The organism is Enterococcus sp. DIV1208, assembly GCF_050530455.1.
Lineage (GTDB): Bacteria > Bacillota > Bacilli > Lactobacillales > Enterococcaceae > Enterococcus_B > Enterococcus_B hirae.
In genome coordinates this window covers 2075932-2133602 of sequence record NZ_CP172887.1, presented here as the reverse complement: position 1 = coordinate 2133602, position 57671 = coordinate 2075932, and the positions used below count along the sequence as shown (strand labels likewise).

General features: G+C 36.4%; 45 protein-coding genes and 1 other annotated feature (1 of these 46 running past the window's edge). Of the genes, 35 read left to right on the top strand and 10 right to left on the bottom strand.

The features are described 5' to 3' along the window. Positions 1-73 precede the first annotated feature (73 nt). The 13 genes from IGK91_RS09815 to IGK91_RS09755 all read left to right on the top strand — a co-directional run bounded on the left by IGK91_RS09815 (position 74) and on the right by IGK91_RS09755 (position 17989). Complete coding sequence (locus IGK91_RS09815) at positions 74-907, top strand: DUF72 domain-containing protein (protein WP_081123247.1); 834 nt, start codon at positions 74-76, stop codon at positions 905-907. A gap of 14 nt (positions 908-921) precedes the next feature. Further along, positions 922-1761, top strand: coding sequence for a Cof-type HAD-IIB family hydrolase (locus tag IGK91_RS09810; RefSeq protein ID WP_010738072.1), 840 nt, complete (start codon positions 922-924; stop codon positions 1759-1761). A 64-nt stretch (positions 1762-1825) separates the two neighbouring features. Continuing rightward, on the top strand, positions 1826-2356 hold the full coding sequence (locus tag IGK91_RS09805; protein ID WP_010738071.1) for a haloacid dehalogenase: 531 nt from the start codon (positions 1826-1828) through the stop codon (positions 2354-2356). A gap of 222 nt (positions 2357-2578) precedes the next feature. Then, entirely contained in the window at positions 2579-4300 is a 1722-nt protein-coding gene (locus IGK91_RS09800; protein ID WP_010718733.1) for a septation ring formation regulator EzrA, read from the top strand. A 155-nt stretch (positions 4301-4455) separates the two neighbouring features. Beyond that, on the top strand, positions 4456-5598 hold the full coding sequence (locus tag IGK91_RS09795; protein ID WP_181934387.1) for a cysteine desulfurase family protein: 1143 nt from the start codon (positions 4456-4458) through the stop codon (positions 5596-5598). Positions 5599-5616: 18 nt separating this feature from the next. Beyond that, positions 5617-6828, top strand: a complete 1212-nt coding sequence (gene thiI, locus IGK91_RS09790) for a tRNA uracil 4-sulfurtransferase ThiI (protein ID WP_010718731.1) — start codon at positions 5617-5619, stop codon at positions 6826-6828. Positions 6829-7180: 352 nt separating this feature from the next. Continuing rightward, on the top strand, positions 7181-7828 hold the full coding sequence (locus IGK91_RS09785; protein ID WP_010718730.1) for a redox-sensing transcriptional repressor Rex: 648 nt from the start codon (positions 7181-7183) through the stop codon (positions 7826-7828). A gap of 423 nt (positions 7829-8251) precedes the next feature. Next, the gene (locus tag IGK91_RS09780; RefSeq protein WP_081123245.1) at positions 8252-11605 is read left to right on the top strand and encodes a hypothetical protein; all 3354 of its coding nucleotides are present in this window, start codon (positions 8252-8254) and stop codon (positions 11603-11605) included. A 161-nt stretch (positions 11606-11766) separates the two neighbouring features. Beyond that, positions 11767-12007: a binding site (T-box leader), on the top strand. Between the two features lie 47 nt (positions 12008-12054). Then, complete coding sequence (locus IGK91_RS09775) at positions 12055-14700, top strand: valine--tRNA ligase (RefSeq protein WP_010738067.1); 2646 nt, start codon at positions 12055-12057, stop codon at positions 14698-14700. Positions 14701-14915: 215 nt separating this feature from the next. Then, entirely contained in the window at positions 14916-16229 is a 1314-nt protein-coding gene (locus IGK91_RS09770; RefSeq protein ID WP_010738066.1) for a bifunctional folylpolyglutamate synthase/dihydrofolate synthase, read from the top strand. Continuing rightward, the gene (locus IGK91_RS09765) at positions 16219-16875 is read left to right on the top strand and encodes an HAD family hydrolase (protein ID WP_010718726.1); all 657 of its coding nucleotides are present in this window, start codon (positions 16219-16221) and stop codon (positions 16873-16875) included. Before IGK91_RS09770 ends, IGK91_RS09765 begins: the two co-directional genes overlap by 11 nt. Before the next feature lie 57 nt (positions 16876-16932). Next, on the top strand, positions 16933-17625 hold the full coding sequence (gene radC / locus IGK91_RS09760) for a RadC family protein (RefSeq protein ID WP_128479331.1): 693 nt from the start codon (positions 16933-16935) through the stop codon (positions 17623-17625). 163 nt (positions 17626-17788) lie between these two features. Further along, entirely contained in the window at positions 17789-17989 is a 201-nt protein-coding gene (locus IGK91_RS09755; protein ID WP_010718724.1) for a cold-shock protein, read from the top strand. A 165-nt stretch (positions 17990-18154) separates the two neighbouring features. Here IGK91_RS09755 and rnjA read toward each other — a convergent pair whose 3' ends face one another. Continuing rightward, complete coding sequence (rnjA, locus tag IGK91_RS09750; protein WP_010718723.1) at positions 18155-19837, bottom strand: ribonuclease J1; 1683 nt, start codon at positions 19835-19837, stop codon at positions 18155-18157. A 1-nt stretch (position 19838) separates the two neighbouring features. Continuing rightward, positions 19839-20051 carry a DNA-directed RNA polymerase subunit epsilon gene (locus tag IGK91_RS09745; protein WP_010738064.1) on the bottom strand — a complete coding sequence of 71 codons (213 nt, stop codon included), beginning with the start codon at positions 20049-20051 and terminating at the stop codon, positions 19839-19841. 389 nt (positions 20052-20440) lie between these two features. Between IGK91_RS09745 and efrA the strand changes: the two genes are divergently transcribed. The 4 genes from efrA (at position 20441) to IGK91_RS09725 (ending at position 27202) form a co-directional block, all read left to right on the top strand. After that, positions 20441-22171 (top strand): multidrug efflux ABC transporter subunit EfrA, encoded by a 1731-nt coding sequence (gene efrA / locus IGK91_RS09740; protein ID WP_010738063.1) that lies wholly within the window; start codon positions 20441-20443, stop codon positions 22169-22171. Next, complete coding sequence (efrB, locus tag IGK91_RS09735; RefSeq protein ID WP_081125659.1) at positions 22168-23934, top strand: multidrug efflux ABC transporter subunit EfrB; 1767 nt, start codon at positions 22168-22170, stop codon at positions 23932-23934. Before efrA ends, efrB begins: the two co-directional genes overlap by 4 nt. A gap of 643 nt (positions 23935-24577) precedes the next feature. After that, on the top strand, positions 24578-26050 hold the full coding sequence (locus tag IGK91_RS09730) for a lectin-like domain-containing protein (protein ID WP_081129583.1): 1473 nt from the start codon (positions 24578-24580) through the stop codon (positions 26048-26050). Positions 26051-26713: 663 nt separating this feature from the next. After that, positions 26714-27202 carry a gamma carbonic anhydrase family protein gene (locus IGK91_RS09725; RefSeq protein WP_010718718.1) on the top strand — a complete coding sequence of 163 codons (489 nt, stop codon included), beginning with the start codon at positions 26714-26716 and terminating at the stop codon, positions 27200-27202. 86 nt (positions 27203-27288) lie between these two features. On the opposite strand, the gene clpP is transcribed toward IGK91_RS09725, so the two are convergent. Beyond that, a complete protein-coding gene (clpP, locus tag IGK91_RS09720; protein ID WP_010718717.1) occupies positions 27289-27882 on the bottom strand; it encodes an ATP-dependent Clp endopeptidase proteolytic subunit ClpP in 594 nt (197 codons plus the stop codon). 178 nt (positions 27883-28060) lie between these two features. Here clpP and IGK91_RS09715 point away from each other — a divergent pair, with 178 nt between their 5' ends. From IGK91_RS09715 to IGK91_RS09660, 12 genes are all read left to right on the top strand, one after another. Next, the gene (locus IGK91_RS09715) at positions 28061-28588 is read left to right on the top strand and encodes a hypothetical protein (protein WP_010718716.1); all 528 of its coding nucleotides are present in this window, start codon (positions 28061-28063) and stop codon (positions 28586-28588) included. Between the two features lie 359 nt (positions 28589-28947). Next, a complete protein-coding gene (locus tag IGK91_RS09710; protein WP_010738061.1) occupies positions 28948-29682 on the top strand; it encodes a glycerophosphodiester phosphodiesterase in 735 nt (244 codons plus the stop codon). 7 nt (positions 29683-29689) lie between these two features. Beyond that, entirely contained in the window at positions 29690-30616 is a 927-nt protein-coding gene (gene miaA, locus IGK91_RS09705; protein ID WP_034867320.1) for a tRNA (adenosine(37)-N6)-dimethylallyltransferase MiaA, read from the top strand. Then, positions 30606-31838, top strand: a complete 1233-nt coding sequence (gene hflX / locus IGK91_RS09700) for a GTPase HflX (protein WP_034867322.1) — start codon at positions 30606-30608, stop codon at positions 31836-31838. The genes miaA and hflX overlap by 11 nt, the downstream gene beginning before the upstream one ends. 199 nt (positions 31839-32037) lie before the next feature. Then, on the top strand, positions 32038-32430 hold the full coding sequence (locus IGK91_RS09695; protein ID WP_010738058.1) for a MerR family transcriptional regulator: 393 nt from the start codon (positions 32038-32040) through the stop codon (positions 32428-32430). A 30-nt stretch (positions 32431-32460) separates the two neighbouring features. After that, positions 32461-33801 (top strand): type I glutamate--ammonia ligase, encoded by a 1341-nt coding sequence (glnA, locus tag IGK91_RS09690; RefSeq protein ID WP_010718711.1) that lies wholly within the window; start codon positions 32461-32463, stop codon positions 33799-33801. An 810-nt stretch (positions 33802-34611) separates the two neighbouring features. Further along, the gene (locus IGK91_RS09685) at positions 34612-36129 is read left to right on the top strand and encodes a hypothetical protein (RefSeq protein ID WP_228022588.1); all 1518 of its coding nucleotides are present in this window, start codon (positions 34612-34614) and stop codon (positions 36127-36129) included. 328 nt (positions 36130-36457) lie between these two features. After that, positions 36458-38068, top strand: coding sequence for a CTP synthase (locus tag IGK91_RS09680; RefSeq protein WP_010718709.1), 1611 nt, complete (start codon positions 36458-36460; stop codon positions 38066-38068). 269 nt (positions 38069-38337) lie between these two features. Further along, positions 38338-39207 (top strand): class II fructose-bisphosphate aldolase, encoded by an 870-nt coding sequence (locus IGK91_RS09675; RefSeq protein WP_010738054.1) that lies wholly within the window; start codon positions 38338-38340, stop codon positions 39205-39207. 222 nt (positions 39208-39429) lie between these two features. Beyond that, the gene (locus IGK91_RS09670; protein WP_010738053.1) at positions 39430-40701 is read left to right on the top strand and encodes a UDP-N-acetylglucosamine 1-carboxyvinyltransferase; all 1272 of its coding nucleotides are present in this window, start codon (positions 39430-39432) and stop codon (positions 40699-40701) included. Continuing rightward, positions 40698-41993: a transcription termination factor Rho gene (gene rho / locus IGK91_RS09665; protein ID WP_010718706.1), complete on the top strand. Its 1296-nt coding sequence runs from the start codon at positions 40698-40700 to the stop codon at positions 41991-41993. The genes IGK91_RS09670 and rho overlap by 4 nt, the downstream gene beginning before the upstream one ends. A gap of 97 nt (positions 41994-42090) precedes the next feature. After that, positions 42091-42354 carry a type B 50S ribosomal protein L31 gene (locus tag IGK91_RS09660; protein ID WP_010736059.1) on the top strand — a complete coding sequence of 88 codons (264 nt, stop codon included), beginning with the start codon at positions 42091-42093 and terminating at the stop codon, positions 42352-42354. Positions 42355-42541: 187 nt separating this feature from the next. Here the strand turns inward: IGK91_RS09660 and IGK91_RS09655 are convergent, their stop codons facing one another. The 7 genes from IGK91_RS09655 to IGK91_RS09625 form a co-directional block, all read right to left on the bottom strand. Then, a complete protein-coding gene (locus IGK91_RS09655) occupies positions 42542-43837 on the bottom strand; it encodes an ISL3-like element ISEfa11 family transposase (protein WP_153884166.1) in 1296 nt (431 codons plus the stop codon). Between the two features lie 138 nt (positions 43838-43975). Beyond that, on the bottom strand, positions 43976-45148 hold the full coding sequence (locus IGK91_RS09650; protein WP_003127380.1) for a site-specific integrase: 1173 nt from the start codon (positions 45146-45148) through the stop codon (positions 43976-43978). 92 nt (positions 45149-45240) lie between these two features. Next, the gene (locus tag IGK91_RS09645) at positions 45241-45516 is read right to left on the bottom strand and encodes a helix-turn-helix domain-containing protein (RefSeq protein WP_003127381.1); all 276 of its coding nucleotides are present in this window, start codon (positions 45514-45516) and stop codon (positions 45241-45243) included. 79 nt (positions 45517-45595) lie between these two features. After that, positions 45596-46948: a Rep family protein gene (locus IGK91_RS09640; RefSeq protein WP_034704841.1), complete on the bottom strand. Its 1353-nt coding sequence runs from the start codon at positions 46946-46948 to the stop codon at positions 45596-45598. A gap of 228 nt (positions 46949-47176) precedes the next feature. Then, the gene (locus tag IGK91_RS09635) at positions 47177-47509 is read right to left on the bottom strand and encodes a hypothetical protein (protein WP_034704969.1); all 333 of its coding nucleotides are present in this window, start codon (positions 47507-47509) and stop codon (positions 47177-47179) included. Positions 47510-47575: 66 nt separating this feature from the next. Beyond that, on the bottom strand, positions 47576-48985 hold the full coding sequence (locus tag IGK91_RS09630) for a hypothetical protein (RefSeq protein WP_050762664.1): 1410 nt from the start codon (positions 48983-48985) through the stop codon (positions 47576-47578). A 153-nt stretch (positions 48986-49138) separates the two neighbouring features. Then, on the bottom strand, positions 49139-49606 hold the full coding sequence (locus IGK91_RS09625; RefSeq protein WP_003127386.1) for a hypothetical protein: 468 nt from the start codon (positions 49604-49606) through the stop codon (positions 49139-49141). A 198-nt stretch (positions 49607-49804) separates the two neighbouring features. On the opposite strand from IGK91_RS09625, the gene IGK91_RS09620 reads away from it, so the two are divergent. The 6 genes from IGK91_RS09620 to IGK91_RS09595 all read left to right on the top strand — a co-directional run. After that, entirely contained in the window at positions 49805-51010 is a 1206-nt protein-coding gene (locus IGK91_RS09620; protein WP_003127388.1) for a DNA cytosine methyltransferase, read from the top strand. A 69-nt stretch (positions 51011-51079) separates the two neighbouring features. Continuing rightward, a complete protein-coding gene (locus IGK91_RS09615) occupies positions 51080-52462 on the top strand; it encodes a hypothetical protein (protein WP_430605293.1) in 1383 nt (460 codons plus the stop codon). A gap of 70 nt (positions 52463-52532) precedes the next feature. Next, entirely contained in the window at positions 52533-54275 is a 1743-nt protein-coding gene (locus IGK91_RS09610) for a DUF6119 family protein (RefSeq protein ID WP_003127390.1), read from the top strand. Between the two features lie 416 nt (positions 54276-54691). Next, positions 54692-56218, top strand: a complete 1527-nt coding sequence (locus IGK91_RS09605; RefSeq protein WP_258924974.1) for a M60 family metallopeptidase — start codon at positions 54692-54694, stop codon at positions 56216-56218. 250 nt (positions 56219-56468) lie between these two features. Continuing rightward, on the top strand, positions 56469-56933 hold the full coding sequence (locus IGK91_RS09600) for a PTS sugar transporter subunit IIA (protein ID WP_010738050.1): 465 nt from the start codon (positions 56469-56471) through the stop codon (positions 56931-56933). 71 nt (positions 56934-57004) lie between these two features. Continuing rightward, a protein-coding gene (locus tag IGK91_RS09595; protein ID WP_128479073.1) for a PTS fructose transporter subunit IIC crosses the window boundary here: on the top strand, positions 57005-57671 show its start. 761 nt of this gene lie beyond the right edge of the window; the window shows 667 of its 1428 coding nt (coding positions 1-667); the start codon lies at positions 57005-57007; its stop codon lies beyond the right edge, outside the window.

The following is a 57671-nucleotide window of genomic DNA, read 5'->3' as shown; positions in this document are numbered from 1 at the left end:
GGCATTGAGCAATGAGTAGTAAATCTCACTATACATAGTTGATTTTTGGATGGAAAAGCAAAGGTGGCTTGAAATGATACGAATCGGATTAACCTCATTTAAAGAACATGATAAATTGACTGGAAAAAAGAATAACACACTTTATGAGTATGCTAGATATTTGCCATTAGTGGAGCTTGATACAGCTTACTATGGAATCCCAAGACGAACTTCGGTAGAAAAATGGGTGCAAGAGGTTCCAAATGATTTTCGTTTTGTTGTTAAGGCTTATCAAGGGATTAGTGGTCAAAGAGACTGGGAAAAATATTATCAAACAGAAGAAGAAATGATTGCTAAATTTCTGGAAGTAATGAAACCAATGAGTGATGCGAACAAGCTTTTTTGTTTTTTAGTCCAATTTCCAGCTTCCTTTAAATGCACCAAGGAAAGTGTACAATACCTACGTAAGCTTCGAAAATGGTTTGCTGGCTATCCGGTAGCAATCGAACTTCGGGACTTTTCGTGGTACAGCGAGGAATTCGTTGAGCGCACGAGAAGCTTCATGACTCGAGCAGAATTTTCTTTGGCAGTAATTGATGAACCACAGTTGTTAAACACAACAGTTCCTTTTGACCCATTCATCACGAATCCAGACTTTGCTCTTTTCAGGTTTCACGGAAGAAATGCTCAAGGTTGGCAGGCCAATGATAAAGATTGGCGTAAAAAAAGAACTCTTTATCGCTATTCTGAGCAGGAACTGAGAGAACTAGCAACTGCTATTGAATCTGTTAGCTCAAAAACGAAAGAAATCGGAATTATCTTTAACAACAATTCTGGTGGAGATGCTGCAGAAAATGCGTTAGCTTTACAAAAAATATTAAAAATAAAACCGGAAGGCTTAAACCCACAACAAATGGATTTATTTTAGAGAGGGAGCGTTGAATGATCAAAGCAATTTTTTTTGATATTGATGGCACATTAGTCAACGACCGTTCAAAAGCACTTGCTTCGACTAAACGTGCGATTAGCTATGCTAGAAAAAATGGGATATTGTGTGGTGTAGCAACTGGGCGGAGTCCAGTTAAAATCAAAGAAGTGATTGATGAATTGGAATTAGATATGTATGTTGTCTATAATGGACAATTGGTATTTACTGCCGAACGAACGATTGTAGATCAACCATTTGATCAAGTCGTTTTAAGTAAGATCGTGGAATATGCTGATAAGAACCATCGCCAGATCATTTTTGGTGGAAGAGATCAACTAGCTGGTTCGACCACGATGCTATTAGGACAGTCGATTTTAATCAAACGTTTAGTTAGTTTATTACCAAAAAAATTTCCCGTTCGATTGATGAAAAAAGGACTGCAAATGTTTAGCCCACATCGACAGAAAAAGCGATATGAGGCACTGGAGATTCTTGATGAGCCAATTTACCAATGTATTTTATTGAGTCAGGAATCAGAACAAGAAAAATTAGAAGAGCGGTTTCCGGAGTGCAGCTTTCAACGGTCCAATGCGTATACCGTTGATATCATTCCAAAAGGTGGCTCAAAGCTTTCAGGAATTGCAGCCTTTGCCAAAGACATGGGGATCGAAATGACCGAGATCATGGCATTTGGTGATCATTATAACGACATTGAGATGCTGGAAGGTGTCGGAATCGGGGTTGCTATGGGGAATGCTCAAAAAGAAGTTAAGCAAGCTGCTGATTATGTGACGGATACCAATGAAAAAGACGGAATTTATCAAGGACTGAAGCATTATGGTTTGATTTACTAAAACAGTTGATAGACTAGACTTCAGTAAAAATGTTAAGAGAAGTAAGAAAAGAAGGTAGAAAAAGATGTCTGAGAAAACACCCTTTCAACAAGTAGAAGAGTTTCATAAAATTTTTGATCCTCGTTCACCTGATGTACCGACTGCATTTTCGAAACAAGCAGCCATTTATCGTGCAGAATTTAAAATCGAAGAATTAGTCGAATTGATTGCGGCCAATTGTCAGGGAGATCAGGAACAATTACACGAAGGAGTAACAGCTCTTCACGAAGCATTAGAGAAAGCAGAACAAAAAATGTTGACTAAAAAAGAATGGGGACAAGCACCTTTGATCGAGCAAGTCGATGCTTTAACCGATCTTTTATATTTTACTTATGGTTCTTTTTCATTATTGGGTGTTGATCCTACGAAGATATTTGAGATCGTTCACCAAGCAAACATGGGGAAATTATTCCCAGATGGTAAACCACATTATCATCCGGTCACGAGTAAGGTATTAAAACCTGATAACTGGGAAGAGCAGTGTGCCCCTGAACCTAAGATCGCCAAAGAAATTCAACGGCAAATCGCTCAAGCGACTCGAAAGAAACAGTCTTGAATAGACGAAACAAACCAAAATAAACCGGCGTTTCATACTGGTTATGCTATTTTCTAGGTAGGAATAAAAGATTTTCGATGAAGTTAGTGAATGCTTAAAAATTGTGTGTTATAATTTACAATAGATGTCTTTTGCACGGAAGACGTATTTATTGTTTTATGCACACAAATTATTTAACTAAGCATAAAAAATAGATGCATATTGAAAACGGAGGTACCTTAAATGGGAAATAATGTTATCATCGGAATCGTCATAGCAATCATTATAGTCGCCCTAGTCGTCTTTTTGGTTAGTTACTATATGAAGAAAAAAAACCAAGATCGATTGGACGCCTTGGAAAAGCGCAAGGAAGAATTATTCGACTTGCCTGTGATTGAAGAAGTCGATGATGTTAAAAAAATGCATCTGGTGGGGCAAAGCCAAAATACCTTTCGTGAATGGAGTCAAAAATGGAATGACATATCCACTTCCTCGTTTGCTGAGTTAGAAAGTCAAATTTTTGAAGTAGAAAATCTTAATGAGAGTTTCCGATTTTTAAAAGGTAAAAAAGCTGTGATCGAAGCAGAAAAAACCATGGACCAAATGGAAAAGAAAGTTTCTGAGATTCGTGATGGACTAAAAGAGTTACGTGAAACAGAAGAACGTAATTCACTAGCGGTTCAGCAAGCTTTGGATGTCTATGAAGAACTGAAAGAAACAATCAGAGAAGATGAGCAAGAATACGGTCCTGCGTTTCCTGAATTACAAAAGCAAGTCAAGATGATCGAAAATGAATTCACGCAATTTGTTGCATTGAATACTTCAGGTGATCCTGTTGAAGCTCGAGAAGTTTTGGATAAAGCAGAAAAACATACGTATGAAGTTGAAGCTTTGATGAAAAAAGTTCCGCCGCTATTTGAAGATTTGAACACTACTTTCCCAGAACAACTGGAAGAAATCCAGCAAACTTATGAAAAATTGATGCAGGAACAATATGTTTTCCCAGAAGAAGATCTTGTTGGTGAGATTGAAAAAGTAAGCCATCGTATTGAAAGTTCATTAGCAAATCTTGAAAAAACAGAAGTTGAAACGGTTGAATTCGAGAATCGTGAAACTGCTAGTATGATTGATTCGCTCTACGACATTCTAGAGCGGGAAATGGAAGCCCAAAATTATGTCACAACCAATCAAGCAACCATTGAACAATACATCAAACATGCCACAAAAAACAATCGTCAATTATTGATTGAGTTAGATCATACTGCTCAAAGTTATGCGTTGAATCATAATGAAATTGGTCGAGTACGCGGATTCCAAACAGAAGTGGAAGAAATCGAACGTCAAAACGAACAGATGAAACCACAAATCCAGCAACACTTGCTACCATATTCTGAAGTACGGACTTTCTATAAAAAAGTATTCAAAGTTTTAGAAGATATCGAAAACCAACAAGTTGAAATCGATGACTCACTACACGAGTTAAGAAAAGGTGAAAAAGAAGCGCAAGAAAAAATCGATACTTTCGAATTTAAATTGCGTAATTTAAAACGTTTTGTGGAACAACAACGTTTGCCTGGTCTACCAAATGATTATTTAGAATTTTTCTTTGTGGCAACTGATCGGATTGAAGAGCTAAGTATCGTGCTAAATAAAATCAGAGTCAATATGGAAGAAGTCAATCGCTTAGTTACGTTATGTGAAGAAGATTTAGACTTACTTGATAAGAAAACGCATGATTTAGTGGATGCTGCAGCACTGACAGAACAAATGCTACAGTATGCAAATCGTTATCGCCACACACATGAAGAAATCAGAGAAGCAATTGATAAAAGTTATTACTTATTCAATAAGGAACATCATTATCAAGAAGCTTTGGACGAGATCGGTACAGCACTCGAACGTGTTGAACCTGGTGCTTTCAAGAGAATTGAAGATTTTTATTTTAAGAATCCTGATTTAGTTTAATAAAACTAACTAAAAAGGCAACACTGGTTAATCCACCAAGTGTTGTCTTTTTTCGTGTTCAATTACACGAAACTTTCTGAAAAAACAACCTCCTCTTGAAAGCAATTGGGACAACCGTTATAATAGTAAAGAATTTCAAAAAAGAGGGGTTTCTTATGATATATTTTGATAATAGTGCGACAACCCCAATCTTTCCGCAAAGTTTAGATGCCTATATAAAGACAAGTCAGCGGATTATTGGGAATCCGTCAAGTTTGCATGATTTAGGCAATCAAGCAAACCGTTTGTTACAACAAGCTAGAAAACAAATTGCTGAGCTGATCACTGTTACTCCAGATGAAATTTATTTTACTTCTGGTGGGACAGAAGGCGATAATTGGGTACTTAAAGGGACGATGATTGAAAAACGTGAATATGGAAACCACATGATCATCTCTGGGATAGAACATCCTGCTGTAAGTGAAACAGCTGAACAACTTAAATCTCTAGGGGTAGAAGTTAGTATAGCGCCAGTAAATAATCAAGGATTTGTCATTGTTGATGAATTGAAGAAACTAATTCGTAAAGACACGGTGTTGGTTTCAATCATGGCAGTCAATAACGAAATTGGATCAATCCAACCAATTTTAGAAATCAGTGAGTTGCTAAAAGAATACCCTAAAATCCATTTTCATGTGGATGCTGTGCAAGCAATCGGAAAAGTTTCTTTATCTGAATGGCTGACCGAAAGAGTTGATTTTGCGACGTTTTCAGCTCATAAATTTCATGGACCACGGGGTATAGGTTTTATTTATTGGAAGAAGGGACGACGTTTAGCACCGCTTCTTAATGGCGGTGGCCAAGAAAAAAATCAGCGAAGTGGAACAGAAAATGTTCCTGCGATTGTCGCAATGGCGAAAGCCTTACGAATTGCACTGGATCGAAAACTTCAAAAGCCAGATCACACCAAACATTTAAAAGAGGCAATGATCAACGCTTTGAAAGCCTATGAAAAAGTGACTATTTTTTCAGAGGGAGAAGATTATGCACCACATATCTTATGTTTTTCACTCAAAGGGATTCGAGGAGAAGTCCTTGTTCATGCGTTAGAAGAAAAACAAATATTTATTTCTACAACTAGTGCTTGTTCTTCTCGTAAACACCTTGCAAGTAGCACGTTGCATGCCATGCATGTGCCTGATGATTTAGCTACGTCAGCTGTTCGCATTAGTTTAGATGAAAGTAATTCTATGGCAGAAGTAGAACAATTTATGATCATTTTTAAACAATTATATAAGAAATTTTCAACCATCAATTAATCAATAAGGAGTGTTTTTGTGAAATATAGTGAAATCATGGTCCGCTATGGTGAACTGTCAACAAAAGGAAAAAACCGTAAAAGTTTTATTATGCAACTTGCTCAAAATGTTCGTCAAGCATTGAGTGATTTTCCCGAAATCAAGATCCATGCTGATCGTGACCGGATGCACCTACTGTTAAATGGTGCTGATAGTGCGTTAGTTATACCTAAATTGGCTAAAATTTTCGGTATCCAAAATTTCTCACCAAGTATTCGAATCGAAAAAGATGTTCAAAAGTTAAAAGATGCAGTTCAAGCTATCATGAAAGAAGTCTATACAGGAAAAGAAACCTTTAAAATTATTGCGAAACGTAGTGACCACGACTTTGAATTAACAAGTAATGAATTAAATCAAACGTTAGGAAATGCGGTGGTAGATATCTTCCCTGATATAGAAGCACAAATGCGTAAACCAGATATTCCACTACGGGTAGAAATCCGTCGAGATGCTGCTTACCTATCCTATGAAACGATTAAAGGAGCAGGCGGGTTACCAGTGGGAACAAGCGGTAAAGGCATGTTGATGTTGTCTGGTGGAATCGATTCACCTGTGGCTGGTTATTTTGCCATGAAGCGTGGTGTCGAAATTGAAGCGGTCCACTTTGCTAGTCCACCTTACACGAGTGAGCAAGCATTACAAAAAGCAAAAGATTTAACAGCAAAATTGACTCCTTATGTCGGTAAAATCGAGTTTATCGAGGTACCGTTTACTGAGATCCAAGAAGAAATCAAGAAAAACATTCCACAAGGGTACTGGATGACGATTACTCGACGGATGATGCTGCGATTAACGGATGAGATCCGCCGATTACGCCATGGTTTGATTATCCTTAATGGGGAGTCTTTAGGACAAGTAGCTTCGCAGACCTTACAAAGCATGGTTGCTATCAATGAAGTAACGAATACGCCTATCATTCGTCCAGTTGCTACGATGGATAAATTAGAAATCATTGAAGTAGCTGAACAAATCGATACCTTTGAGCTTTCAGTCCAACCATTTGAAGATTGCTGTACGATTTTTGCCCCACCTCAACCAAAGACTCGACCACGCCTTGATAAAGTTCATCAATACGAAGAACGTTTACCAATCGAAGAAATGATCGAACGAGCTCTTTCTGGTTTAAAAATGGAAACGATCCATACAGCTACCGAAGCTGAACAAGTAGAAGAATTTGCTGATTTGTTATAAGAGTCTTGAAATTATCGTGGAGCTTTGACAAGAATAAGAAAGTAGATTGAACCGTTTTTTTATGTTTAATAAAACATACTTTAAAAACATTACTTTTTATTTGTTCTTACACTTATTTGAGGTTGAGACAAAAGTGTTCAGCATCAAGAAATAAGAAGGAATTTCCGAAAATTGATTCTCAAATTTTTGGTCAATTTCGGCTTATTTCCGAAGATGCTACTTTTGTCTCACCGTTTATTCGTTTTTAGAGATACTAGTAGAGACTGAGACAATTTTTGTCCCAGTCTTGTTGCTCTAAGAGAGGATAAATGATAAACTGACTATGTGAAGAAATTAACAAAGGAGTTTGAAGATGGGAGAAAAAATAGCGGTTTTACCAAAAGCAACAGCTAAAAGACTACCTTTATATTTACGTTATTTAAAAATGCTCAATGATTCAGGTGTGAAGCGGATTAAATCAAATGAATTTAGTCAAATCACCCAAGTACCTTCTGCGTCGATCCGTAGAGATTTTTCATATTTAGGTGAATTGGGGCGCAGTGGCTATGGTTATGAAGTGCCTTATCTGATCGAAGTATTTGATCGGATCTTAAAGACGGAAGAGGAAAAACGAATTGCCTTAGTTGGGTATGGGAATCTAGGGAAAGCTTTAAAGCACAATAATTTTAGAAGAAATGAAAATTTGAATATCGTCTGTGTATTTGACAATGACCCTAAAATCGTCAACCAAGAAATCGATGGTCAATTTATTTATCCAATCGAACAGTTTGGCGAAATCGTCAAAAAAGAAAAAGTAACAGTTGCGATTTCAACGGTTCCAAGTAAACACTCCCAGTCAGCAATCGATGAAATTGTGAAAGGTGGCGTATCAGCGATCTTAAACTTTGCTCCTGACCGAGTGATCGTACCCAAGCATGTGAATATTCAATACATTGATTTGACGACAGAATTGCAAACGCTTATATTTTTTAACGAGAAATATTCAGAAGTTTTTTTATGACAATCCATAGTTTTAGCGCTTAGAGCCAATGTTTCTAAGCGTTTTTTTATAACGCATGTTTATATCTATTTTTGTTTGTTTACAATCATAATACTGATATAATAGCTTTCAGTTCATTGTATCATCGTGTGCAGGGATTATAAAATAACTGGTTTTTTTGAAAGGAGAAACCTTTTTTTAGGAGTGAATGACAGTAATAAAGATGAATGCAATGGATAGAATCACTGTTGTAAGAAAAAAGTTAATCTGAAGGAGGCGGTTATGAAACAAGTTGGAGTAAAAAATACTAATGAAGTTTAAGATTTGATTGAATGTACATAAAAGGAACAATCCTTAATTCTTATGATTCAGGCTAGATATGAATGTCTAGCAAAACAGACAAGCCACGGATGCTATAACAAAAAAATGTAAAGGATGGTAAAAATGAATCAAGAGAAGGTAAAAAATACAATTCTTATGGAAATGGAACGGTTTTCGGACAAAACAAGTGAAGGATACCACCAAATGAAAGCAGTGTTGAATAAATTCCCTTACAAAATAACTGCAGACTATCAGCAATTACTGGATACATTAAGAGGGGGGACGGCAATTAACAGATTTGAAACTCTTGATGAGCTGATAATGATGCTGAAACAAGAGAGAGTAATAACGAGAGAGATCGTGGAATCTTGTCTCTATTTTCAACAAAATTCTGATAATGTAATAAATCAGATTCATCTTTTTGATCTTCTAATGGTTCCAACTAGAAATCTGACAGAACAGCTCAACTTATTAACATCTTTAACTAATAGTTTATCTGTGGATGGTGATAAATTTTTTCATGAGAATGTTTTGTTTAGTATTAATAAAATAAAATTATCGACAGATGAAATCGAGAAAAAAATTAAAGAGATATGTATAGAATTACAATATGGCATGGACTCAGCTAAAGTCAAAGAGGATATTTTAGCTCGTACATTTGAACTATTAAACGAGGGCAGTGTAAAATACCAACAATTAGTCAATATGGAGCTAGATTATGAAGAAGGATGTAGAGAAATCGTAATTGATGGATTTTTTGGAATGATGCCTGACCCTGATGATAAGTATAAATGGTTTTTTGACTTTTTGAGAGATGATAAAATAATTTCTAAACTTCTCCAAAGAAAGAATTTATCAGAAGCTGAAAAAAAAACATATATTTCTATAGCTACAAATCATAGTGATTCGCCGTTTATTGGTAATAGCATTCCATATTTTAAAAAAATAAATATAAAAGAAAGTACCATAATCACAAAAAAAAGAATCCTTGATCAAGAGCTCGTTTATTTGATTGCTAAAGAAGTAACCCCAGAGTTGGCTGTAAAGTATGATGAAATATTAAGAGGAGAAGAACAAGGAACAGTTGAGGTGATGACACAAATTTATGTTGAGTCTCAGTCCACATTAGTAAAAGAGTCTGTTAGGCAACATGTCAATACTTCCTTCAAAGAAACGGACCGTTTAGAATTTTATAAAAAAAGTATCATCGAAAAACTAAAAAAAGAAAATCGATTAGATTTAGGGGATCAATTAGAAGATTTATTGAATAGTGGGGCAAAAATAGACCGATTTGATAGATTCTATAGATTATTGAATTCCCCAGAGTCAAAAAAACAGTTATCCTATTTAGGGAGACTTGTTTTTGGTGAAAATCAATGGCACAAATTTGAAACAGTTCAGGCATTTAAAGAAGAATTAAAGGAGACAGAAGCAAAAAAAAATAGTTCCTTATCGGAAATGATGAAAAAAGATCTGAGTGAAATCGAAAATCAGCGATACATGAATGGACTTCTATCAATTGATAATAAACTGGCGAACAATGACTATCTCAAGCAATTAAAACCCGAGCAGATCGCAACGATTATGCTTCAGTTAAAAGTTAATTACCCAAACTGGACGGAAAAAAACTTTGAACAAGTCAATAATCAATTAAGCACTTATTTAAATGAAGAGGATAAGATTCAAACAAACAAAATTTTGAATGAAAAAGAAGTGATCTTAAGAATATCCGCAATAAGCATGGAAATGGGAGAAAAAGCACAAACTATAATACTTGCCCCTACTGATAAAATAAAAGCTCTTGATATAGTGGGGGAAGTAAGAAAAGATTTAAAAAAACAAAAAGTAGATTACCTTTTTCCTATAATACTGGAAACGATTAATCATACACTAAGTGAAGAAGGAATTGATTGTTCGAATCGCTCGGATAGGGAAAAAGTATTAAATCTATTACAAGATTATCAGACAAAAAAAGAAATACTTCCAAAAATCGAAGAAGCACTCCAGCAAAAAAAGGAGGGAGAGACTTTATCAACAGTCATTTATTCTGTAATGAGTAGAGAATGGGGAAATTCAAGTGATGTAACTGATTTAAAAAAAAGGTTTGGGGATGACGGAGAAGGACTATTAAAGGAAACCAAGGACCTTTCACAAGCTGAGTCTCTTCTTCAATCAATTAAAGAAGCACTTCGTTCACAAAATATTAATTTTACTGAATCGGATGTCATCAATTGGACGGAAAAATGTTTATCAATGGATGAAAAAAAGCGGCAAAGTGAATCCCAAGTTGTAATAAATAAGATTAAAAATAGTTTATTGAAGATAAAAAATAAAAAAAATACAAAACAAGTCAGAGTCAATAAAGTAATTGAGACGTTTCAAAAAGATTTAAATAATAAAAAAGAAGAAATTAAAAAACAAATGAAATATAGTGTGATTGAGGTGTACGAATTTAGAGATGATCGACTTAGTATAGAGGAGCAATTTTCAAATATCCTTAATCAAAAAGAAAAGATACAACATTTTATACATACATATCCCAAATTAAAAAGTGTCATTGACGAGTGTAGCAAACAAATTCCTTTAGTTTCTGTTGATCTTAAGAAGGTAACGATTAATGAAGTTGAGGGTAACAATAATAAATATTTTAAGAATCTTAATCAGGTACTGACTCCATTCGAAAGGGAGTGGTGGCAACAGGAAAGCGATAAGATTAAGCAGTTTATAAATACTTACGTAAGTCCGAATAACCTATTAGTGTCTGATGTGAATCGACAGATTGAAGAATTACTAATCAAGGATGAGCATTGTTGTTCCCAGGTTGTTTTGTCTTTCTTGGTATATTCATCTGGTGTATTTAAAAATATAAATCCTAAATACACGGCAGGGTATCTTAATAAAGACTCAGAACACCAACAGAATCGAGGGAAAATTAAAAGACTAGTTGAGAGTTTCGAGAAATTACACTCACATAGACAGGAAATGAAGCAACTTAAAGAACTGAATATAGATGTTGAACCAACTCCAATGCCTCAGGGAACAAGTAATCAGTCTCTAATAAGTAATTCAGTAAAGGAACCAGAGAGAAAAAAGGAGCAACCTAAAGAAAAGTCTGCAGGTATTGAACCAACATTAACACCTCTCGGAATCAGTAATCACTCTCTAACAGATAAACAAACCAAAACGCCCCTTGTAATAAAAAATCAAACATTCGAGGAGCAAATGAATCAGTCTACAAATGTGGCTGATAGTCTAAATCAGGAGAAGTCCGCTGGTATTCAATCAATACCAATTCCCAAGGAAATCAGGGATCAATCTCTAACAAATAAATCACCTCAAACGCCCAATAGTCACCCTGTAATAAAAATTCAAACACTAGAGGAGCGAATGAATCAGTCTACAAATAAGGCTAATAATCTAAATGAGATGAAGGAAGCAGGAAAAAATCAGTCTTCTGTAAGAGAGTTAAAAAATTAATTTGAACAGTCACGTTCTGAATAAGCAAACATTGTCACTACTGCTTATTGTTTAGTCAATTATTTATAATAGGCGAATCATAAGCCTGAAGAGGTACTATTTAGGGAAATACGATTCTTACCGTCTTTTATTGACTTTAAAATTGAACCATTGTAAAATGAGGCATGACGTTGATCAAGAGGAGTAACTAGTTACAGCCTTTTAGAGAGAGAACGAGATGGTGAGACGTTCTTAGGAGAGACTAGTGAAGGTAGCTTGGGAGTTTTTATCTTGAACCCTTTATCGTGTACAGCAAACCGATAAAACCTAGAGATAAACGAGTCGTGATCGTTAACTCACATGAGAGGTAGTAGGAAACTGCTACAAATTAGGTGGTACCGCGTAAATCAATACGTCCTAAAATACGAAAGTATTTTAGGACTTTTTTTATTTTTAAGGAGGACATCAGTATGACGGAAGAAAAAAATCTATCAACAAAATACAATCCGCAAGAAGTTGAAGCTGGCCGTTATGAAAAATGGTTGGAACAAGATTTGTTCAAACCAAGTGGCGATCAGAAAGCAAAACCCTATTCAATCGTAATCCCCCCACCAAATGTTACAGGAAAACTTCACTTAGGACATGCCTGGGATACGACTTTACAAGACATGCTGATTCGTCAAAAACGGATGCAAGGCTTTGATACCTTGTGGTTACCTGGGATGGACCATGCAGGGATCGCTACACAGGCAAAAGTAGAAGAAAAGCTTCGTCAACAAGGGATTTCGCGTTATGACTTAGGACGTGAAAAATTTGTGGATCAAGTATGGGAATGGAAAGAAGAGTATGCAAGCCATATCCGTGAACAATGGGCAAAAATGGGCTTATCTCTCGATTATAGTCGTGAACGTTTTACACTAGATGATGGCTTGTCAGAAGCTGTTCGTAAAGTATTCGTGACACTTTATGAAAAAGGCTTGATTTACCGTGGTGAATACATTATTAACTGGGACCCACAAGCACGCACTGCTTTATCGGATATCGAAGTGATCCACAAAGAGATTGAAGGTGCTTTCTACCACATGAGCTATGAACTGGCTGATGGTTCGGGTGTAGTGGAAATTGCAACGACTCGTCCAGAAACTATGCTAGGTGACACAGCGATTGCTGTACACCCAGAAGACGAGCGTTATCAAGCGTTGATCGGCAAAAAAGTAATTTTACCATTAGTAAATAAAGAAATTCCGATTATTGCAGATACGTATGTTGATATGGAATTTGGAACAGGCGTAGTGAAAATTACACCTGCGCATGATCCAAATGACTTTGAGGTAGGTAACCGTCATGATCTGCCACGTGTAAATGTGATGAACGAAAATGGAACGATGAATGACTTAGCTGGAAAATATGCAGGTATGGATCGTTTCGAAGCACGTAAAGCGATTGTCTCTGATTTGAAGGAAATCGGACGATTGATCAAAATTGAAAAAATGATCCATAATGTTGGGCATTCAGAACGTACGGGAGTAGTCATTGAACCACGCTTGTCCACACAATGGTTTGTTAAAATGGCTCCATTAGCTGAGAAAGCAATGAAAAATCAAGAGACTGATGATGCAGTTGAATTTTTCCCACCACGTTTTAATCAAACATTTTTACGTTGGATGGAAAATGTTCACGATTGGGTTATCTCTCGTCAATTGTGGTGGGGACACCAAATCCCGGCTTGGTACCATAAAGAAACGGGTGAAATGTATGTAGGGATGGAAGCTCCAGAAAATAGTGAAGAGTGGGTACAAGATCCAGATGTATTAGATACTTGGTTTAGTTCAGCATTATGGCCTTTTTCAACGATGGGATGGCCAGATGAAAATAGTGCTGATTATCAACGCTATTTCCCAACAAGCACATTAGTAACTGGCTACGACATTATCTTCTTCTGGGTTAGTCGAATGATTTTCCAAAGCTTAGAATTTACAGATCGTCGTCCGTTTGAAAATGTTTTGATTCATGGGTTGATTCGGGACGAACAAGGACGTAAGATGAGTAAATCTCTTGGAAACGGCATTGATCCAATGGAAGTGATTGAAAAATATGGCGCTGATGCCTTACGTTGGTTCTTATCAAACGGTTCAGCACCTGGTCAAGATGTCCGTTTCAGCTATGAAAAAATGGATGCAGCTTGGAATTTCATTAATAAAATTTGGAATGCTTCACGTTTTGTTATTATGAACAGTGAAGGCATGACAGTTGAAGATATTACGCTAACTGGCGAGAAAACTGTGGCAGACCGCTGGATCTTGACACGTCTAAATGAAACGATCGCTAAGGTTACTGAACTCTTTGATCATTTTGAATTTGGGGAAGCTGGGCGTCAGTTGTATAACTTTATTTGGGATGATTTTTGTGACTGGTATATCGAGATGAGTAAAGAAGTCTTGTATGGTGATGATGCTGTCTCAAAACAAACAACACAAAGTATTTTGGTGCATACGTTAGATCAAATTTTACGTCTATTGCATCCAATTATGCCATTTGTTACTGAAGAAATTTGGCAACACATCCCACATCAAGGTACTTCTTTAGTAGTTGCTGATTATCCGGTGGTTCATCCGGAATTTAATGATGAAACAGCTTCAAAAGGGATGGAAGTACTCAAAGAACTAATTCGTTCCGTACGTAATATTCGTTCTGAAGTGAATACACCATTATCCAAACCAATTACATTAATGATTAAGATCAATGATCCGAAAATCGGTCAATTCTTAACAGAAAATACCAGCTACATCGAGCGTTTCTGTAATCCAGAAGAGCTAACGATCTCAAGTGAAATCGTTGCGCCTGATCTAGCAATGTCAGCTGTATTGACAGGGGCAGAAATTTTCTTACCATTAGCAGGTTTGATCAATATCGAAGAAGAAATCAAACGGTTAGAAAAAGAACTAGCGAAATGGACAGATGAAGTGAAACGAGTACAAGGAAAATTAGGCAATGAACGCTTTGTTGCCAACGCGCCAGAAGAAGTGGTTGAAGCAGAGCGGGCAAAAGAAAAAGATTATTTGGACAAACAAGCAGCAGTTACAGAAAGAATCCGCAGCTTAAGAACCATCCAGTAATCTGACATTCGAACAATCGTACAAATGCAAAAGAGAGCGGAAAGTAGTTGAAAAACATTTCCGCTCTCTTTTTAAGTAAAAAGCAAGACGTCAGCAAAAATAAGTAGAATCAGAATTGGCTATTCAGTATTTCTTCTTCTTTTACATACACTACGTCTTTTCCTGTGTTTCCGGTTGCTTTTTGCTATAATAAATATGGAATGGGGGAAACGTTGATGAAAATAGAAGAAGCAATCGCCTGGATCCATAGCCGCTTGCCATTTGGCTCTCGTCCGGGACTAGATCGAGTGGAGGCATTATTAGAGATAGTCGGGCATCCTGAAAAACAGGTGAAAACGATCCATATCGCAGGAACCAACGGAAAAGGTTCGACGGTTACGTATCTGAGATGTCTACTAGAAGAAGCAGGTCTGACAGTGGGGACATTTACTTCGCCGTATATTGAATCTTTTAATGAACGAATCTCGATCAATGGACAAGAAATTCCAGATCAAGACTTAATCAAGCTTGTACAAAAATACCGACCACTTGTTGAACATTTGGATCGATTTGAAGCAGTTGCCGGAATCACTGAGTTTGAAACGCTGACAGCAATGGCATTTGATTATTTTTTGTGTCAAAAAGTCGACGTTGCTATTATTGAAGTTGGGTTAGGCGGTTTACTAGACTCAACGAATGTTGCCGTACCATTACTTACAGGAATCACCACGATTGGCTTGGATCATACGGATATTTTAGGAGAAACAATTGAAGAAATTGCTGCCCAAAAAGCAGGAATAATCAAGCAAGGGGTGCCTGTCGTTACGGGAAATATCGAAGAAAGAGCTTTAGAAGTAATCAAAAAACAGGCTAGACTAAGAAATGCCCCTCTTCATATTTTTGGCGAAAACTATCAAGTTACTTATCAACATCCAGCTGAGCAATGGGGAGAAGTATTTTCATTTCATAATGAGCATGGAAAAATGACCTCGCTTACGATTGGCATGATTGGACAACATCAGACAGAAAATGCTGGTATGGCAATTGAACTATACCAAGTTTACTGCAAGATGACAGGAATACCATTTAGTGAAAAAGAAATTCGCAAAGGGCTGAAAAAAGCGCACTGGCCTGGACGAATGGAAAAATTAAGTGAAGAACCTTTTGTTATTTTAGATGGCGCTCATAATACACATGCAGTCAGCCGTTTGGTTCAAAATTTGAAGAAAGAGTTCAAAGATTATCGGATCAATATTTTATTTTCTGCACTAAGTACAAAAGATGTAGAAGCAATGCTAACCCAATTAAAAGCAGTTCCTAATGCGCATTTGTATTTGACGACGTTTGAACACCCGAAAGCATTGGATTTAAGTACCGTGACTGATCTTGTAGATGAAACAGTTTCAATTGTTTCATTATGGCAATTTGGTTTAGCTGAAATATTAGAAAAAATGACCAATGAAGATGTCTTAGTGGTTACAGGTTCCCTTTACTTTATTTCTGAAGTACGAACACTATTGTTACAGTTAGGAGGAAAAAATGAATTATAAAGCTGTCATTTTTGACATGGATGGGTTACTCTTTGACACAGAAATCGTCTACTATGAAGCCTCGCAAATGGTTGCTGATCAAATGGGCTTTCCTTACGACAAAGAATTGTATTTAAAATATCTAGGTGTATCAGATGAAGAGGTTTGGGCAAATTATCATCAGATCTTTGCAAGTTTTGGGAAAAACAATGTTCAAAAATTCATTAATGATGCTTATGAAGAAACGATCAGACGGTTTTCCTTAGGTGCAGTGCAATTAAAACCAGGAGTAATCGAATTACTGGACTTTTTAGAAGAACACCGAATACCTAAAGTTGTCGCTTCTAGTAACCAACGTCATATTATTGAGCTATTATTGGAAAAGAACCAACTGACAAACTATTTTGAAACGATTGTTTCAGCAGAAAATGTCAAACGTGCTAAACCTGATCCAGAAATCTTTTTGCTTGCCCATGAATATCTAGGAACGAAAAAACAAGAAACATTGGTTCTGGAAGATTCTAAAAACGGGATACTTGCAGCAGCAAGTGCGGAGATCCCAGTGATCATGATCCCAGATTTGTTGGCTCCTTCAGAAGACTTGCAACAAAAAACGTTAGCAGTTTTATCTTCTCTACACGAAGTACCAGGATATCTAAAAAAATAAAAATAGCTCCCCCCTTTTTTCGTATCTTATTAGTGAGAAGAAGAAAGGGGGGATTTTATGGAAAAAAATTTGCTGGATGCTGTGCCAGCAACCTCACTTCCAAGGGAGCGAATGTTGCTTTACGGAGAGAAAGCACTCTCTGATCAAGAATTACTTGCTATTTTATTACGCACGGGACAGCATCCCTATAATGTCTTGGAACTAGCAGGTAATTTGTTGAAAACATTTGGTGGACTTGCACTGTTAAGACAGGCAACGCTGTCTGAGCTGGAAAAAATACGAGGAATTGGTCAGGTTAAGGCTCTTGAAATCAAAGCACTGATCGAGCTAGGAAAAAGAATCCAAACACAGCATGTAGCGGTACAACCCACGATCCATGCCAGCTATGAATTAGCGCATCAATTAATCATAGAATTAAAGGATCACAAACAAGAACATTTGATTTGTATTTATTTGGATACTAAGAATCAAGTATTGTTGAAAAAAACGCTATTTATTGGTTCCCTGGATCAAACGATCGCACATCCAAGAGAAGTGTTCCATTATGCTGTTCGATATTCTGCAGCGAGAATTATTTTAGTTCATAATCATCCATCGGGGAATGTTCTTCCATCTAAACAAGACTTGCTTTTTACTAAAAGAGTTCAAAAATATGGAGAGATGATGGGAATCGATGTCTTAGATCATTTGATCATTGAATGCAAACAGTATTTTAGTCTGAGAGAGGAGGGATTGATGGAAGAGGAATAAATTGAATAAGTGGAAGTAGCTTTCTTGCAAAAAAAAAGAACCAAGTGTACAATTATATTGTAATTTTGTTTGGGAATAGAAGTTGAAACATCTGTTGCACCTCTATCGTACGCGAGCAATGTTACAATCAATTAAGTGCTTAGGCACGAGGAGGGTATTATTAATGGAAAACGGAACAGTTAAATGGTTCAACGCTGAAAAAGGATTTGGTTTTATTTCACGTGAAGACGGAAGCGATGTTTTTGTTCACTTTTCAGCTATCCAAGGTGACGGATTCAAAACTTTAGAAGAAGGTCAAGCAGTGACTTTTGATGTTGAAGAATCAGATCGTGGCCCACAAGCTGCTAATGTTGAAAAAGCTTAAGTAGAGCGAGTAAACTAAATAAGTGTTGTTCACCTATTTAAACATGTTAAGAGCGTAAGTGATTACGCTCTTTTTTGTTACAAAAAAACTTATAATGGACAACTGCGCCGAACTTTACCCATCTATGTAGGTAGTCGGCGCATGCAGCCATCATAAGTTTTTCATTTATTTTTCTTCATCAGGTGTCATCACCATTGGAAGGATCATTGGATGTCTTTCTGTTCGTTCAAATAAGAAAGGTTGTAAAGCGCCTGTCATGGCTTCTTTCAGTTTATGTTCAGAGCAATCAGGAGCATTTAACACTTCACGCAATGCATGAAAAAGGATGCGTTGCGCCTCATTGATCATCTCACCTGATTCACGCATATAAACAAAGCCACGTGATAAAATATCAGGTCCCGCTAAAATTTCTTTCTTTTTGATGTCGACAGTAGCAACTGCCAGAACTAGTCCTTCTTCAGATAACAAATGACGGTCTCTCAAAACAACATTTCCAATGTCACCGATCCCGCTACCGTCGATATAGACGTCACCGGCAATAAAATGTCCGGCTGGACGAGCGGTTTCGCTAGTCAAAGCCAACACATCTCCATTTTCCATAATAAAGCAATTTTCAGCAGGTACACCGGTATCTTGAGCAAGGGAAGCATGGATCTTCAACATTCTGAATTCTCCGTGGACTGGAACAAAGTATTTAGGCTTCATCAAACGAAGCATCAGCTTTTGTTCTTCTTGACCACCGTGTCCAGAAGTATGGATATTGTTGATTTTCCCATGAATGACTTCTGCACCAGCTTCAGATAATAAATTGATCAAATGGTTGACGCTGGTAGTATTCCCAGGAATTGGTGAGCTTGAGAAAATGACGGTATCATCTGGTTGGATCTGGATTTGGCGATGGGTACCATTAGCAATACGACTTAAAGCAGCCATCGGTTCACCTTGAGAACCAGTACATAAGATCATCGTTTCATTCGCAGGTAATCGATTGATTTCATGTGCATCAACGAAGGTTCCTTCTGGGACTTTGATATAGCCTAAACGTTGGCCGTTAACGATCGCATTTTCCATACTGCGTCCAAAAACAGCAATTTTTCTGCCGGTAGCAACCGCTGCATCTGCTGCTTGTTGTAGACGGAAGATGTTTGAAGCGAAGCTGGCAAAAATGATCCGACCTTCGATTTTCTCAAAAATCTTTAGGATCGAAAGACCAATCGTTTTTTCTGATTTTGTAAATGTTGGGATCTCAGCATTTGTACTGTCTGATAGCAAGCAGAGTACGCCTTCTTCACCGATCCGTGCCATTTTGTGCAGGTTAGCAGGTTCACCGACTGGGGTGAAATCAAATTTAAAGTCACCTGTTGCAACGATATTACCAGAAGGTGTTTTTACAACGACACCCAACGCATCAGGGATACTATGGGTTGTTCTAAAAAAACTGACCGATGTTTTTCTGAAACGAATCACGGTATCTTCATTGATTTCATGCAATTGTGCATCTCTAAGCAATCCGTGTTCATCCAACTTATTGGTAATCAGTGCAAGCGCTAATGGCCCAGCATAAATAGGGATATTCGCTTGTTTCAACAAATAAGGAATGCCACCGATATGGTCTTCGTGTCCATGCGTGATCACCAGTGCTTTCACTTTGTGTATATTTTGAACGATATAGTTGTAGTCAGGAATTACGTAGTCAATCCCAAGCAGATCATCTTCTGGAAACTTGATTCCAGCATCAATGATAATAATCTCATCTTGGAATTGTACCCCATACGTGTTTTTCCCGATTTCACCTAATCCACCAATAGCAAAGACGCCTGTCTCATTATTTTTGATGGAAAGTTTCATTTTAAAACTCCACTAATGTGAATTTAGCATTTTCTTTTTCGTATTCTAGATGACTGCCTTCTAGAAGTTGAACGAATTCAATGTTGTATGGGGTATTTTCTTCCACTTGTTGACGTGCGTCAACATCACTATTTGCTTCAATGTAAAGTGATTTTGTTTCTTCCCGTTTAGGATTACGGATTTTTGATTCTTGATAATATACTTTGTAAATCATGTTTATGTCTCCTTTATCTGCATGTCGCAGTAATTTAGCTAGTTGATTTTTTTTAGACAACACAAAACGAGGGGTCAAGCCACCTGTTTTTTGATATGCTTTGATTAAAATGAGCGATTCTAATCAAAGAGACAAGCCTCGTTTTGCTTCTCTGTTCGGAAATTTTTTCAACCGTACCTTCTGTATGAATTCATACAATAGTTAATTGCTATTTTAGCATAAAAAAGTGGATAAGTATAGAAATCAACAAGGTGGAAAGGAAAAATGTTTTTTATCATTTAAATGTAATAAAAAAAATTTTTGATGAGAGAGGTGTTCTATATACTATAGGAGTGTGCTATTATTTTTATTAATAGCTAAATTTATTCTAATTAAAAGGAGATGAGAGTTTGAAGTTGATGTGGCACTATACCATGCGCTATAAGAAATATTTGTTATTAAATTTCATCTGCGTATTTGGTTTTATTTTAATTGAGTTAGGCTTACCAACGATTTTAGCTCGTATGATTGATGTGGGGATTCGTAACAACGATTTTGGTTATGTGAAACAACAAGGGATCTTGATGGTTGTAATCACTGTGGTTGGGATCATTATGAATATTCTATTAGGCTATTTTGGTTCACGGATCACGACGAACATCGTTGCGGATATTCGTGACGATCTATTCAAGAAAATCCAGAGTTATTCTCACCAAGAATATGAAACATTAGGGGTTGCTTCGTTGATCACGCGTACGACGAACGACGCTTATCAAATTATGCTGTTCTTACAAAATATCTTACGGATCGGATTTATGACACCGATGATGTTTGTTGTCAGTCTTTATATGGTTATGCGGACCAGTGTTTCATTGAGTTATTATGTGATCGGAGCGCTACCGTTTTTACTACTTTCAGTGGTTGCGATTGCGAAATTTTCTGAACCGTTATCAAAAAAACAACAGAAAAATTTGGATAAGATTAATAGTATTTTACGTGAAAATCTTTCAGGATTACGTGTTATCCGGGCATTCGTTAATGAAAAATTTGAAGAAAAACGATTTGCGAAAGTTAATGATAACTATACAAAAAGCTCGAAAAGCTTGTTTCGTTTAATGGCTGTTGCACAGCCTGGATTCTACTTCCTGTTTAACATTGTAATGGTCTTGATTATTTGGAGCGGAGCGGTTCAAATCGATGCTGGTTCTCTTCAAGTGGGGGATCTGATTGCATTTATTGAATATATTTTCCATGCATTGTTCTCCTTCATGCTGTTTGCAAGTGTCTTTATGATGTATCCACGGGCAGCTGTTTCAGCAGGGCGTATCCAAGAAGCATTAGATGCCTCACCGTCGATCAAAGAAGATCCAAATGGTGTATCTGAAACAAAAACCAAAGGATATATTGAGTTTAAGAATGTGACATTTGCTTACCCTGGACATTCACAAGAACCCGTGATCCGTAATGTGAGTTTTACTGCTTCGCCAGGAGAGACAGTCGCATTCATCGGTAGTACAGGTAGCGGGAAGTCAACGTTGATTCAATTGATTCCTCGATTTTACGATGTAAGTGATGGGGAAATCCTTATTGATGGCGTAGATGTCAGGGACTATCGCTTGAGTAAATTAAGAGATAAAATTGGCTTTATTCCTCAAAAAGCATTGTTATTTACTGGAACGATCGCAGATAATTTAAGATATGGAAAAGAAGATGCTACGCAAGAGGAGATGGAGCGAGCAGCTGAAATCGCACAAGCAACGGACTTCATTTCGAAGAAAACGGATGGGTATGATGAACTTCTTTCCGAAGGTGGAGCTAATTTCTCTGGAGGACAAAAGCAGCGTTTAGCGATTGCCAGAGCTATTATTCGACGTCCGGAAATCTATATTTTTGATGACAGCTTCTCGGCACTTGATTATCAAACGGATGCAAAACTTCGAGCTCGCTTGAAAAAAGAAACGACCGAATCAACGGTGTTAATCGTGGCGCAGCGAGTGGGTACGATCATGCATGCTGATAAAATCATCGTCTTGAATGAGGGAGAAGTCGTAGGTATCGGGACACATCGTGAATTATTAGAAAACTGTCCAATCTATTATGATATCGCAGCTTCGCAATTATCGAAGGAGGAATTAGCATGAAACAAACATTATCTTCCTTAAAACGATTAGCTCGATACATCAAACCTTATCAGTTAGCATTTTTCTTTGTGCTGTTGTTTACTGTTTTGACGGTGATTTTCAACGTTGCTTTACCCTACGTTGTCGGATTGCCAACTACTGAGATCAGTCACAATATTGCAAACAACGAAGCGATTAATTTTTCTTATATTTTCAATTGTTTGATTTGGATCACGATCGTGGGCGTTGGTTATTGTGTTTCGCAATTACTTTCAGGTGTTTTGATGACGAATGTCGTGCAAAGTGCAATGCAAGATTTGCGAAGAGATATTGAAGAAAAAATCAATCGATTGCCTGTTTCTTATTTTGATAAAAATCAACAAGGAAATATCTTATCTCGGGTGACGAATGACGTAGACGCAGTCAGTGGAGCGTTACAGCAAGCGTTTATCGGTGTGGTGAATGCTATTTTAGGGATCACACTGGCAGCAGCGATGATGTTTTATATCCAGCCATTGATGGCGTTGATCTCGATGATCATGATTCCTGCATCTATCTGGATTTCAAAACGTGTGATCAATGCTTCGCAAAAATATTTCCAAGAAATGCAAAATTCGTTAGGGGATTTAAATGGTTATGTCCAAGAAAATATGACTGGTTTTAGTGTGTTAAAAGTTTATGGACGTGAGCAAAAAACGTTTGAAGGATTCAAACAAGTCAATCATCGATTGAAACATTATGGATTTAGAGCAGCCTTTATATCTGGATTGATGATGCCCTTAGTTCAGTTGACCGCATATGCTACTTATATCGGTATGGCTGTATTGGGAAGTTTTTACGTCATTACGGGTGTCATCGTTGTGGGGCAATTACAAGCATTTATCCAATATATTTGGCAAATCAGCCAGCCAATGGGGAATATCACACAGTTATCTTCTGTATTGCAAAGTGCATCTGCGGCTACCAGACGTGTCTTTGAGATTTTAGATGAACCAGAAGAAAAAGAAAATAAAGTGGATGTCACTTTACCAGAAACAGTAGCAGGAAATGTTTCATTTGAACATGTTGATTTTGCTTATGACCCTAAAAAACCGTTGATTCAAGATTTGAACTTTGAAGTAAAAGCTGGTCAAACAGTTGCGGTAGTCGGACCAACCGGTGCAGGGAAAACCACTCTGATTAATTTATTGATGCGTTTTTATGATGTGAGTCATGGGGCAATAAAAATCGATGGTATTGATACTAAAACGATGAGTCGTAGTGATGTCCGCTCATTATTTGGGATGGTTCTTCAAGATGCTTGGCTCTATGAAGGGACAATCGCTGATAATATTCGTTTTGGTAAATTAGATGCGACGGATTATGAAGTCGTTGACGCAGCAAAAACAGCTAACGTTGATCATTTTATTCGGACAATGCCTGATGGGTACGAAATGGAAATCAACGCTGAAGGTGACAATGTTTCGTTAGGACAAAAGCAATTATTGACTATTGCCAGAGCCGTGGTTTCTGATCCTAAAATCTTGATACTTGATGAAGCTACTAGTTCTGTCGATACTCGTTTAGAAGCATTGATCCAAAAAGCAATGGATCGTGTAATGGAAGGACGAACAAGTTTTGTTATTGCTCATCGCCTTTCAACGATTCGTGATGCGGATTTGATCTTAGTGATGGATCAAGGACAAATTATCGAAAAAGGAACGCATGAAGGGCTGTTAGCTCAAGGCGGATTCTATGAAAAACTGTACAATAGCCAATTTGCTGAAGATGTTGCTGATGCTTGATACCGATTAAAACACGAGGTTGTGAAAGAAGCGAACAGCTCCGATGACAATAAGAAAGAATTTTTTGAAACAGCTTCTCATGTTTTGAAAAATTCAGGCTTATTTCAAGGAGTTGCTTCTTGAACACCGTTTAAACCAAGAGGTCGTGAAAGAAGCGATCAGCTCCGAGCAAATAAGAAAGAATTTTAGAATAGAGAGACTGAGGAAAAACTTTCCTCAGTTTCTTTTAGTATCTCTAAAAATCGAATAAACAGTGAGACAAAAGTAGCATCAAGAAATAAGAAGCACCAAGTAGGTAACAATCAACAGCAAAAAACGAGTGTTTATGCTTCTTGTCAATTTTCGGAAATCCCTTCTTATTTCTTGATGCGAAACATTTTTGTCTCACCTCTTTTTTTATTTGTTGGACTACTATACAAAATAAAAATAATAAGATCTGAGCGTTACGATAATTTTGTAGTAGAAAAAAGATCAAGGGAGGCGAAATAGCATTCAAAAATGCTTCTACTACTGGATGCTTGCTAGTAAATGAATTTTACGAGTAATTGTTTACTAAAAGAATGAAAAGAGATGGTGAAATGCAGATAGAACGGAAAAGGATAGTGTATAAAAAATAACTATATGAATGGGAGTGTTATTTATTATGAACAAAAAGACCTTTTATAAAAAAGTATGTGCAGGAACTATTGGATTAATTGGGGTAAGTGTTGTTGGATTGTCAGTAAATGCAGAAACTAGTAATGTTTTAGTCAATAAAAATATTGCTATCTCCCAAAATGTGGATCAAAATAATTTTGATTTGAAAGACATCGTCGCATTTAATAGAAATGCCGTCCAACTTGATTCCCATACAGCTCGTCTTACTCAATCGAAACAATTTCAAAAAGGAACAATATCTGGAATCATCTCCCTTGATATGAACTATGATTTCTTGTTGGATATGGATGTCAATTTAGGTGATAATGTAAATGGTGCTGATGGGGTAGGTGTGGCTTTCCACCAAGGAGCAATTGGCGACATTGGAGCTAATGGTGGAGGTCTAGGTATCAGAGGCCTGAAAAAGGGAATTGGATTTGAATTGGATACCTATTCTAAAGCGCCAGATAGAGATGATGCGGATACTTCTTTCAACCATGCTCAAATGGTTGGTGCTCATGGAGGCTTTGTTTCAACAGATGCCAACAGCGGATTTTTAACCGCTTTAGCTCCTATGCAACAAATTAAATTCACGCCAAATACTTTTAAAAAATTAACGTTAAAATGGAATAGCAAGCAACAACTTATTACTGCAGATTATGATGGGCAACATTGGGAATTGAAAAATCCAAACATCGATAAATCAAAGAAATATACTTTTACGATTGGAGCTGCAACAGGAGAACATTTCAATACGCATACTGTCAGAATCAATCAATTTGCAGCAGTTTTTGAAAAACCAGAGTTACATGCAAATGATATTGAAATTTTGCACGATGAGTTATTTGATCCATTTGACAAACGAATCAATCTAAGTGCTTATGATCGTGTTGACGGAGACATCACAGACAAAATCAAAGTGGTAGAAAACAACGTTGATTCCTCTATTCCTGGAAAATACCAAGTCACTTATGAAGTGAAAAATAGTGTAAATGAAGTGGCTAGAAAAACGATTAATGTAACGGTGAAAATCAATGATACTTGGCCTGACGGACAAACTGCTGGATGGAAAATGTTCTCAGGAGATGACATTGAACTAGTGAAAGACCCTGTGAATGCTTTAGTTGGTGACTATACTTTCTTTGCTGATCAGCATGCTAGTGTATATAAAATCTTTAACGGTAGTGAAGCTTTAGAAGAAAATGCTACTTATCGAGTAACTGTTTATGTGAAACCAGTGGTCGATATGTTGAGTGACCATTATGTAAAAGTGGCATTGAAGGAAGATACTTCGTCTAAAGATAGTCGTGAACTCCTTAACACCACATTGATGAGAGATGGGGTTTTAGAAGAAAAAGGATACTATCGACTTACAACTACTTTTAAAGTAAATAAAGGAGAAACAAGCCCACTAATCAATGTAGAAAACTATAAAGCTGGCTATATCGGCTCAATCAATATTTCTAAAGTAAATGGATAAAATTTAGCTACCAGTTTAGATAGCATATAGATAAAAGGAAAGAGCTTGGAACACGAAAGATTGTTCTGAGCTCTTTAGTTGTGTAAAAACGAGAGGTTGAGACAAAAGTGTTCAGCATCAAGAAATAAGAAGGAATTTTCGAAAATTGACAAGAAACACAAAAACTCGTTTTTGATGTTGATTGTTACCTACTTGGTGCTTCTCAAATTTTTGGTGAATTTCGGCAAATTTTCCGAAGATGCTACTTTTGTCTCACCGTGAATAAGAGGTCGTGAAAAGAGTGTCTTGACCTGAGCGCTAAGGATGAAAATCTCGAAACAGCTCCTCATGTTTTGAGATTTTTTGACTTATCGCCGAAGGTCAGCTCTTTGAACACCGTTTAGCAAGAGGCTGTGAAAGAAGCGTTCAGCTCCGAGCGAATAAGCGATGATTTTTTTAAATAGCTCCTCATATTTTAGAAAATCATCGCTTATTGTTGAGGAGTTGCTTCTTGAACGCCGTTTATTCGTTTTTAGAGATACTAGACTGAGACAACTTTTGTCTCAGTCCCTAGAGAGTAGGCGTGCTTTAAGGGACTATGAAATAATAGCTGCCAGTCTTTTTGAAGGAGAAATCCATCTTCTGCTATAATTGGAAATAAGCCAAAAAAGGAGATGTGTAAAAATGAGTCAAAAATTTATTGCACCGAATGCAACTGTTGTTGGCGATGTAGAGCTCGCAGAATCGGTCACAGTTTGGTATCAAGCGGTGATTCGTGGGGATAGCAATACGGTTAAAGTTGGAGCAAGAACGAATATTCAAGATGGTACTGTTATTCATGTGGACCATGATGCACCAGTTGAAATTGCTGAAAATGTAACGGTAGGACATCAATGTATGCTTCATGGTTGCACCATCGAAAAGGGCGCGTTGATTGGTATGGGATCAACTATTTTGAACCATGCAGTGATCGGTGAAAATAGTTTGATTGGTGCTGGTTCTTTAGTGACCGAAGGCAAGGTCATTCCGCCCAACGTATTAGCGTTTGGTCGGCCAGCTAAAGTCATTCGTCCTTTAACGGAAGAAGAGATTGAAAAGAATCGCCAAAATATTCAACATTACGTTGAACTTGGAGAACAATATAACGAAGGAAAGTTTAAAGAACAGCATTGAAAAACCGTGCTTTCGTTCCAACTGAAAAAAGGACGATGAGCCGCTCAATCGAGCAGTCCCATCGTCCTTTTAGTTTACAAATGATATTAGTTTAATCCAGCACTGTTTTCCATCACTTCATCAATCAAACCGTATGCTTTCGCTTGTTCAGCAGTCATGTAATTATCACGGTCGGTATCTTTTTCGATCACTTCAAGAGGTTGACCAGTACGTTCTGCTAAAATTTTGTTCAAGCGTTCTCGTGTTTGTAAAATGTGACGAGCAGCGATTTCGATTTCTGTCGCTTGACCTTGTGCGCCACCAAGTGGTTGATGGATCATGATTTCAGCATTTGGTAAAGCAAAACGTTTGCCTTTTTTACCTGCTGTCAGTAAGAAACTACCCATAGAAGCAGCCATACCCATCACAATGGTTTGGACATCTGCTTTAACAAAATTCATCGTATCATAAATCGCCATTCCAGCAGTAACAGAACCGCCAGGAGAGTTGATATAAAGATAAATGTCTTTTTCAGAATCTTGTGCATCTAGGAAAAGCAATTGAGCAATGATCGAGTTTGCAAGATCATCAGTCACTTGACCACTTAACATGATAATGCGGTCTTTTAATAAGCGTGAATAAATATCATAAGCTCGTTCGCCACGAGAGGATTGCTCAATAACTGTAGGGATTAAATTCATAATTTGGTTCCTCCTTAAGTTCTTTACAAATAGTGTAACACAAATTCATTTCTTCTACCTAAAAAGTAGTATACATTCTTGGTCAATAAAGGTCAAATAAAAAAATTTTAGAAAATAGTCTGTGCTTGCACGTTTATGTTATGATGAAATAGAAGAATACAGCAAGGAGGAACACTAATTGGTAGTTGGCATCGTAGGCTTAATTGGCGTTTTATTAGGAGCTATTTTAGTATATATCGGGATGGTTGTTCAGATGCGCCATCTTGAAAACAAAGAGCAACGAAGACGGGAGTTAGAATTAAAAGTCAAAGAGATTGAGACTTTGAATCAACTAAATAAAAAAATCAATGAAATCTTGCAAAAAAGAGCAACACTGTTAGATGAATATGTCAGCTTTGATGCATTTGATGATTGTTATATCACTATTGATGATTTTGCTTATTTACAGTCATTTGCTGCACAAAATAATTTTTATCTTCCAAATTACATCTTAGAGGAGTTGTTTAAAAACATTGCGCACCGTAAAGTCGTTCTTTCTCCTGACGAAACGATGAAAATAGGCGGTTATGCTTATAAAGGTGGACGTGTGATCTTAGAAAACTTCACGGATAATCTGACGGAAATGATCAATGAAAAAAAAGCGCAATTAAAAAGTGTCACGCGACAACCCATTGGCTTTTTCTCAAATGATAATGTGTGGAGCTAATTGTTTTTTGAGTTAAGATCGAAGAGGATCAAAAAACTTTTATAATTTGTAAAGGCAAGGTTGTGACAGAATTGTCTAGCTTTTAGAAATAAGCCGAAGAATCCAAAAGTAGTTCCTTATATTTTTGGTTTTTTCGGCTTATTTTCGATAGAGGGAACACTATGAATGAGAGAGGACTTTTTTATAGCTTTTCATATTTTAGAAAATCATCGCTTATTGCTGAGGAGTTCTTTATTGAATACCGTTTACTCATTTTTTAGAATGACAAGTCAACCTCATTCTTAGACATTCGAAGTATTACGACTTTTTCACAGCCTTTTTCCTATGGTACAATCAAAGAGACTGAAAGTGGTGATGAAATGGTTCAGATTTTTGCGCATCGTGGAAGTAGTGGTACCCATCCAGAGAATACATTGCCTGCGTTTGCCGAAGCGGTTCGAATAGGTGCAGATGGGATTGAACTAGATATTCATTTGACGAAAGATGAGCAGATAGTGGTGATTCATGATGAGGAAGTGGATCGGACGACGGATGGCAAAGGATTGGTACGGGAAAAAACATTAGCAGAGATAAAAAAGTTGAATGCAGGAAAGTGGTTCAATACAGAGTTTCAGGCAACAAAAGTGCCAACTTTGAAAGAGGTCCTGCATCTTTTTTGGGAAATGAATTATCGTGGAACGGTAATGATCGAGATTAAAACAGATAAATATGAGTATGCTGGCATCGAAGAAAAAGTAGTTCAACAATTAAAAGCAGTGGAATGGCCTTTTCGACATGCGTACTGCAGTTTTAACTTTCATACATTGGAACGAGTAGTAAAAATTGATCCTCAGGCACAGCTGGATCTTCTTTTAAGTACGTCACAAAAGAAAGTACAGTTAGCTGAAGATACTCCTTGGATAGAAGGGATTCATCCTAGAGGTGACTGGTACTTGGAGCATTTGCCATCCATGGAGACATTCCCCAAATCGATCAGATGCTGGACCATCAACGACGACCAGCAGATGGCACGATGTTTCGATCAACAACTAGATGCAATAATCACAGACTTTCCCCAAAAAGCATTTTGGATAAAACAAACAATGAAAAAGTAGGATGATAATGGAAAAAGTATTAGTAATCGTTGGACCTACAGCGGTAGGGAAAACAGCGCTTAGCGTGGAATTGGCTAAAAAATTTCACGGTGAAATTATTAGTGGGGATTCACTGCAAGTGTACAAAAAATTAGATATCGGGACGGCTAAAATAAAAACGTCAGAAATGGAAGGTATCCCTCATCATTTGATTGATGTCATCGAACCGAATGAAACTTATTCCGTAGCAGATTTTCAAAAAGCTGGACGAAAATTGATCACAGAAATCACAGAACGTGGTCGTTTGCCGATGATCGTTGGCGGAACAGGGTTGTATATTCAATCTTTACTTTATGATTTTCAATTGGGTGCAAAAGAGGAAAGCGTCACAGCAGTACGAAAAAAATATGAAGAATTAGCTGAAACACTCAGTAAAAAAGAACTTTGGGAGTATTTGAAAACAAAAGATCCGCTAGCAGCGGAAAAAATTCATTGGAATAACCAACGAAAAGTGATTCGAGCTTTAGAAGTATTTGAAGTGACTGGCTACAGTATCACAACACCGCAAGAGGAACCCGCACGTCTTTATGATTATTGTATGATTGGTCTTAATACCGAGAGAGCCTTGTTATACCAGCGCATCAATCAACGTGTAGATAGTATGTTAGAGGAAGGCTTATTAGAAGAAGCACGTTTTGTGTATGAACTTGGTGAAGTCCAAGCGAGTCAAGGTATTGGATACAAAGAATTTTATCCGTATTTTAAGGGAGAAGAATCTTTAGAAAACGTTGTGGAGCAGTTGAAGATGAACTCGAGACGGTATGCAAAGCGACAATTAACATGGTTTCGTAATCGTCTTGATGCACATTGGTTTGACTTATTAGCAGAGTCCAGTAGTATGGAGCAAATTGATCAATTGATCAGAACGTGGTTGGAGGAAAAAGATGACAAATAAAAAAGAAAAAGTGATCATCGTAGGCGTTGAGACAGAACAGAATCAACGATACTTCACAGAGTCGATGGCAGAATTAAGCAAGCTGACCAATACAGCTTCTGGGGAAGTTGTATTTACATTGACGCAAAAACGACCGCAAGTCGATCGTCAAACCATTATCGGTAAAGGTAAATTACAAGAATTGATCCAACAAGCGGATGCTCATGAAGCGGATCTGATTATCTTTAACCATGAAATGACCCCTCGGCAGAGTCAGCTAGTCTCAGAAGCAGTAGGAATCCCCATCATTGACCGAGTCCAGTTGATTTTAGATATTTTTGCCATGAGAGCCCGTTCGAAAGAAGGAAAGTTGCAAGTAGAGCTAGCTCAATTAGAATACCTTTTACCACGCTTAGCTGGACAAGGAAAGTCATTGTCTCGATTAGGTGGTGGAATTGGAACGAGAGGACCTGGGGAAACCAAATTGGAAACGGATCGACGTCATATCCGTAATAAAATATTAGGGGTAAAACGTGAGTTGAAGGCTGTAGAAGCGCATCGAGCGAGAAACCGCCAAAAAAGACAGTCTAGTGAAATCTTTCAAATTGGTTTGATTGGGTATACCAATGCGGGGAAGTCAACCATTCTTAATTTGCTTACGCAAGCGGATACGTATTCTAAAGATCAGTTATTTGCTACTTTGGATCCCTTAACAAAGAAATGGCGATTTGCAGAAGGATTTGAGATTACGGTTACTGATACGGTTGGATTTATTCAAGATCTTCCGACACAATTAATTGATGCGTTCCATTCAACATTGGAAGAAAGTCAATCCATGGATCTATTGTTACATGTAGTTGATGCAAGTTCGCCAGATCGTATTTTGCAGGAGCAGACTGTATTACAGTTGATGGCGGAACTAAAGATGGAAGAGATGCCTGTATTAACAGTCTATAACAAAGCGGATCAAATTGAACCAGCTTTATTTACGCCTTCACTCTTTCCCAATGTATTGATATCGGCGCAAAGTGCCGATGGGAAAGAAAAGCTCGTGCAAGCGATCAAACAGCAGTTGTTGGAATTAATGGTGCCATACACGCTCTTTGTACCCAGTCAGGATGGGCAAACGTTAAGTGCTTTACGAAGACAAACCCTCGTTTTGAAAGAGCATTTTGTAGAAGAAAAAAATGGATATGAAGTAAAGGGCTTTGCAAAGTCCACTTCAAAATGGCTGAACAGTTAAACGGTCATTGCCTCTTTCTTATCAGTGACCTTCGCATTTTATCTTTTTAAAAAAGTTAGAAAACTTGAGCAATCAATCGTTGCTCAAGTTTTTTTATAAAAAATTTTCTCTCATGTTAGAAAACCTAACATATGCGGTTGACAGCTGTTTTTTTGATTGGTATACTTTACCCAACTTGTTAAACGAAAGGGGACGTCTGATGGGAGAAAAGGAATTGCGCCGTTCAATGTCTGTATTTCCAATTGGTACAGTAATGAAATTGACAGATTTAACTGCACGACAAATTCGTTATTATGAAGAACAAGATTTTGTTCATCCTGAAAGAAGCGAAGGAAATCGTCGAATGTATTCATTAAACGATATTGACTTGTTGTTAGAGATCAAAGATTATCTTTCTGATGGATTAAATATGGCTGGTATCAAACGAGTTTACGAAATGGCTCAAGCCAAAAAACAGGAAGAAAAGAGCAAAAAACCGCTAACTGATCATGACGTTCGACAAATTTTTCGTGATGAGATATTGGCGCAAGGTGGGCTAAGTAAAACTGGGCATTATCAGTCGCAAGGAATGCAACGACAATTCTTTGACTGAATAATATAAAGAAAAAGAAAGAGGGATACCATGGTAAAGAAACAAATAACTGGTGATGAAATTAAACGAATCATTGAAGAAGAGAACGTTCGATTTTTAAGATTAATGTTCACAGATATCTTAGGAACGATCAAAAATGTCGAAGTACCCGTTAGTCAAATCGATAAAGTACTTGAAAACAAAATGATGTTTGATGGTTCTTCGATCGAAGGTTTTGTTCGTATTGAAGAAAGCGATATGTATTTGTATCCTGATCTTTCAACATGGATGATCTTCCCTTGGGAAAGTGATCATGGCAAAGTAGCTCGTTTGATTTGTGATATCTATAACCCAGATGGCACACCTTTTGCAGGTGATCCACGCGGGAATTTGAAACGTGCATTAAAAGATATGCGCAACCTTGGATTTACCTCTTTCAACTTAGGTCCAGAACCAGAATTCTTCTTATTTAAGTTAGATGAAGATGGTGGAATCACGACCACGTTAAACGATAAAGGTGGATATTTTGATTTTGCACCAACAGATTTAGGTGAGAACTGTCGTCGTGATATTGTTTTAGAATTAGAAAGCCTTGGGTTTGAAGTAGAAGCTTCTCACCACGAAGTAGCTCCTGGGCAACATGAGATTGATTTTAAATATGCAGACGTTGTGGATGCTTGTGACAATATTCAAACATTCAAACTAGTCGTTAAAACAATTGCTCGTAAACATGGGTTACACGCAACGTTCATGCCTAAACCATTATTCGGGATCAATGGTTCGGGGATGCACTGTAATATGTCCTTGTTCAATGATGAAGGAAATGTCTTTTATGACAAAGATGGCGATTTAGAACTTAGCCAAACAGCGTATCATTTCCTAGGTGGGCTATTGAAACATGCTCGTGCCTATACAGCGGTTTGCAATCCGACCGTCAACTCATATAAACGTTTAGTTCCAGGCTATGAAGCACCAGTATATGTGGCATGGAGCGGTCGCAATCGTTCACCATTAGTCCGTGTTCCAGAATCTCGTGGCTTATCCACACGTTTGGAATTGCGTTCAGTTGATCCATCTGCTAATCCATATCTAGCAATGGCTGTTTTATTACAAGCTGGATTGGATGGCGTTCGTAATGAAATCACGCCACCAGCAGCTGTAGATCGAAATATTTATGTGATGAACGAAGAAGAACGAGAAGAAGCACACATTCAAGATCTTCCTTCAACGATCCATAATGCAATCAAAGAATTAAGAAAAGACAAAGTGATGATCGATGCTTTGGGACAACATATCTTTTCAAACTTTGTCGAAGCAAAACGCTTAGAATGGGCGGCGTTTAGACAAACTGTTTCAGAATGGGAAAGAGAACAATATTTGGAATTGTATTGATTATCGCTACCCCATTAGAATATGAATAACTGGAGTTGGAGAGATCAATCTCACTTCATTCTAAAAACGAGTAAATGGGTTTTTAGCATCAGCTCCTTGAAATAAGCCTGAATTTTTCAAAACATGAAAAGCTGTTTCGAGATTTTCATCCTTAATACTCAGGGCAAACCGCTCTTTTCACAACCTTCTTATGCTTGATAAACAGGACAATAAGCCAAAATTTTACGAAAAATGAGTACGACTGAAAAGAAAGACAGTTTGTTTTAACTGATTTCTTAGTCGCTGAAGACTTATTTTAGGAAATTTTGGCTTATTTTGTTCGCGCATTGTTTGGTGAGTAACTTATGTGGTGGGACAACAAAAAACTCCTGAAGAATACTCTTCAGGAGTACGAGAATGAGAAACGGATGATGTTAAGTTATTCTGAATCACAAATAACTGGTTGGATTGTGTAATGAAATCATTCTCTACGAGTAGTATACAGCTATTTCTGATTGAAATTTTTTTTAAAATTTTAATGGAAAGAAAATTATTTGCAAAATATGAATAACACACCTATTCTATAGTATAAAAAAATTTTTTTCATTTTTTTTGTGTAGAATTTTTCTAAGAATATTCTTGTTTTACAGTGATTATTGCACTCCTGGTTGATACGCACAAGTAAAAAATGAGTTCATTGAAGATTGTATATGATGATAAATAATTGAATTTTTTTAATTTGAGCATACCTATTTCTTCTGGGGGGAAAATTAGGTATGCTCAAATTAAAGTTATTGCCTTATTATTATATTATAAAGGAGGCATAAATTTATGAATAAAGTTGAATTAGATCAAATAATCAAAGATATGAATGAAGGATTAGAGGAAGATGAAGAAGAAATATTTTTATTAAACCTACGTACTTATTCTAAAGATGAAATCAATTACGTAGTAGATCGTCTTAATCTGGATGATCATACTCGTGAACAGGTTAGAACATCACAAATTAATTCAATGAAAAAACATCAAGTGCGAAAAAAAAATTTATTAAGAGACGAAAAACTTAGAGCTGTTCATAAAAATTTAAACAAACAAAGTGAGGAAGTCAATTCATTCTCTGATCGCTCAAAGATGATAGATACAGTTGTTGCATCTATCAATCAATTGATTCATGATCCGGAAATTAATGTTATTCAACCAATAGACGATATTGATATAAGTGAGGCATTAGACGTCTTCTTTGAAAAAACCTATTTTACACCAGATGAAATAAATTCTACTATTGATAAGCTAGAACTAGCAAATAAAGAAAATCTTCGTGAAACAATTAGAAAAAGGGAGATTGAAGAAGAACCTCGACGTAAAATCAAGTTTTTAAAAGAAGAACGAATACAAAAAATTAACGAAATGGTGCAACAGTCGATGACATCAAGGACGTTCACAGAGGTTGCAGATAGTCTTAAAAAAATGTATTCAGAGTTACCTTACAAAGTTAATGAGGCTGATTTAAGTGAGGATATAGAATTTGTAATAGAAAATTTTAAGATGAAACCTAATGATATTGGTTCTTTCGTGGACTTGTTTGACCTCAGTCCTGATACTCGTAATAAAATTAAAGAATCACAAAAGAAAAGAATTGAGGAGATGAAGGCAATAAGGGATACTGAACTTTCAATAAAAATAGAAAGGTTGAGAATGCGCCGTCCTTTTACCCTGATACAGGATATCACTTCAGTACTTCGTGAGCAAATGAATGACCCAGTTATTCCACTTGCACAACACGAGGTTGTATCTATATTAGAAGAGAATTTAGATATACCACATAGTACAACAATAGAAGGTACTTCAAGACGTGTTTTGCCTCTTAGGCAGAATGAATATAGGGAAATTATACATAATCTTGGTTTGAGCGTGGAAAACGTAAATGAACGTTGGCAGTTTAACCGCCATGCTGTAGAACTGCTGACTAACTATGCTGAATTCAATATGTTACAGTATCCACAAACAGATCTTGTGCATGGCAATCCACAGGAACTTTCAAACCTTGAATTATATAAAAGAGAATTTAGAGGGTTGGTTAAAGAAAGTGTAGGCAAGGTGGGAACTAAAGCTGAAGATAAATTAGGTTTTCAAGCTGAATTTTCTAATTTGACCTCCGAACAACAGGAACAGGTAATGAAAAAAGTGGAGGATTTGAAGAAAAGAAGACAAGAAAACTGGAAACAATTAGATGTAGAAAAATTGTTACCGTTAAAAAATAGGACAGAAAAATTCAATGCTGCAAGAACGAGAAGTACAAATACATCTGAAAAACAAGGACAAAAATCTTCTAGAGATCATCAAAGATAGTCTAGTGAATGAGTAAAGAAGTCGTATGGCTAATCGTTCTTACTAAAAGAATGAGTGTACTATTTTTCGTGCAGTTTTTTTATTAGAGAGTGAACTACCTGTTTTCATTTATCAATGACGTTGGATTATTCTTATGACTAACGACATCTGCAACGTTAAATTAGAGGCTTGACTTTCTTCAAATTTGCTTGTAGTATACTCATTGGGCACCCTTTTAAAGGGTCAGAAGTTCACAGAAATTTTGCTCCCTATTCTAACTAGAATAGGGAGCTTTGTTCATTTTCTGGGACTTTTCCTGCAGATAAAAGAAGAAGGAGTTTTTGAACTTATGACAAAATACATTTTTGTAACGGGCGGCGTAGTTTCATCGATTGGTAAAGGAATCGTTGCAGCTTCTTTAGGTCGTTTGTTGAAAAATCGTGGCTTAAAAGTAACCATCCAAAAATTTGATCCCTACATCAACGTAGACCCGGGAACAATGAGTCCGTACCAACACGGAGAAGTTTTTGTAACAGACGACGGAGCAGAAACTGATTTGGATCTAGGCCATTATGAACGTTTTATCGATATCAATTTGAACAAATACTCCAATGTTACTACAGGGAAAATTTATTCAGAAGTACTTCGTAAAGAACGAAAAGGGGAATACTTAGGAGCAACTGTTCAAGTCATCCCTCATATCACTAATGAAATCAAAGAGAAAATCATGCGTGCGGCAAAAATGACTGATTCAGACGTGATCATCACTGAAGTTGGCGGAACAGTCGGCGATATCGAATCTTTACCATTTCTAGAAGCACTACGCCAAATGAAGGCGGATGTTGGTGCTGATAACGTGATGTATATCCACACCACATTGATTCCTTACCTAAAAGCTGCTGGAGAAATGAAAACTAAACCAACTCAACATAGCGTGAAAGAATTACGTGGTTTAGGCATCCAACCTAATATCTTGGTGGTTCGAACAGAGCAACCTGTTTCACAAAATGTGAAAAATAAATTAGCACAATTTTGTGACGTAGAACCCGAAGCAGTGATTGAGTCACCAGATGTGGATACACTTTACTCTATTCCGTTACTTTTACAAAAACAAGGAATGGATCGCATTGTTTGTGAACATTTGAAACTAGAAACGCCAGAAGCTGATATGGAAGAATGGAAACAATTAGAAGAAAAAGTATTGAATCTGAAGAAAAAAGTCCGAATTGCTTTAGTAGGTAAATATGTAGAATTACCAGATGCTTATATCTCAGTTGTTGAAGCGTTGAAGCATTCAGGCTTTGCTTTTGATGCGGACATCGAACTTGACTGGATCAAGGCTCAAGATCTAACCAAAGAAAATGTTGCAGAATATTTGAAAGATGCAGATGGTATCTTAGTACCTGGTGGCTTTGGCGATCGTGGGGTCGAAGGAAAAATTGAAGCGATCCGTTACGCTCGTGAAAATGATGTGCCTTTCTTAGGGATTTGTTTAGGCATGCAAATGGCGTGTGTTGAGTTTGCTCGTAATGTGGTTGGTTTGGAAGATGCTGCTTCAGCAGAAACTACACCAGAAACAACGAACAATATCATTGATTTGATGGCAGACCAAGAAAATATCGAAAACTTAGGTGGAACGTTACGTCTAGGTCTTTACCCATGTAAAATTAAAAAAGGAACGAAAACAGCGGAAGCTTATGACGGAGCCGATGTAGTACAAGAACGTCACCGTCATCGTTATGAATTCAACAATAAATACCGTCAATTATTTGAAGAAAAAGGATTAGTATTCTCAGGTGTTTCTCCTGATAATCGTTTAGTGGAAATCGTGGAATTAACAGAGAAAAAATTCTTTGTTGGTTGTCAATTCCATCCAGAATTGATCTCAAGACCAAATCGCCCACAAAAATTGATCAAAGGATTTGTCGGAGCTGCTTTGTCTGAACGTGAAGGAAAATAAGCGGGACAAATACGCTTTTAATGTTTCAGATGAATTTAGAGAAAACAGTTATAAATAAATTGTTATTGTTTGAACAATAAAAAACGATAAACTAGCCATTTTTGACTAAATCAGCCAACTGAAAACCTTATTTTTTGCAAAAAAGTTCTTGAAAATTTTCATTTTCATTGATTTTAGTAGAAAACTCTGAAAATGTTTGGTAAAATAGGTTCGTTGGTTAAGGATAGTCTTAACAAATTTAGTTTTACAAAACTTAGGAGGAATTTATTATGCCAGTAGTATCAGGAGCTGAATTTTTAAAAGCTGCTCGTAAAGGCGGTTACGCTGTCGGCGGATTCAATACAAATAACTTAGAATGGACTCAAGCAATCCTTGAAGCAGCTGAAGCAAAACAAGCACCAGTACTTATCCAAACTTCAATGGGTGCGGCTAAATACATGGGCGGCTACAAAGTTGCTAAAGATATTATTTGTGACTTAGTTGAATCAATGAACATCACTGTTCCTGTTGCCATCCACTTAGACCATGGTGACTATGATGCAGCTATGGAATGTATCGAAGTAGGCTATACTTCAGTTATGTTTGACGGTTCTCACTTACCATTTGAAGAAAACTTGAAATTAGCGAAAGAAGTTGTAGAAAAAGCTCACGCTAAAGGAATTTCTGTTGAATGTGAAGTTGGTTCAATCGGCGGAGAAGAAGATGGAATCATCGGTAACGGTGAATTAGCAGATATCGAAGAATGTAAACAAATGGTTGCTACAGGAATCGACTACCTAGCATGTGGTATCGGTAACATCCATGGTCAATATCCAGAAAACTGGAATGGTTTAGCATTTGATCATTTACAAGCAATCGCTGATGCTGTAGGTTCAGATATGCCTTTAGTATTACATGGTGGATCAGGTATTCCTCAAGAACAAATCCAAAAAGCAATTTCAATGGGTGTTTCTAAAGTAAACGTAAATACTGAATTCCAATTATCATTTGCTAAAGCTACTCGTGAATATATCGAAGCTGGCAAAGATAAAGAAGGAAAAGGTTTTGACCCTCGTAAATTGTTAGCACCAGGTAAAGCTGCAATCATTAAAGATGCAGAAGAACACATTGATTGGTTCGGTTCAGCTAACAAAGCTTAATTAATCGATTAAGAATGCCGTGAAACAGGTTCAACCTGTTTTGCGGTTTTTTTTTTCGTAAATTGATAATCGTTCACTTTAATAAACATTCGTCCATCTTTTTTCAGAATAGATCTTTGATTTTTGAGGAAATAAAAAAGAATGGGAACTCGTTTCTTTATTTCATCTATGATAAAATACAAGCATGTGTAATAAAATTGAACAATAACAAGGTGGAAATCAATGAAAAAAATCATAATTGAAGGAAATCGTCCGTTAACTGGTGAAGTAACGATCAGTGGGGCTAAAAATAGTGCAGTGGCTTTGATTCCTGCAGCGATTTTAGCAGATTCTCCGGTTATTTTAGAAGGCGTACCTGATATTCAGGATGTTCATTCACTAATCGAAATTTTAGAAATCATGGGAGCAAAAATCCATTTTTCACAAAATATTTTAGAAATTGATCCCCGCGGTATCGTCTCTGTGCCCATGCCAAGTGGTAAGATCAATAGTCTACGTGCTTCCTATTATTTTATGGGGGCACTGCTTGGAAAATTTGGTGAGGCAGTGGTTGGTTTGCCAGGTGGGTGCTATCTAGGACCACGACCAATTGATTTACATGTCAAGGGTTTCGAAGCATTAGGTGCTTCAGTCAATAATGAACATGGTGCGATGTATTTACGGACCGACCAACAGGGATTACAGGGAAATCGGATTTTCATGGATGTCGTTTCAGTCGGTGCAACGATCAATGTGATGCTGGCTGCTATTAAAGCGAAAGGTCAGACAGTAATCGAAAATGCCGCTCGTGAACCAGAGATCATCGATGTTGCTACTTTGTTGAATAATATGGGTGCTAAAGTGCGAGGAGCAGGGACAGATGTGATCCGAATCGAAGGTGTAGACAAACTCCATGGTTGTCGCCATTTCATGATCCCTGATCGAATCGAAGCAGGGACTTATCTAGCGCTTGCTGCAGCAGCAGGAAATGGTGTTAAGATCAAAAATGTGATTTACGAACATTTAGAAAGTTTTATTGCTAAACTTCAAGAAATGGGCGTAAACATGACGATTAGAGAAGATGAGATTGAAGTGTTTCCGTCTAAAGTGTTAAAAGCGGTGAATGTGATGACTTATCCATATCCTGGGTTTGCAACAGACTTACAACAACCATTGACTCCCCTCTTATTAATGACCAAAGGAACAGCTGAAATCACAGATACGATTTATGCTAAACGTGTGAATCATGTGCCTGAATTAGCACGTATGGGTGCTGATATATCAGTTGAAGGGAATTTGATCATTACAAATGGACCAAATAAACTTCATGGAACAGAGGTAGTCGCTTCTGACCTTCGAGCAGGTGCTTGCTTAGTTATTGCAGGTCTCATGGCTGAAGGAACAACTACTATTTATAACGTAGAATATATTTTACGTGGTTATGATCATATTATTGAAAAATTGACGGCATTAGGTGCTGAAATCCAAATGGTGGAGGAAGTGGAAGCTGAATGAGTGATTATTTAACGATGGCGGAACTGGAAAATAAGACATTAAAAGAGGTCTACAGTTACGCAAAAGAATTTAAGATTCCTTATTATAGCAAAATGAATAAAAAAGAATTATCTTTAGCTGTGATTCGGGCGCAAGCAGAAAAACAAGGGTTTTATTATATGGAAGGAATCTTAGATATCGTTGGACAAGATGGGTATGGTTTTTTACGACCAATCAATTATGGGCCAAGTGTAGAAGATATCTATATCTCTGCTTCACAAATAAGACGGTTTAGTTTGCGAAATGGAGATAAAGTAGCAGGAAAGGCTCGCCCACCTAAAGAGTCAGAACGTTATTATGGATTGATGCACGTGGAAAGTGTAAATGGAAAAGACCCAGAAGAAGCCAAAGAACGTCCGCATTTTCCAGCATTGACACCTCTGTATCCTCAAGAACAGCTTAGGTTAGAAACAACCTCTCAAAGACTAGCAACAAGAATGATCGATATCTTCTCACCAGTAGGTTTTGGTCAACGTGGCTTGATTGTAGCACCTCCTAAAGCCGGAAAAACTTCTGTGTTAAAGGAAATCGCCAATGGAATCACTGAAAATCATCCAGAAGTAGAACTGATCGTTCTTCTGATCGATGAACGCCCAGAAGAAGTCACAGATTTGGAACGCAGCGTCAAAGGAGATGTCGTTTCATCTACTTTCGATTTACAACCACAAAATCATACAAGGGTATCTGAGTTGGTCCTGGAAAGAGCGATGCGTTTAGTCGAAGATAAACGAGATGTCGTGATCTTGATGGATAGTATTACCCGATTAGCTAGAGCTTACAATTTAGTCGTACCGCCAAGTGGTCGTACATTGAGCGGAGGAATCGATCCAGCCGCACTATATAAACCAAAAAAATTCTTCGGAGCAGCTAGAAATATCGAAGAAGGTGGAAGCTTGACGATCTTAGCAACTGCCTTAGTCGATACGGGTAGCCGAATGGATGATGTGATCTATGAAGAGTTTAAAGGAACAGGGAATTTAGAACTTCAACTGTCTCGTGAACTATCTGAGCGTCGTATCTTCCCTGCCATTGATATCAAGAAATCTGGTACGAGAAAAGAAGAGCTTCTAATGCCAGAAGATCAATTAGAAGAAATTTGGAAGTTACGAAAGAATATGGTCGGCGATTCATTGGAATACACCGAACAATTGATCCGTTTTTTAAGAAAAACCAAAAACAATCAACAATTTTTCAAAGAATTCCAAGATGTCTCGTTCGGTAAAAAAAATCAGACAAGAAATCTAAAAAGATAATTGCAACGTTGTTAGAAACATGTTAAGATGTTACTGTTGTATATCGACAAATCAACTCTGGTTCAGCAAATGGGTCAGGGCAAAGGAGCGAAAACGCATGAAAGAAAACATCCATCCAGATTACCATCCAGTAGTGTTCTTGGATTCAACAACTGGCTTTAAATTCTTGTCAGGTTCAACAAAAACTTCACAAGAAACAGTTGAATGGGAAGACGGTAATACATACCCAGTCATCCGTGTCGAAGTTACTTCTGACTCACATCCATTCTATACTGGACGTCAAAAATTCACACAAGCAGACGGACGTGTGGACCGTTTCAACAAAAAATACGGTCTCAAAGACGAAAACGCTGCGGAATAAGAAAAACATTGATAATTCAACGTTTAGCAGATTCTATTTTAGGTGGAATCTGCTTTTTTTGCGTTTTGACCATACTTTTGACCATACCAGAGTCAGAGTTAATTGGCTCTTTGTCAATAAGGACTGATGAGTTGTGTAAAATCAAATCTGGGTCAGAATGAACCACATTCTGGCTCAGATTTTTTTGTTATCTTACATTGATTAATTGATTGATCAAAAAGATTCTAATTCTCATGTTCTCGAATGATTTAAATCCGTAGGATACTCGTTTCATTGTCTTTATGTGGGTATTCTTCGCTTCTATTTTTCCATTGGAATAAGGATAGATCATTGCGTTGGTGATGCCTTCTTCATGGGTAAGAAGGTTTTGAAGCTTTTCTCGAAAGCCGTCATCTAACGTTTCGGGAAGTTCTGCCAATAAGGAGAAAAATAAGTCAGGGTCTTTGTCTCGAAAGGCTTCAACTAATTCATGAAAAAAGGGATACGCCTCCTTTAGGGGCGCAGAAAACTCAAGCAATCGATCAATCATCATTGCTTCAGTAAGAAATGGGTATTTTGGCGCTCGGAAACTTTTCCATGTTTTGTATTCATAATGGTTGATGTTTGCACGATTTTTTAGCAAAAAGCGCCAGTTCTTTTTCAGTTTTTCTGCTTGGCTTTTCTGTCCTGCTTTACGAAGTTCATTCATTTCACGGATACGCAACTCATTGAACGCTTGATTCATGTGTTTGACAATATGAAACCGATCAATCACTACTTTCGCATTTGGCAGAACACGTTTGGTGAGCTGGAAGTAGGCGGCGTTCATGTCTGTCACCAAGAATTCTACTTCTTCCGGATTGGTACAACCTGAGAAATAGCTTGTTAATCGAGGTAATTTACGCGTAGGCAAAACATCTATTAATTTTCCTGTTTCGCCATCTGCGCAAATAAAGCTCATTTTATCTTCTATGGAAGCATGTGAACGAAATTCATCAACCATCAATACTCTTGGGAGAATCTTCTTAGATTGTTTTGGCAAATAGCTTTTAAACTCTTTCAATGTACGAATAACGGTGGTCAAAGATACCTGACAGCTTTTCGCAATAAAAGATAAAGATACTTTTTCAGTCAGTAAAGAAGCAATTTTATATCTCACATGATTTGCGATTGAATGTCTGGGTTGGACAAAATAACTTTGAGCCGTCCAATGGGTTCGGCAGTTTTTACAGGTATAGCGCTGCTTTTTTAGGCGCATAACCAAAGGCATATGATTGTATTGTTCAAAACGGACAATCATTTCCTTCTTCCCATTTTTCACTATAATTGCTTTCCCGTTTCCATCTACCACGGTAGAACCACAACTTCTACAAGCACGAGGAGTAGGCGAGAGAACAGCATCGACAACCAACGTCTTTTTCTTCTGAAGGGTCTCGTAAGAGACCTCTGTAATCATCAAATCTTTCTCTATTATTCTCAGCATTTTTTTGATAGAATCATTCATATAGCATATCGTCCTCTCAGTTGTTTATTTTGTGGTGATTTAATCATACTAGAGAACGATATGTTTTTTAATACCTAAAATGAAAATGGGGCTGAAGAATCAATTCTGATTCATCAGTCCCATAAATTATAGAGCCAGTTAATTTGATTTTGTCTGAAGCTGTTCGGTGTCACTCATAAAGTTCGCGAAACGATTCGCAGTTTCTTCTGTTTGTCGCTTGCTTAGATGATTATAGATGTCCATAGTTGTCTTGATATCGGTATGCCCAAGACGAGCTTGAACTTCTTTGATAGACGCACCTGATTCAAATAGTAAGCTACAATGAGTATGCCTAAATCCATGTGGCGTGATGCGTTTCAAATTATGCTCCTTGATGATACGTTCAAGATTATGATTTACAAAATCAAGGTAATAGGGTTTGTTTTCAAAAGTAGCAAACAAGAGTTGTTCACCATTTTCCTTTGTTTTTAGTCCATGTTCCAGAAAGAACGCTTTTTGTTTAATCATATGCTTTTTAATCACTTTTAACGTTTCATCATCAAGAGAAATTGTTCGCAAGCTTTTTTCGGTTTTTGGCACTTGGAATTCCAATTTCCAACCGTCAACTGTTGCAAGAGTTTGTTTAACAGACAATGTTTTGTTTTGAAAATCAATATCTTTATAACGTAAACCGAGTAATTCACCTTTTCGTAAGCCTGTAAAAGCAAGAATGCGAAACATAGGATAGATGGGTTCAGGAAAAGCTTTGACAATATCGAGAAATTCAAGCAATTCATCTTTGGCGTAGTAAGGTGCAACAAAGGCTTCTTCGTCAATTTTCTTCTTTCGTTTTGGTCGAATGATTCCGTTCATTGGATTACTTCGAACTAAACGCAGGCTAATAGCATATTTGAAAACGGATGAAGTCAATCCAATCAGATTTGAATACTTAGTGTAATAGGAATACCAATTATTTACCTGTTTCTGACAGAATGGAATCGTGATTTTGGAAATTTTCAATTCACCAAAAATTGGCAAAATGTGTTTTTCCATCGCAAGACGTTGCACAACATAGGTGCTTTCTTTAACTGTATTTTTGTATTGCTTCATCCATTCTTCCGCAAGTTCTGAAAATAATTTGTTGGAATCTGTGACAACATCATTTTCTTGCACTTTCACCATCAAACGTGAGTATGCCTGTTTTGCTTCTCGTTGCGTTTTGAAGCCACGTTTTGTTGTGTAGCGTTTCTTTCCTGTGACTGGGTCTATGCCTAAGTATGCTTTGAACATATAAGCGATAGTGCCATTTTTCTTTTTATATTTTTTAATCATCGTATTTCTCCTTACATACTCGCCAGCATATTCAGAGGATTTTTCCTTTCATACTAGCAATGATAATGACTGTGAAAGAATCAGTCAAGGCACTAGACCTTGAGCTGATTCACAAATCGTTTTAAATCCTCACGATCGAAACGGGTTTCTTTACCCAAGGGGATTGTTTTTAAACCTTGAGAAATCCACTGATTTAAGCGCTCATCTCCGATATGGAGGATTTCTTTTACTTGTTTACGTGTCGGATAGAGTGGCAATTCGTTTAATACAGGGTTGTTATCATTTTCTGCCTTTAATAGTGGTAAAACTAACGTCGCAACAGATTGAATGAATTCATCTGTTAGTTCGATAGGAATTTTGACATCCATAAAATTTTGCCTCCTTCATTTTCAAGTTCCTTATTGAGTATCTGAACATGGTATAATGAAGTAGCAAGTTTTTGGCTTGCTACTTATTGTGGTCTGTCACCTTTTTGCTTTTGCGGGCTTTGGTGACAGACTTCTTTTTATTCCATTGCATATTACGAATAGTTACTTTTGTCACTTTATCGAGTGCTTGGTTTTTGTAATATGTTCCATCAAAGCGAAAATAGTGAGATGGTGGCTTCATGATATAAGGAAACTGTGTTGATGCTGGTGGGGCTTTTTCAAATTTTGACAAATGAAATTTATCGTCTTCAATACTAATAAGTAAATCAATTCGACGAAAAAATTGTCCTAAGTCTTCGTGAAAGTTACTTTTGGCAATTGAGAAAAATTCTGATGGTGTTTTCGTGCTAGTGATAATAATCACTTTTGCTGAACCCATCTTATTGTGATAACGAGCAGAGATTGGACTAATCGTATAAGGGTCTAGGAGTTTCAACCAGTCAGACACACTTAAGCTGTCGCCACGAATATCATCAAGAAATAACACGTCTTGACCGTTGTATTCATCAAACGCATTGTTAGAAGCCGTTAGGCAATAATCCCAACGTTGTTCTGTTTGTTTTAATGCGACACTTTGTAAAATACTGATGATTTTCTTACTTAGAACAGTTTTTCCAGCGCCACTTTCAGCCATAATAAATAAAATCGTTTTCTTAAAATTTCCAGCATCTAAATCGGCAATTGTTTGGTAGCTTTTATTTTCGCCAGCGGTATCAAAGGCATCGTTGATTTTTCGCTTGTGTAACGCATAAACTTTATAAAATTCGTTTGTTAATAATACTTGACTTTTTGTAAGTTTTCCATCAAGAATTTCGGACACTAAATAATCTACGCTTAGATCAGTTGCCTTGGCTTCCTTTGTTGCTCTACCTCGTACCCACGTTTCCATACGTCTGTTATAAACACTTGTATATTCCTCGCCTGACACAGTGACAACTTCATCTGGGGAATACTGGTACTTGTCTTGGTCTTTTGCATGAACGAGATAAGATAGCAAGTTGTCATAGCCGTATCGCCCGCTTTTCGCTTTTTCTATATACTGTGGGTCAACACCAGCGGTAACAGATAAGTTATTTAAGGTATCTCCTTTAGCAAATTTAACCAAGATATGAGCGTGTTTTTCTTTTGGTTCAATAACGTTTTTCATTTGTTCCTGGTTCCATACTAAACGCTCATCTTTATCATGAATAATTCCGTAAAGCTCATTTACTTCATAACCTCTATTATGAAATCGTTTATTTAGTTCTTCCATTAAGGGCTGAATATTACCATTTTCAGCTTCCGTAATAATTGTGTCTTCCCATTGGAACCAGAATTCCTCTTTTAATTGCTGTACAATCATCACGCAAGTTAAACTCGCTTGTTTTTTCATGGAATAGTTTCACATCCTTAATTATTCAGTTAATTATTCTTTTGTTAAGCACATGTGTTTTTCACGTTTTTCGTGGTTTTACGGCACATCGACAAGCCCTGTGCCGTAGGCGTTGAATAGTTTATAGTAATTTTTTTGTTAAGTAATAAATAATCTCGTATCCTGACAGGCGGTTATAACCAGCTTCGCGATTATAACCACCTGTCAGACCAGACTGAGCTTTGAAACTTACAATTTTATTTTACTATCCGCTCCTGCTGGAATAACATCTGTACAAGAAAACCATAGAGTCCCATTAAATTGTCCAACATTCAAACCCTTGAGTTTAATAGGGATGGTTGTATTTGTTTTTAATGAATCTACTGATACGGTAGGCGACAGATTTTTAACCTTTACAGTTATCATTTCCATGAAAAAGGGGCTCTGAGTGTCTTGAATAGAAACATTTAATCTGTATGCGTTTAAGTAGCCAGTCTCTAAATCTTTGACTTCCGAGTAAGATTTGACTGCAAGAAATTGAGTTCCCAAAAGTGTCGCTGATAAAAAATCGTTAAGTTTTATTGTCATGTGTTTTTCCTCTTCTCATTATTTTTTATGTGATGTTTATAATTAAGGCTTCCTTCTTTTTTATTGATTATCCTCCTCTTTCCAAAACTTTACCGCATCTTTCCAAATTGGGAGAATAGACTCAAATACATTACTCTCGAATAAAGGTGCTTTAAATGGTTTTGGAGAATTACGTTCTTGTGCATATAAGCCTCTGCCAGTTCCAGATATTTTAGGTACATCAGTCGTGTCAAATAACATGAGAGAAGCTTGTTGAGTTGGATTACCAAAGAAAATAGCATTCGCATTGGTTAATTGCTCCCTAATATTACTAGCGATTGAATCTGCGCGTGGTTGCTGCATGATGAGGATAACACCAATTGATAATTGCCTGCCTTTTTGAGCAATTTGTGAAATTTTTTGTTCGAATTCCGACTTCTGTTTATTTACAGTCATCATGGCGATAAGGCTGGAATATTCCTCAATTACTAAAATGAAAGGTGGCATGCCTAATTCACTAGCATCAACTCCGAATTTCTTAGACATCAGATATTTTTTTTCTCGAAGATCCAGTTCATTAAGAACTTTGTCGATCAACCTAAAAGCATCAGATACAGAGCTACCATAAAACTCCTTGGGCATTCCTGATCTAATTGCTAGCTTCAGCAAATCAGATTGCTTATTATCGTGAATAAGCAAGCGTGCATGTTTTGTTTTTTCATATCCATGTTCTGTATAACGAATGGTTTGCGAAAGGTAACGAGTTAGATAAAAATACGTGAAATATGATTTTCCCGCTCCAGAGCTACCACTTACAATCGCACTCACTTGCTTAGCCAAATTAATAGAAAAACCTTTGTAGACTTTAATTTTTAGACTATAGTCAATGCTCGGAAAATCAAATGTATTTCGAATTACTATTTGCTTGGGTGGAGTTTTGTCAAAAGTATAACGAACTCTTTTTAGGTTGCTGTTAATTTCTTCAAGAGGATATTGTAGTATGCTTTCTAAACGTTCTCCTAGCTTGTCGGTGTCTTTTTGAAACTTATCTCCTTTTTTTAGAGCGTCGACATAGATGAATTTTCCATGATCTACATAATATAACGACAGCTGGTTGTTAACATGTCCATGTTCATCACATGTGTATAAATTGTTTGTAGTTAATAGATGAGCCAGTTCTTTTTCTATTGGCTTAGGCTTTAGATTTATCTTTGATAACCTATGATAAGTGGGTACAATATTGATAGTGACACCTAACATGATTAGCAGAAAGTTGATAAGAGAGAAATGTCGCGTTGTAACTATATTCATTGTAAATAAAAGAACGCAAACACTAAAAAAAATTAGGAAGATGATATTTATGATGCCCATTGTTTTAAAAAAAGAACACCATGAATAATTTTGTTTAGTGATGATGTTTATTGGATAGTATTTTCCAATTTGGTTTTGATTTTTGATATATCTGATTATTTTTTTCTTAATTTCGTACATTGTGAAACCTCCTAGTTTATTTTTTTGGTGCTATTATTTTTTTCATAGTGAGGAAGGGTCTCTACAGTTTGTTTTCATAATTACTCCTTTCATAAAGTGTTTTAGTAGGTATACTAAGATACATAATTTGTAAAAAAATTTAAGCCTTCTAGCTTAAATTTTTTCATCTGATTGATAGGCTCTCCAGCCAGCATACAGTATTAATTTGATGATATATGAAAGTCTTAAAATGCGTTTATTTTCTTCCCCCATAAGTTTGCGTTGATAATCTTCAATCCCACGCCAAATACTATCTTCTAGGTATAATTTTGGGGTATTACTAGCTTCGCTGGAAACAGTCTTATCTTTTTCCATCTGCTGTGCTAATTCTTCCCAATCGCTCGTGTCATAATTTTCCGTTAACCTATAACACATTTCGACAATACTAGAGAAACTCACTTTAAACACAATGTTTCTTGACACACCGTTTAGAGAAGGAAACTTTTTTAGCAAATACGTCTCAGATTGTTCTATTAAACCGTTCCGTATTTCTATGTCTAGTTCTTTTTGCTTTGCTTGTATCAACTCATTTGCCCAAATTGAAGTGACCCCAGCAAGTCGAACACTTTTATATATTCGCATTGATCTATTTCCTTTCGTCTGGTTGTATCTTGCAATAACCACTAATATATGAATAATGATAGCATTTTATTTTTTTTTTGCAATAGGTTAACGACAACTAGTATTTGGTATTTTCGAATTCACAAGTTTTATGTTTCGAAGGTGTTGAAACTGTGATATAATATCAAAGTTAACTTTATAATAAGGAGATAAGCAAACATGACAAATTCTGTAAGTTCCACAACTGCTAAAAAGCACACAGTAGCTGCTTTTTTTAGTGGTGTCGGTGGAATTGAGCTAGGTTTTGAACAAACTGGCAAGTTCAGAGTGGTGTATGCAAATGAGTTTGATAAAAACGCACAGATTACTTATGCGGAAAACTATCCTCAAACACCGCTAGACAAGAGAGACATTCACGAAGTAGATTCAAAAGAAGTTCCTGTTTCTGATTTAATAGTTGGAGGTTTTCCATGCCAAGCATTTAGTATTGCTGGTTATAGAAAAGGTTTTGAAGATGATCGTGGCGATTTGTTTTTTGAGTTATTACGAATTATTAAAGAAAATAAACCAAAAGTAATATTTATCGAGAATGTAAAAAACATGGTAACTCATGACCATGGAAATACATTTAAGATTATTCGAGAAGCATTAACGATGAATGGTTATTCTATCAAGTGGAAAGTTCTGAATGGCAAAGATTATGGCAATGTTCCACAAAATAGAGAGAGAATTTATGTAGTAGGATTTAGAAATCAGCAAGCATTTGATAATTTTCATTTCCCCTCTAAAGTTGAACTTACTACAAAATTAAGTGATGTGATAGATTTTGAAAATCCTAAAGATGACAAATATTACTATAAAAAGAACCGTCAACCATTTTATGAACAATTAGAAAAAAGCATTGTGGATGACAATACGGTCTATCAATGGAGAAGACAGTATGTTAGAGAAAATAAATCAGGTGTAGTACCTACACTCACAGCAAACATGGGAACAGGTGGTCATAACGTTCCGTTGATTAAAGGAAAAGATGGAATAAGAAAATTGACACCTCGAGAAACATTTAATGTTCAGGGGTATCCATCCACATTTAAATTGCCTGAAATAGCACATTCACAGTTATATAAACAAGCTGGGAATAGCGTTGTTGTTCCTGTAATCAAAAGAATTGCAGATAATATTTCAAAAGCTTTGAAATTTGAGGGCAATGATTATGACTCAAATGAAACAAGTGGAAAATTTTATATTATGCATACGCAGATGGATGGGAGATTTGAAGGAGAAAGTACGTTAGTTAAGGTTGTAAACACAGCTGAAGACCTTGAAAAGTTTAAAGAAGACAATCAAATTGATTTTATGACTGCAGATGAATATACAAAGAATGTTCAAAAAAACAAAAAGCTAGATTTCTATTCGTATGAATAGAGTCTAGCTTTTCTTATACCCTAGTATTTATTACTATTGGTTTGGTATAATCAAGGTATTAAAATAAAGGTGGGAACGATTGTGGCGAACATAATTTGGAAAAGTTTTAAAGCAGAAGAACAAAATGAATATATTCATTTTCTGAAAATATTCGGTGCTTTATCTGGCCTTTTTAAAGATAATCAAGAAGGAACAAATGCACAAAAGCCATACCTTTATTATCGGAATCATGAACAATTATATGCAAAAGTATTTGATGTGGAGGATTTAACAAGAAAAGATTCTGCTTTTGATGCGGTCGCAAAACTTAATGGAAAAAATGTAGGGGTCGGACTTAAAACATGGATTCATAGTAAAGATAAAACCTATCAGAAAGTGGCAGAGTTCAATAAGTTAGCTCCAGAAGAAATTAGACCACTTATTGACCATGGTTCACCAGAAGAAGTGATTAGAAAAGTTGCACAATTAAGAAATGATCGTATCTGGGTGGATAAACGATTGTATAATACAAACGAGGGTGATGATATATATCACTATATTACTCGTGATAATGAAGTGATGAATATCGTAGAAAACCCATATGACTTAGTTCAACTGGATTCATTAAAATTACTGTCTTCTAATGGAAAAACCTTTTCATTCACGGATGGATTGAATAACTATAAATTTTATGCTTCAAAATCAGTGTTGTTAGAAGAATTTGATGCATCTCCTAGTACAATCATTACATCAATTGGTATAAAACAGTTTGATAATCCTTTTGAGCTAATAAAAATGATTGAGTTACCACAAGAAGACGAAGCAAAGAGTACGCTTCCTGACCTCTATTTGCCACTGTATAGTGTACTAGGAAGTATAGCTCGAGGGGATAAACGAATTGATGTTCCTAATGGTGCTGGAATAAACAAATGGCATCGTGCTAGAGAAAATAATCGTCCTTGGGATGTTGAAATTCGAATTCCTAAATGGATACATGAACAATTCAATGGCTGGTTTTTTGGACATAATTTTATTGATACTGAAAAGAAAGTTGGAAGTCAACAAGCAGATTTTATTCGAGAAAATCCAGAAGCATATAGGGTTTCGAATAAAAATTCATTAAATTACGTTGATTTTACGCTAAGGATGCCTGATGGTAGTCAGATTGAAGCAAGTGTAAATGGTGCTAACGGAAAGAATTTACAGTCAAAACGTTCTAAAGACTTAGGTTATTGGATTTTACACACAGTGATTGGAATTCCTAGTTATGAGATGGAAAATAAGGACAATGATAAAGTTGTTACCATCCGAAAATTGAAGGAATTAGATATAGACAGTATTCGTTTGTCAATGATTGATGAGAAAAATCGAATTATTGGAATTGATGTGGCTGAATTTGGAGCGTTTGAAGCTTTTTCTGAACGATATGGACAGGCAGAATTGGTTTCTGAATTAGTACAGGATATTGAGTGAAGAATTGTCATTATAGCAAATAAAATATGTGATATTGCTGAGTTCAAATTGAGTTTGGATAGGTGAGGATATGAAAGTTAATCTATATAAGATAAAAGATGAAAAAATTTCTCTAACTGAGAAAGAATGTCAAAAATTTCAATTGTCACAAGAAAAAATAGAGACACTCAGAGATAAACGGTCTAAAAAAGTAAAGATGCATGCAATAGAAATTTTCTTATTAGAGTTGAAATTCAAAGGTTTTTCAGAAAGTGAGGAAATAAAAAAAGTCTTCAAAAGAAAAAAATTTACACTTCAATTTTTTTTGTGTGATGAGCAGAATAAAAATGAACCAGAGTGGAAATGGATTGCGAATAATTTTTCAAAATATGAAATTAAATATATTAGTAATCCAAAGGCAATATTACTTATTACGAATAATAACAATCATTATGTATACGCTTTTGGAACGTCATATATCTTAGCTGACAGATATTGTGATCGTGAAATGGCTTTTAATTTTGCTAGAAAAATTGAATACAAAGATATTAAAATGATTTCAAAAGTTGCTCCTTACAGTAAAAATAACAAAACTATAAATGCATTTACAAACAGTGAAGTGCTGATTTTTGATAGTGGTGAAGCACTTACAAAAATCAAAGGTAAGGCGAAGTTAGATAAAGATTTTAATGTGTATAAAGAGGATATTGAAATAGGAACATCAATTAAGTTTAGCTTATTCGAAAATAGTATCGATAATTTACTCAACATCATAGTTTTTATTCAAAAAGTTTTGATTAGTAATAAGGATAAAACATCAATTCCGTTATTAAAAAAAGTAACAACGAAAGAAAATGTATTACTTTCTAGACTTAATAAAAAGCTTATAGAAGCGATTAAGAAAGGTAATATAAATATTTCTATTTCAGAATTTGAAATTAAAGGAACTACTGAATTTTTTTATTCTAGCCCAGAAAGCTTTAAAATAAAAAGTGGAAATAGTCAGCTAATTTTAGACAATTTAAACGTGCTTGAAATAAAAAAATTCATTTCTAATAATAAAATTAAAGATGATAAGATATTAAATATAACTGTGCTGGTAAAGAAAGATGGGAATGAAGAATCGCTTGAACTAATAGAGCTTATTGATTATTCTGATGATGTTGAAAAATGCGTTTTGATTTCAGGGACGTGGTATAAATTTAATCAAGACTATCAGACTTATCTTGAAAATTCATTAAATGAAATAGAAGTTATTTACGATTCGCAGTTTAATTACAGCAAATCACAACATGACAAATATTTGAATGACATCTTAATTCAAGAAAAAAATTTACCTAAAAATCAGGATATTACAGAAGAAGAATTGAAAAAAATTGTGAAGCGTAAGTATTATCGGGAAAACTACTATAACGGCAATATTTCAGAAAAAGACAATCGCTACAAAAATCATGATAGAGACATTGATGATACTGGCATAGGGAAGATTGAAATTGCAGATTTGTATTTTGATGATAAAGATAATGAGACAATATACGCTGTTAAGATGGGAAGTGGCTCATCTGACCTAAGTTATGTTGTTAGTCAATCGGAAGCTGCGTTAGAAATATACAAAAGTGATATACTACAAGAAAAAACTCAATCATTACCAATCAAAAATGTTGGCATTTGGATAGTGTTGAAAAGAACTAAGAAATTATCAACATCAAATGGGAAGATAAATTTGAATGATTTGGATATGTTTATTTTAAAAAATCGTTTAGATGAATGGAAAAAGAAAGTAAGATTATTAGGATTAAATCCAATAGTTCGTTTGAATTATATTGTAGATTAACTCTAAAATAAACACACTGGCGAGTAAGATTTTTTGACCATACTTTTGACCATACTTTGCAAAAAATACAGTACATTTTCTGGCGTGTTGAAAGGCTAAAAATCCTTGATACAAGTACCATTAAGCTACACTAAGAATCACTGAACCATCAATACGGTCTCAAAGACGCAAACGCTGCAGAATAATCAAAACATTGTTCATACGATGTTTAGCAGACTATCTGATAAAGGTAGTCTGTTTTTTTGTGTTTTCTGTTTCTGATAATCAAAAAATGGTCACTAAAAATTTATCATACCATATTATTTAAAAGTCTGATTTTCATTATTTCCTTCTGTTGGAAAAAAACGACAACATTTATAAAATAATGCATGTTAATGTTATATTATAAATAAAAAATAACATTAAGAGGTGCTAATATGAGTAAGAAGAAAGCAATGATTTTGGGGTCTTTACTGTTCAGTATGGTTATTTTATCAAATGACCTAAATGTTGAGGCAACAGTAAATGAACCGACTATTGGGACGGAAGTCGTTCTTTCAGAGCGAAGTAATGAAAACGTTTCAACGGTTTTGAATGCTTATCAAAGTGAGGATGTTGAGAGTTATCGGGAAGAAATCGGGAATTGGTTTGGTCCTAGTAGCAATCAATCTACAGGGATCTATAAACGTAAAAATGATACGATCGAAATTTATGTAGATGAAACGGCGCAACAACTACCGACGTATACGATTACCAGGGCTAGTCTGAAAGATTATCTCGAAGGGGCAACGAAAGGGAAACGACTAAATAGAGGAAGAAACGTCATTTCCGGTACTCAAGAAGGCGTGATCCATATCCAAAATGAATCCACTCGCATCACGCAACAAAAAACGAGAATTGAAATACGTGGTGGTATTACAATTCCACGTTTTATTCTAGGAAAAATGACCAATAAAGATTGGCAGAATGAAGTAAGAAATCATCCAAATGCACCTGCTTATGAATTGGTCAGTGATCGAGTTTTGGTTACAGGATCCGACAAAACAATTAATTATGTGAAGGACCCAACTAAAATTTTAACAACGAAAGAAAAAGTAATTGATCTTCACGATCAAACAGCCGGACTCGATAATAGCGCTACAATCCATCGTCAACCAACTGGCTTAGTTCAACATATGCGTGAAACGAGTGCCAGAGAAGATTATATGTACGCATATGAACAACATACTGGTTTTAATTATGCAGATGGGATGAGAGTCTTGTTAGATCCAGACGGTTCCTCACAGTGGGGGATTTGGCATGAATTAGGTCATACCTATCAAATTGATGATATGGGTTGGGAGGATATGACCGAAGTGACCGTGAATATCTTTTCGATGCGGGTACAAAAAGCATTAGGGCAGCGTAGTCGTTTAGAAGAAGATCGCGTATATACGGATATTTTCAATTATTTGAATCGAAGTCAATCGAAAAATTTTGATAAACAAGATGAATTTGTTCGACTAGGAATGTTTTGGCAGCTGGAATTAGCATTTGGCAGCGACTTCTATCCTAAACTATATCAGTTATATCGTGAAGAAAGTCCACAGCTATGGACAGAACAAGACAAGCGACAACATTTTATCTTATCTGCTTCAAAGATCAGTAACAAAAATCTAACGCCATTTTTTGAAAAATGGGCTATCGAAGTTACTGCTGATACTAAAAAAGAATTAGCAAGACTACCAAAATTAACGAAGAAAATCTGGGAATATCGTGATGAAATGAAAGGTGATGTAGGAAATATTACCGATGATGATAATAACAATGGCAACACGGAAGATCCTTCAATTGAAACTTGGGATAAAGATAAAGTGTATGTTGCTGGGGATATTGTCATGTATAAAGGTGTAAAATATCGTGCAAAATGGTGGAATACCGATAAAGTTCCTGGAGAAACGATTGACTGGGAAAGAATTGATTGATCATCAATAAACACAACGTATTTTGATTGTAACGGTCAAAATACGTTGTGTTTTATTTGTATAAGGAACGCCTGAAACACATGAATCTCTAATTTTGATGAACGCTATCGATCATTTTTTTGACTGATTTTTTAAAAATTTGATCCATTTTTCGTTATTCGTTCAAAGCATTGAATGGCTGAATTAGGGATGCTATACTTGCCACATTTATTAGAAAGCGTTAACAAATAGTGAAAGGAGGCTATATGGAGTGGAGATTAGTCAACTGATTTCAGAAGAATTGATTCTTTTCGATGACTCAATTCGATCAAAAAAATCATTATTTGAATATATCGGTACTACACTTGAAACCACACATAGAGTAAAAAGTGCAAAAAAAATAATCAAAGCATTATTCAAAAGAGAAGAGGAAGTGCCTACAGGGATTGAAGCTGGATTTGGTATCCCACATGCTAAAAGCAAGGCTGTCATTACACCAACCATTTGTTTTGTTCGTAGCAGCCAGATTACAGAATATCTTGGCTTAGATGGGGAGCCAATTGCATATACTTTTGCAATCGTGGTTCCTGCAAACGCTGCTGACAGTCATCTTGAGATTCTCAGTGCGTTGTCAAGGCGATTAATTGATCCAAACTTTAGAAAACAAATCAAAGAAGCAAATTCAGCCTCAGAAATTATGACCGTTTTAAAAAATGAAGAAAAAGCAATCCGTTAAATGAATCATCGAATAATGTCACACGCATCAACTGAGACCGTTATTGAATAAGCAGATAGGGGAGAATAACGATGAAAATAATTGGTGTAACCGCATGTCCTACGGGAATTACGCATACGTATATGTCCGCTGAGAAATTAGAAGGGACTGCTAAAAAACTAGGCCATGATGCAAAGTTTGAAACGCAAGGAATCAAAACGGAAAATAGGTTAACTACAAAAGAGATTGCTGAAGCAGATGCGATTATTCTAGCAGTTGATAAAGAAATTGATATGCAACGTTTTACGGGTAAAAGAATCAAAAAAGTTTCAACGAGTCGAGCAATTAAAGAACCAGAATTGGTAATTGATGAAGCATTAAAAGGGATCAATACGTTAGAAATTGCTCAATCAGTTGAACAAACAAAAGCCACGAAACAAAAAGCCACACTTTATAACCATTTTATGAGTGGTGTGAACTATATGTTACCGTTTGTGATTGCGGGCGGAATTATTATCGCATTAAGTTTTGCTTTTGGGATCACTGCAGCGGATCCTAAATCAGCTGACTATAATGTCCTAGCTGCCGCATTTTCTAGAATTGGTGGAGACACCGCTTTTGCCATGATGGTGCCAGCTTTAGGGGCAGGGATTGCGACCTCTATTGCGGGGAAAGCTGGCTTTGCACCTGGGATCGTGGCAGGGCTACTGGCATCTACTGGTGGTTCTGGATTTCTTGGAGGAATGATCGGGGGGCTGT

Excerpts from the sequence above, each read along its gene's own strand:
- IGK91_RS09675 (WP_010738054.1), top strand. The coding sequence starts at position 38,338 with ATGCCAGTAGTATCAGGAGCTGAATTTTTAAAAGCTGCTCGTAAAGGC.
- IGK91_RS09685 (WP_228022588.1), top strand. The coding sequence starts at position 34,612 with ATGAATAAAGTTGAATTAGATCAAATAATCAAAGATATGAATGAAGGA.
- glnA (WP_010718711.1), top strand. The coding sequence starts at position 32,461 with ATGGTAAAGAAACAAATAACTGGTGATGAAATTAAACGAATCATTGAA.
- IGK91_RS09780 (WP_081123245.1), top strand. The coding sequence starts at position 8,252 with ATGAATCAAGAGAAGGTAAAAAATACAATTCTTATGGAAATGGAACGG.
- IGK91_RS09730 (WP_081129583.1), top strand. The coding sequence starts at position 24,578 with ATGAACAAAAAGACCTTTTATAAAAAAGTATGTGCAGGAACTATTGGA.
- IGK91_RS09660 (WP_010736059.1), top strand. The coding sequence starts at position 42,091 with ATGAAAGAAAACATCCATCCAGATTACCATCCAGTAGTGTTCTTGGAT.
- IGK91_RS09800 (WP_010718733.1), top strand. The coding sequence starts at position 2,579 with ATGGGAAATAATGTTATCATCGGAATCGTCATAGCAATCATTATAGTC.
- rho (WP_010718706.1), top strand. The coding sequence starts at position 40,698 with ATGAGTGATTATTTAACGATGGCGGAACTGGAAAATAAGACATTAAAA.
- IGK91_RS09645 (WP_003127381.1), bottom strand. The coding sequence starts at position 45,516 with ATGGATGTCAAAATTCCTATCGAACTAACAGATGAATTCATTCAATCT.
- rnjA (WP_010718723.1), bottom strand. The coding sequence starts at position 19,837 with ATGAAACTTTCCATCAAAAATAATGAGACAGGCGTCTTTGCTATTGGT.
- IGK91_RS09670 (WP_010738053.1), top strand. The coding sequence starts at position 39,430 with ATGAAAAAAATCATAATTGAAGGAAATCGTCCGTTAACTGGTGAAGTA.
- IGK91_RS09785 (WP_010718730.1), top strand. The coding sequence starts at position 7,181 with ATGGGAGAAAAAATAGCGGTTTTACCAAAAGCAACAGCTAAAAGACTA.
- IGK91_RS09610 (WP_003127390.1), top strand. The coding sequence starts at position 52,533 with ATGAAAGTTAATCTATATAAGATAAAAGATGAAAAAATTTCTCTAACT.
- efrB (WP_081125659.1), top strand. The coding sequence starts at position 22,168 with ATGAAACAAACATTATCTTCCTTAAAACGATTAGCTCGATACATCAAA.
- IGK91_RS09680 (WP_010718709.1), top strand. The coding sequence starts at position 36,458 with ATGACAAAATACATTTTTGTAACGGGCGGCGTAGTTTCATCGATTGGT.
- IGK91_RS09695 (WP_010738058.1), top strand. The coding sequence starts at position 32,038 with ATGGGAGAAAAGGAATTGCGCCGTTCAATGTCTGTATTTCCAATTGGT.
- IGK91_RS09805 (WP_010738071.1), top strand. The coding sequence starts at position 1,826 with ATGTCTGAGAAAACACCCTTTCAACAAGTAGAAGAGTTTCATAAAATT.
- radC (WP_128479331.1), top strand. The coding sequence starts at position 16,933 with ATGGAAAAAAATTTGCTGGATGCTGTGCCAGCAACCTCACTTCCAAGG.
- IGK91_RS09755 (WP_010718724.1), top strand. The coding sequence starts at position 17,789 with ATGGAAAACGGAACAGTTAAATGGTTCAACGCTGAAAAAGGATTTGGT.
- clpP (WP_010718717.1), bottom strand. The coding sequence starts at position 27,882 with ATGAATTTAATCCCTACAGTTATTGAGCAATCCTCTCGTGGCGAACGA.
- IGK91_RS09770 (WP_010738066.1), top strand. The coding sequence starts at position 14,916 with ATGAAAATAGAAGAAGCAATCGCCTGGATCCATAGCCGCTTGCCATTT.
- IGK91_RS09625 (WP_003127386.1), bottom strand. The coding sequence starts at position 49,606 with ATGCGAATATATAAAAGTGTTCGACTTGCTGGGGTCACTTCAATTTGG.
- IGK91_RS09775 (WP_010738067.1), top strand. The coding sequence starts at position 12,055 with ATGACGGAAGAAAAAAATCTATCAACAAAATACAATCCGCAAGAAGTT.
- IGK91_RS09745 (WP_010738064.1), bottom strand. The coding sequence starts at position 20,051 with ATGATTTACAAAGTATATTATCAAGAATCAAAAATCCGTAATCCTAAA.
- IGK91_RS09620 (WP_003127388.1), top strand. The coding sequence starts at position 49,805 with ATGACAAATTCTGTAAGTTCCACAACTGCTAAAAAGCACACAGTAGCT.
- IGK91_RS09710 (WP_010738061.1), top strand. The coding sequence starts at position 28,948 with ATGGTTCAGATTTTTGCGCATCGTGGAAGTAGTGGTACCCATCCAGAG.
- IGK91_RS09630 (WP_050762664.1), bottom strand. The coding sequence starts at position 48,985 with ATGTACGAAATTAAGAAAAAAATAATCAGATATATCAAAAATCAAAAC.
- IGK91_RS09650 (WP_003127380.1), bottom strand. The coding sequence starts at position 45,148 with ATGATTAAAAAATATAAAAAGAAAAATGGCACTATCGCTTATATGTTC.
- IGK91_RS09765 (WP_010718726.1), top strand. The coding sequence starts at position 16,219 with ATGAATTATAAAGCTGTCATTTTTGACATGGATGGGTTACTCTTTGAC.
- IGK91_RS09810 (WP_010738072.1), top strand. The coding sequence starts at position 922 with ATGATCAAAGCAATTTTTTTTGATATTGATGGCACATTAGTCAACGAC.
- hflX (WP_034867322.1), top strand. The coding sequence starts at position 30,606 with ATGACAAATAAAAAAGAAAAAGTGATCATCGTAGGCGTTGAGACAGAA.
- IGK91_RS09655 (WP_153884166.1), bottom strand. The coding sequence starts at position 43,837 with ATGAATGATTCTATCAAAAAAATGCTGAGAATAATAGAGAAAGATTTG.
- IGK91_RS09605 (WP_258924974.1), top strand. The coding sequence starts at position 54,692 with ATGAGTAAGAAGAAAGCAATGATTTTGGGGTCTTTACTGTTCAGTATG.
- IGK91_RS09640 (WP_034704841.1), bottom strand. The coding sequence starts at position 46,948 with ATGAAAAAACAAGCGAGTTTAACTTGCGTGATGATTGTACAGCAATTA.
- miaA (WP_034867320.1), top strand. The coding sequence starts at position 29,690 with ATGGAAAAAGTATTAGTAATCGTTGGACCTACAGCGGTAGGGAAAACA.
- IGK91_RS09795 (WP_181934387.1), top strand. The coding sequence starts at position 4,456 with ATGATATATTTTGATAATAGTGCGACAACCCCAATCTTTCCGCAAAGT.
- IGK91_RS09815 (WP_081123247.1), top strand. The coding sequence starts at position 74 with ATGATACGAATCGGATTAACCTCATTTAAAGAACATGATAAATTGACT.
- IGK91_RS09725 (WP_010718718.1), top strand. The coding sequence starts at position 26,714 with ATGAGTCAAAAATTTATTGCACCGAATGCAACTGTTGTTGGCGATGTA.